The organism is Chroococcidiopsis sp. [FACHB-1243] (genome assembly GCF_014696895.1).
Classification (GTDB): Bacteria; Cyanobacteriota; Cyanobacteriia; order Cyanobacteriales; family Chroococcidiopsidaceae; genus Chroococcidiopsis.
In genome coordinates this window covers 230,687-288,357 of the sequence record NZ_JACJQX010000001.1, presented here as the reverse complement: position 1 = coordinate 288,357, position 57,671 = coordinate 230,687, and the positions used below count along the sequence as shown (strand labels likewise).

Sequence of the window (57,671 nt, the reverse complement as noted above, 5' to 3'; positions counted from 1 at the left end):
CTGGTCGAAGATTTGCCAGGACAATGTTGTCGTAGTGCGATGAGGGTCGAGGGAATCAGCATCACCATACCGCGCCCAAATTAGAGTTCCTCCTGTTTTAGCTACTGGAGTCGCAGTGTTTGAATCTAAATTTGTAGCATTCTGTGTCGATTGATTACTCGTACAAGCAGTCAATAATAGGAGAGTACAAATCAACTTAAATAACGAGCATTGCGCCAGTTCTTTTACTTTGAAAAGAGCTTGCAATAGCATATTGCTCTGTCCTCACAAATCAAAGATAGCTAATCTCATCTGTATATTGTACGTGCAAGATTACGGCAAAAAGTGAATGCAGACTATTCTAAATTGCGCCAAGACTGATTGAAATCTCTAGCTAGATGCTTGCGGAATTTCCCATATTTTGTCTCTAGGCTATTCTTAGCAAAAAAAGTTGAGTTTTAAACGCTGTCAACTCAAAAACAACTCCTTAATCCCCGTACTACCAATCTCAATTGCCAAAGCTGCTAATAAAAATCCTAGAAGCTGAGTAATAATTACCTCACCTTCTGCACCAATCCATTTATCTACGAATGCTGACTGACGCACGATTAGCCATGTTACAAACATCGCCGCCACAACTCCGATTACCACGCTAATATGAGCGTCGGGAGAATCAGACATTAATAACATCACCGTTGTAATGGTTCCCGGTCCCGCTAAAAGTGGTAAGGCGAGGGGGGTAATCGCTACATCTCTCTGCTGGTCTGCCGTTGGCGTATCTATGTCTCCCTCAAGCATTTTCAGCGCAATCAACAGTAGCAACAATCCGCCAGCTACGCGCAAAGAACCCAGACTAATCTCCAAGTATCTTAAAATCCATTGACCACCAAAGGCAAATGCCAGCAACACCCCGGTTGCAACCAGACTTGCCCGATCGATCGTGCTATTTCTTTGTTCTGGTTCCATCCCTTTAGTTAAGATTAGAAACACAGGTGCATTGCCCAAAGCATCCGCCAGCACGAATACAGCTACAAAAGTTTTAATAAATACAGAAATATCCACATCAGTTATCAGTTAACAGCTAACAGTGATTCAGCGTACAGATTTTACATGTCACTTAAATACTATTTCCAATTCTCGAAGGCAGCGATCGCAAATACAACATGTTTTGATTCTTTTCTTGATGATTGGGTAAATTTTAACACTTTACAATCAATTAAACTTAATTTCATCAAAGCCATTGCAATCCTTTGAATGACTGATAACTGAATTAATAAAAGCTTAAGAAGGGTGACATCTTTTTGTTTGGCTCTATACTGAAAAAAGTCAGAGCGATTCACTATTTTGAAAGTTAGAGCGATCGCGATCGTACTTTAGAGAGAAAACAAACCATTCTGAAATTGAAAGAATTTAGTAGAACTTGAAATAATAGGGTAACAATTCATCATGGTTCAAGCACCCGCTCCCACAGCACAAAAAGGTTCATTGACTGCTGACGAGCTGCAAAAGATGAATGCTTACTGGCGTGCAGCTAACTATCTTTCAGTTGGACAAATCTATCTTCTAGACAATCCACTCCTGAAAGAACCGCTGAAGCTAGAACATATTAAACCACGATTGTTGGGACATTGGGGAACGACACCAGGCTTAAACTTCATCTACGTTCACCTCAATCGCGTTATCAAAAAATATGACCTCAGCACGATTTATATTGCTGGTCCCGGTCATGGTGGACCTGGTTTGGTTGCCAACACTTATTTAGAAGGGACGTATAGCGAATATTATCCTAATGTCTCTCAAGATACTGAGGGAATGAAGCAACTCTTCAAACAATTTTCCTTCCCTTACGGTATTCCCAGCCACGTTGCACCTGAAACCCCTGGTTCGATCCATGAAGGGGGTGAATTAGGTTACGCTGTTTCCCACGCATATGGTGCTGCATTTGACAACCCCGATTTAATTGTGGCGTGTGTCGTGGGTGATGGTGAAGCGGAAACGGGTGCTTTAGCTACGAGTTGGCATAGCAATAAATTCCTCAATCCCGTCCGAGATGGTGCAGTGTTACCAATTCTGCACCTAAATGGATACAAAATCGCCAATCCTACGGTGTTGGCGCGGATGAGTCATCAAGAGTTGGAAAGCTTGTTCGTCGGCTACGGTTACAAACCCTATTTCGTCGAGGGTGACGATCCCGATACCATGCACCAACTGATGGCGGCGACGATGAATCGGGTGGTAGAGGAAATTAAGGCGATTCAGCACGAAGCACGGACGAAAGGCAATGCCATTCGCCCCCCATATCCGATGATTATACTGCGATCGCCTAAAGGATGGACGGGTCCGAAAGAAGTAGACGGCAAGAAAACAGAAGGTTCATGGCGATCGCACCAAGTCCCATTTTCCGAAATGTCTAGCAAGCCAGAACACGTACAATTGCTAGAACAGTGGATGAAGAGTTACAAACCCGAAGAACTCTTCGATGCTGAAGGTAAGTTATTCCCAGAATTAGCCGCACTCGCACCCACCGGACAACAGCGTATGGGTGACAACCCCCACGCTAACGGCGGAGTTTTGTTGCGAGATCTGAAAATGCCAGATTTCCGCCACTATGCAGTAGAGGTAAAAAATCCAGGGACAACAACATCTGAAGCTACCCGCGTTTTGGGTAAGTTTCTGGCAGATATTCTGAGATTTAACGAAAAAACCCAAAATTTCCGAATTTTCGGTCCCGACGAAACCGCATCTAACCGCTTGGGTGAAGTTTTTAAAGTCACAGACAGAACTTGGACGGCAGACATTTTACCAGAAGACGAACAACTATCGCCTGACGGTAGGGTAATGGAAATTTTGAGCGAACATACCTGTCAGGGATGGTTAGAAGGATACTTGCTGACCGGACGGCATGGAATATTTTCCTGTTACGAAGCATTTATCCACATCATCGATTCGATGTTTAACCAACATGCCAAGTGGTTGAAAACAACTCGTCACATTACCTGGCGCAGACCTGTAGCCTCCCTCAATTACCTCTTGACTTCCCACGTCTGGCGACAAGACCACAACGGCTTTTCACACCAAGACCCAGGTTTTATCGATCACGTAATGAATAAAAAGGCTGAGGTGATTCGGGTGTATTTACCCCCCGATGCTAATACTTTACTCTCAGTTGGCGATCACTGCCTGCGATCGCGTCATTACGTCAACGTCATCGTCGCTGGAAAACAGCCAGCCTTGCAATATCTCGACATGGATGCAGCAGTCAAGCACTGTACCAAAGGAATCGGAATTTGGGAATGGGCAAGTAACGACAAAGATAGCGAACCCGATGTTGTCATGGCGTGTGCGGGGGATATTCCCACCTTAGAAACTTTAGCAGCAGTAGACATGATGCGGCTGCACTTTCCCGATTTGAAAGTCAGGGTGGTGAATGTGGTGGATTTGATGACAATGCAAACTAACACCGAACACCCCCACGGTTTGACAGATAAAGACTTTGACAGCATCTTTACCACCGATAAGCCGATTATTTTTGCTTTCCACGGCTATCCTTGGCTGATCCACCGCCTCACCTATCGCCGCACCAACCACCGCAATCTACACGTTCGCGGCTACAAGGAAGAGGGAACGACAACCACGCCATTTGATATGGTCGTCCTTAATGACTTAGACCGTTTCCATTTAGTAATGGATGCGATCGATCGCGTGCCTAAATTGGGATCTAAAGCAGCATATGTCAAGCAAATGCTCAAAGACAAACTGATCGAACACAGACATTTTGTCTCCACATATGGCGAAGACATGGCAGAAATCCGTAATTGGAAATGGCAGTATTACAGCGGTTCTCCTGCTGAGAAAGGGGCGATCGATACCCAACGCGATAATGCTAGCGTTACTCCGTCTTTAGAAGGAGAAGAAGGCGCAGCGAGGAAATAATTCGCAATTCGCAATTCGCAATTCGCAATTCGTAGGGGCGGGTTTAGCGAAGGAATCACAGCCAAGACAAAACATCTTCGTTCAAAACCCGCCCGTACCAGGTTTGGGGATAGATGTGGGTTTAGCGAAGGAATCACAGCCAAGACAAGACATCTTCGTTCAAAACCCGCCCGTACCAAGATCAGGAAATTTTGAATGTTGACTTTTAACTTTTAACTTTTGACTTCCCTTGTAATCATTGTGACTTTTGTAGTAGTAAAAATCGGGCAAGGTTAATAGCAGGAGACAGTTAATAGGAATTGAATATGCAAATACAAGAATCCCAGGTGCAAGGTCAAGATACGGGGATGCTGATGGAAGACGATCGCACGGGGATCGGCGTGGAGACACTGAAGCGAGCGTTTTTAGATAACTTATTCTACGTCCAAGGCAAGTTTCCTGCCCTTGCCACCAAACACGATTACTACATGGCACTTGCCTATACAGTACGCGATCGCCTCCTGCAACGTTGGGTAAATACAGCCGCAATCTACACCCAGCAGGGATCCCGTACTGTTGCCTATCTCTCAGCTGAGTTTCTGATGGGTCCGCATTTGGGTAATAACCTAATCAATTTGGGCATTTACAACCAAGTGCAGCAAGCCATGACCGAGTTAAAACTCGATCTGAAAGAATTACTCGCTAAAGAAGAGGAACCAGGTTTAGGTAATGGGGGTTTGGGTCGGTTAGCTGCTTGTTACCTCGATTCCTTGGCAAGCTTGGAAATTCCTACCCTTGGCTATGGTATCCGCTACGAATTTGGCATTTTCGATCAACTGATTCGTAACGGCTGGCAGGTTGAGAAAACTGATAAATGGCTGCGCTATGGCAACCCCTGGGAAATTGCTCGTCCAGAATGGGCGGTTTCAGTGAAATTTGGCGGTCGTACCGAAGCACATAAAAATGCTCAAGGACGCTATCAGGTACGCTGGATTCCTCACAAAGTTGTCCTGGGTATTCCCTACGATACGCCGATTTTGGGTTACAAGGTCAACACAGCTAATACCTTGCGATTGTGGAAAGCCGAAGCACCAGAATCTTTTGATTTTGAAGCTTTCAATCGCGGTAACTACTACGGTGCGGTGGATCAAAAAGTTACCTCGGAAAACTTAACCAAGGTACTTTATCCCAATGACGAAACTTACGAAGGTAAGCAATTACGGTTAGAACAGCAGTATTTCTTTGTTTCCTGCGCCTTGCAAGATATGCTGCGGATCATGTTGCGGCAGAAATTGCCCTTAGAACAGTTCCACGAAAAATTCGCCGTTCAACTCAACGATACTCATCCCGCGATCGCAGTTGCCGAATTGATGCGATTGTTGTTGGACGAACACGAAATGGACTGGGAACCCGCTTGGGACATTACCCAGAAAACTTTTGGTTACACCAACCATACTTTACTGCCAGAAGCTTTAGAAAAGTGGTCGCTGAAGTTATTTAGCAGCCTTCTTCCCCGTCATTTAGAAATCATTTACGAAATTAATTGGCGCTTTTTAGAACAGGTACGGCATAAATTTGGTACGGATGAAGGACGGATCGGACGGTTATCGCTGATTGATGAAAACGATGGTAAATTCGTGCGGATGGCACACCTCGCCTGCGTTGGTAGCCACAAAATTAACGGAGTCGCAGAACTCCACAGCGAATTGCTACAAAAAACCACGCTGTTAGACTTTTACGAGTTTTTCCCTGAAAAATTCACCAACGTCACAAATGGCGTAACTCCCCGTCGTTGGATTGTCTTGAGTAACCCCAAACTAACAAATCTGATAACCAGTTGTATCGGAGATAATTGGATCAAACATTTAGAAGACGTACAACGAATAGAAACCTACGCTGAAGATCCTGGGTTTCAACAAGAATGGCAGCAGATCAAGCGGGAAAATAAAGTTAACGTCGCTGAAATTTTACTCGATCGCACGGGTGTTAAAGTCGATCCCGACTCCCTATTTGACATTCAAGTCAAGCGCATTCACCAATACAAGCGCCAACACCTGAATATATTGCACGCAATTACGCTTTACAACCAAATCAAGCAAAATCCCAATCTAGATATTACCCCCCGTACCTTAATCTTTGCTGGCAAAGCCGCCCCTGGTTATTACATCGCCAAGTTGATAATTAAACTGATCAACTCCGTAGCTGAAGTGGTCAACAAAGATCCAGATATTGGCGATCGCCTGAAAGTTGTCTTTTTACCAGATTACAACGTCAAAAATAGCCAACCGATCTATCCCGCCGCCGACCTTTCCGAACAAATTTCCACCGCAGGTAAAGAAGCATCCGGCACTGGTAACATGAAGTTTGCCATGAATGGGGCATTAACCATTGGCACTCTCGACGGCGCGAACATCGAGATCCGCAATGCTGTGGGGGCAGAAAATTTCTTTCTATTTGGCTTGACAACAGAGGACGTTGGTGCTTTAAGATTAACCGGATATCGTCCTTGGGAATATTACGAAGAAAACCCGCAATTGAAACAAGCAATCGACCAAATCGCCTCTGGATACTTTTCTCATGGCGATCGCCGCTTATTCAAACCGCTAGTAGACTTGTTACTTGACAAAGACCCCTTCATGTTAATGGCAGATTACCAACCGTACATCGATTGCCAACAGCAAGTATCTCAGACATACCGCGATCGCGATCGGTGGTTGCAAATGTCAATTCTAAATACAGCCCGCATGGGTAAATTTTCCTCAGACCGTTCCATCCACGAGTACTGCCAGCAGATCTGGAAAGTGCAACCCGTTCCGGTACAATTGGCAGCAGAAAAAACTGGCGATGGTTGGTTTGGGACAGTGGCTAGTGGCTAGGAAATTTTAGATTTTAGATTTGGGATTTTAGATTGAATCTCGTAAATTCTTCTGACTCCTGGCTCCTGTACGGGCGGGTTTAGCAAAGAGATTGATGGCTTCGGCGCAAAATTTTTGGTCAAAACCCGCCCCTACGACTCACTACAAATGACAAATGACAAATGACGAATTATGTTAAAAATCGGCATTAATGGTTTTGGTCGAATTGGACGTTTAGTAGCGCGGGTAGCAGCACAAAACCCGCAAGTGGAGATTGTCGGGATCAATGACCTCGTTCCCCCCGATAATCTTGCTTATTTGTTCAAATACGACTCCACCCACGGTACTTATAGCGGTCGGGTCGATACAAAAGAAGATGGACTCGTCATCGACGGTAAGTTCGTCCCTTGTACGGCGATCAAAAACCCGGCTGAGTTGCCTTGGGGCAGTTTGGGTGCAGATTATGTCGTGGAATCTACAGGTTTGTTTACCACCTACGATGGGGCATCCAATCACCTTAAAGCAGGGGCGAAACGAGTAGTCATTTCTGCTCCTACCAAAGACCCCGAACGGGTTCCAACGCTGTTGATGGGTGTGAATCACGACAAATTCGATCCGCAAAAAGATGCGATCGTCTCTAACGCTAGCTGTACCACTAACTGTCTGGCTCCCATTGCCAAAGTCATCGACGATAAATTCGGCTTGACAGAAGGCTTAATGACCACCGTACACGCTATGACCGCTACCCAACCTACTGTAGATGGTCCTAGTAAGAAAGATTGGCGCGGCGGACGTGGGGCAGCTCAAAATATCATTCCTTCCTCAACTGGGGCGGCGAAAGCTGTAGCATTGGTTTTGCCTCAACTCAAGGGTAAGCTTACCGGAATGGCATTTCGCGTACCTACCCCCGATGTTTCTGTCGTCGATTTGACCTTCAAGACAGAGAAAGCTACCAGCTACAAAGAGATCTGTGCGGCAATGAAGGAAGCCTCCCAAAATGGCTTAGCAGGCATTCTCGGCTACACCGAAGATGAAGTCGTATCGATGGATTTTCGCACCGATGCTCGTTCTAGTATCTTTGATGCTGGTGCAGGTATCGAGTTGAATTCCAACTTTTTCAAAGTCGTTTCTTGGTATGACAACGAGTGGGGTTACTCCTGTCGCGTTCTCGATCTGATGCTCTACATGGCACAGAAAGAAGGCATATTAACAGGCGATCGCCCCTTGGTCGCTGCTTCTTAACGGTAGTTGGTAGTTGGTAGTTGTTATTACCAACTACCCATTACCAATTACCCATTACCAATCAAAACATGAGTCTCAAACTCTACTTGCTACGGCACGGAGAAACAGAATACAGTCGGACGGGAGGTTTTTGTGGCGATTTAGACCCAGAACTGACCCCAGAAGGGATGTTGATGGCAAAGGCGTTTGGCGAAACTTATCGTTCTCTGCCTTGGACGGCGGTTTATGTCAGTCCGATGAAACGCACGATCGCAACTGCAAAACCATTATGCGATGCGATCGCGATGGATATGCAATTGCGCGACGGATTGAAGGAGATTCGCTACGGCAAATGGGAAGGACAAACGCTGGAATTTGTCAAGCAACATTACGAAGAAGATTACGTCCGATGGTTGACGGAACCAGCTTGGAATCCGCCGACTGAAGGTGAAACTGGTGTTCAAATTGCCAGCCGCGTCATGCCTGTTATTTCTGAAATTGAAGCTAAATGTCCTACGGGCAATGTTTTGGTCGTCTCTCACAAAGCCACGATTAGAATTATTCTTTGCAGTTTACTCGGAATCGATGTCGGACGTTATCGCGATCGCATTACTGCTTTAGCTGCTTCTGTTAGTATTGTCAAATTTGACGTACACGGTCCTTTACTCGAAGTGTTGGGCGATCGCTATCATCTAGATGCAGAATTACGTAATTTACCAGGAACGTAATAATCGACAAATATATCTATAAATATCTCATTTTTGCTCTAAGTATTTTACCTAAACTAAGATCTGAAACATTCGCGATCGCTCTTTCTCTTCAATTTTGCGCGCTTGAGTAAGTCCGAGTTCAAAATTCACTCACAATTAAATCCAAATAGAGCTTATGCAAACTATTTATGTCGATGGAACTTACCTCGAAAATAATCCATCTTATGGTGTTGAAGATTCACCTTGGAAAGCCCAGCAAATTCTGAGTATAATTCGGAAAAATCAGTTAAATCCTCGTTCTATTTGTGAAATTGGCTGCGGTGCTGGCGAGATTTTAAGACAACTACAGTTATCCTTACCAGAGCAGGTGAGATTTCAAGGATATGATATCTCACCTCAAGCAATCCAACTCTCTCGACAGCGCCAAAATCAAAATTTATCTTTTGCCTGTGAAGATATAACTAAAATAGAGATCGATCCTTTCGATATTTTACTCTGTATCGACGTGTTCGAGCATGTAGAAGACTATTTAAATTTTTTGAGACAGTTAAAACCCAAATCTAAATATAAAATTTTTCATATTCCTCTAGACATGTCAGCTCAATTTGTTTTGCGAGCTGAACCGATTTTGTGGATGCGAGAGAACGTCGGTCATATACATTACTTTATGAAAGATACAGCTCTTTTGACTTTGAAAGATGCTGGCTACAAAATTTTAGATTATTGTTACACTGCCGAGCATGTCGATCGCCCGAAATCCTTTAAAGCTCGATCGCTAAGTCTACCGCGAAAAATTTTACATGCGATCGCCCCAGATGTTACAGTACGGCTACTAGGAGGATACTCGCTATTAGTCCTAGCAGAATCTTAGAGCTATATACATCTTTAGACACTCAACAAATTGCTGCCGAAAATCTAGGATCCGAGTGGAATTCAAGTCGGAAAACTGATAACTGATAACTGTTAACTGATAACTGACTTATGAAAATCCTCGTACTCAACGCCGGATCGAGCAGCCAAAAAAGTTGTCTCTACGAAATTACGGGAGATGGAATTTTAGAGCAACCAGTTGAGCCATTGTGGGAAGCCACGATAGACTGGACGGGAAAATTGGAAGTCGGCTTACTAAAAGTAAAAACCTCTCATGGAGCATCGATAAAAACAGAAATTCCTGTCAAAGAACGACAGCAGGCGATCGCCCAAATGCTCGATACTTTAATGCAAGGCGAGACACAGGTGATTTCCGATTTAGCTGAAATCCAACTCGTCGGACACCGTGTCGTTCACGGCGGACAGCATTACTCTCAGCCGACTCGCATCACTCCCGAGGTGAAAGCAGCGATAAAAGAACTAGCAAACCTTGCACCCGCACACAATCCCGTCAATTTAGAGGGAATTGAGGCGATCGAGCAAACTTTACCACAAATACCGCAAGTAGCAGTATTCGACACTGCTTTTCACAGTTCCATTCCCCTTGTTGCAGCCGTTTACCCCATCCCTTACGAGTTGTCCGAACAAGGAATTCGCCGTTACGGTTTTCACGGAATCAGTCATGAATACGTATCCCGCCGCGCTGCTTATTTGTTGGGTAAACCTAATTCCCTCAGATTAATTACCTGTCATTTAGGTAACGGTTGTTCTTTAGCAGCAATCCGCGATGGGATCTGCATCAGTACAACAATGGGATTTACACCCCTTGAAGGACTAATGATGGGGACGCGATCCGGTTCTATCGATCCCAGCATTCTCCTCTATCTATTGGGACAGGGTTACAATACCGAGCAGTTAGACGAGATGCTCAATAAACGATCGGGACTGAAAGGCGTTTCTGGTATTAGTGGGGATATGCGCCGAATCAGCCAAGCGATCGCCGAGGGAAACGATCGCGCTAAATTAGCATTTGAGATTTATATCCATCGCTTGCGATCGCACATCGGTTCGATGCTAGTCTCCCTATCAGGATTAGATGTACTTGTCTTCACTGCTGGGGTGGGAGAAAATCACCCTCTAACTCGTACAGCCACCTGTGAAGCTTTTAAATTTCTGGGATTGAAACTCGATCCCAGTAAAAATCAAGCTTCCCCTAAGGATGCAGACATCGCCACCTCTGATTCAAATATCCGCGTTTTAGTGATCCAAACCCAAGAAGATTGGGCGATCGCTCAATCTTGCTGGAATTTGTTGAATCAGGAGTCGTAGGGGCGGGTTTAGAGCAACAGATTTACGAGTTATGACAAAAATCCACATTCAAAACCCGCCCGTACAAGAGTCGCAAGAAGAGAGAATCGCCCAGAGTCACCCAGAGTCGGAGAGTCGGGGTGAACAACCAATTACCCATTACCAACTACCAACTACCCATTTACTGCATCTTCTCGATATAATCCAACACCATCTCATAATTAGCCATTCTGCCTTGGGCGAGGAAGAGTTCTGCGGCAGCACGAAAATCTGACAACGCACCCATGCGATCGCCTAAATTTAACCTCATAAAGCCGCGATTGCCAAAAGCTCTGGCATTCTCAGGATTCATCACTACCGCTTCGTCGTAGCTTTGAATAGCTCCTACGTAATCCCCACCATCAGCCCTAGCTGCTGCTTGCTTCATGAAGTCTTCAGCAGTCGTCGCTTCTTCAACAACTTTCATGTTTATTCCTCGCAGGTTTGCAGCTAAAAAATTTCTTTGCTATGTTGAAGAATTTACAACAAGGTGACGCAAAAAATTAAGTAGCTAGAAACAAAAATCTACCATTCTAACTCGAAGAAAGTTTGTTCTTCTCGATACAATTTCTTTAAATTTGAGCGCAAAGTGACCTACTCTCAGCGATCGCTAAGTTCAATTGAAGGCGATCGCTTCATTTCTTTGCCATCAAAAGCCAAATAACATAATTTTAATTAATTAAGAGTAATAAATCTTAAATAAAAAGTAGGATGGGCAATGCCCACCCTACTAGGAAAATCTGCTAAGTCAAATTAGTTAACTTCAGCTTTTTGGCGAAAGCACCAAACTAATAATGTACCACCAACCGAGAGTTTCACAGCTTCTAGCAGCCAGTAACCAGCGTGCAATTGATTCATCACAGAAGGAATTTCTGGAACGGACTCAAATACATTCAGCGGCATTCCCACAGCACACATACTGGGAGTGAGAAAATAGGTATTAATTAGGGCGATCGCTAGCAACAGCGAAGATAAAATTGCGGCTTTCCAAGCCAAATTAGCATGATATGATTGCGATTTGCCGAGTGCTAAAACCCCTGTCAATACCAAGGCAGCAGAAAGTAATTCAATCCGATTAAAATTCCAAAACATGAAATAGCCTGCTGATGTAAATCCAGGTTGAGTCATCATCCCAGACACATACAAACTAGGCATAATTACCCAGTCCAAAAGCAAGCTACCACCAAGCCAAAGCCCTAAAGTCAAGATGACAACAGTTTGCCAAATGGGTTGCTTCAATTGAGTGGTTGATGCAACAGTCATATCAAATCCCCTAATTGAATTAGTTACCGATCGCTTTGTAGAGACGTTACATGTAACATCTCTACAAAGCGATCGGTAATTGGCGATTGGCTACCTATTACCGACCGCCAATTACCGATCGCCGATTACCTTTAGCTTAGCTAATTGTTAGTCAACTAAATGTGAATTATGTTTGAACTCTAAGTTGCGAATTAATAAGAAGAAAGTTTTTTTCAGCTTTAAAAGTAAGAAATATTACAATAAAGTTAGTAGTTGGTAATGGGTAATTGGTTGTTCACACTCAGCTCTCTTCTCGCGACTTCTGTACGGGCGGGTTTTGAACGTGGATTTATTGCCATAACTCGTAAATCTGTTGCTAAACCCGCCCCTACGACTCCCTGATTTACAGATAGATAGTATGGTGAGACAAATTATCAGATTGTTGGGAACCGCGATCGCGGTAGGTTTGGGTTTAGGTGGAGTAATTCCCTCAACCGTACAAGCCGTGAAGCTAGGAGACGGTTCAGTTGCTTTTGTACAACCGCCAGATCTACTGGAAGCAACAACCACTTTTGATAGCGTCAGCGTTTGGGGCGCAACTTACTACTTCACGATCGCCATTCCCAAAGCAGCAAGCGAACCCTTACAACGGGTGACGATTCATCAAAAGGAAGGCGCGGACAACATTCGTTACAAGCTCGATGATACCCGGGCATTTGTGGGAACCCGCCGCGATCGCGGTGACAAAATTCAATTAGGCGAAGTTACCCACGATCGAGAAACGCGAACGGTGACAGTCAATTTCGATCCCCCAATTCCCCCTGGTAGAGCAATTACAATCGGTCTCAGACCGAGAGCGAATCCCACAACCTCTGGAGTTTATCTATTTGGTGTCACCGCTTTTCCGCCAGGGGAAAAAGTCCGCAGTCAATTCATGGGTTTCGGTCGGTTACATTTCTACAACAACGGTGGTAGTAGAGACATTTTTTGAATCAGTTATCAGTTATCAGCGAAGAGTGGTAGTTGGTAATTGGTAATTGGTAGTTGTTTTCTCTCTCAGCTCAAGAGTAGCTCCCTCCGTTTTGACTTCTGACTTTTGACTTTTGACTTTTCTAATGCCGATGATGGTAGCGGCTGTAGTTGGGACCGTAAGTTGCTAGTAAGTTTTGTGGAGATAGGGCAATTTCGGGCGTACCCGTGCAAATTAGGCTTTGGTTGAGACAGAGAACGCGATCGCAGTGACGGTTGACCATATCTAAATCGTGGGAGATCTGCAATACCGTCCAATTTTCCTGTTGTTTGAGTTCGTTTAATAAGTTGTAGAAATCGGCTGCCCCTTGTGCGTCTACACCAGCAAAAGCCTCATCCAAGATTAATAGCTGCCGTGGTATTACCAAACAATACGCTAACAGCACCCGTTTTAATTCACCCCCACTGAGGCTACCAATTGGCTGTCGGCGCAGATGATAGCCATCAACTCGTTTCAATGCTCGGTCAATCGCCTCCTTTTTTCCCTCCGGTCGAAGATGCGTTGAATCGACCGTAGGGACGCACATCTGTGCGCCCCTACCCTGTTGTCTCTCCACGTATCCCAACCCAACTAATTCGCTGGCAGAAATCGGAAAACTGCGATCGAAGATAAAATTTTGCGGCATGTAGCCGATCTGATGGCACAATTTCCCCAAGCGTTCTAAGGGGCGATCGAAAATTTCAACTTTGCCCGCAGCGCGGGGAATTGTCCCTAGCAATGCTTGTACGAGGGTGCTTTTCCCCGCGCCGTTGGGACCGACGATCGCTGTATCCGTCCCTGAAATCAGTTCAAAGGAAACATCGCGGACGGCGAGATAGTTTCCTTGGTAAACTGTTAAGTCTTCTACCTTCAGAATCGGGTATTTGTTACTAGTTATTTCTGAATGATTCACAATTATTTACTGACAAGCCGATTCTAATAATTTGAGGTTGGCTTTCATTGCCGTGAAATAATATTGGGGATTCGTCTCTCCTGTCTCCAGAGGATCTAGAGGTCTGAAAGTCAAGTTTAAATCTTGCGAAAGATTTTTTAGCAACCTGTTATCTGTCCCTGGTTCGCCAAACACCGCTTTGACGTTATATTTTTTCACCGCCGCGATCGCCCTTTGAATATCCTGGGGCGATAATTGGTCTTCGGGAATTTCTACTACTGCTACTTGTTTGAGTTTGTAACGTTGTGCCAAATAAGGATAGGCATCGTGGAAGGTGACAAACGTGCAGTTAGGATATTTTTGTAACCTTCGCCTAAACTCGCGATCGAGTGCCTGCAACTGTTGGATGTAGTTGGCAGCGTTAGTAGTGTAAGTCGCTTTATTCTGTGGATCGGCAGCAATTAAGCCATCTCGAATGTTATTGACTTGTTTTTGCGCCAAGACGGGATCGAGCCAAACGTGGGGATTACCCTCAGCGTGTTCGTGTCCGTGTCCGTGTTCTTCTTCTGAAGTGGTTTCTTCCACTGGGGAGATTTCTGTTACAGGTTTTATGCCTTGACTTGCTTCGACTTGTTTCAACTTGGAGTTACCCGCATTTTTGACCGTATCTTCCAGAAATTCCTCCAAGCCCAAACCGTTTTTGACTAAAACATCAGCCGTGGCGATCGCCTGCACGTTAGCTGGTGTTGCTTGATATTCGTGGACTTCCGTACCAGGCGGGACTAAAATTTCTACTTGCGCCTCCTCTCCCGCTACTGCTTTGGTAAACCAGTACATCGGTAAAAATGTCGTCACTACCTTTGACCGATCCGACGGCGAGGCAACTGTCTCCACTTGAGGCGCAGGTGGCGGCGAACTAGCTTGGTTATTGCAGCCCGTAGCAATTGATGACAGTAGGAGTGACATCAAGGGTAGGCTGAGTTGCCATCTAGTCCAATATCGCAAGTAGCAGCGGCTCACAATTTTTCTCCTGGCATTGGCTAAAGGGTTGCGTTTGAACCAGAAGTCTATTTTACAACTACAATGAGAATCAATATCATCTTATTCTCCGATCGCAAGAGTGAGTCACTACCTTTGGTATATGTTGCGACTACTCATCAATTATGAGTAGTAATGGCAACCCCCCTAAGATAGGAAATTTAAATAAAAAATTGTTGAAAAAATACAGCCAAAGTCGCTTGTTTTCTGTCAAACTATTGACAAAAAGTTGCACGCTCTTGCTATCAGATGTAGTCACGACTTCATAGTTGCTATGACTTCATAGAAGCGAGAGAGCAACATCTTGGTGTGAGGAAAGTAAATGATGAATAAAAGCTTGTGGCGATCGCTTTTGGCTAGTCCGGTAGTTTTTGCAACTATATTAGCTTGTAGCCCGTTGTTCCCTGCCGCAGCAAATCCAAAGACTAGCAATACTATGGCGCAGGTGACTTCAGTTTCCCAGTTATCAGACGTGCAACCGACTGACTGGGCTTTTCAGGCATTGCAATCTTTGGTAGAGCGTTACGGTTGTATTGCGGGTTATCCTGATGGCACGTATCGCGGGAATCGAGCCTTAACGAGATATGAGTTCGCGGCGGGATTAAATGCTTGTTTGGATCGAGTCAACGAGTTGATTGCTACGGCAACAACCGACTTAGTGACCAAAGAAGACTTAGCTACCTTACAAAAGTTACAAGAAGAGTTTGGCACAGAACTTGCTACCTTGCGCGGTCGAGTCGATAGCTTGGAAGCAGCAACCGCCGAATTAGAAGCAAATCAGTTTTCTACCACCACGAAACTAAGTGGAGTTGTTGTTGCCGCAGTATCGGATATTTTTAGCGGTGACACTACTGACGGCGGTGAGATTGACGACAATACCATTTTTACTAACAGAGCAAGGTTAGAATTCAACACCAGCTTCACTGGCAAGGATCTACTGTATACGCTGATCTCTGCGGGAAATTTTAGAGGGTACTCGGGCATTACTGGTACAAATGAGGGCGAACTATCTTTTGAACGCGCCCAAGATGAAGAAGAACCAGATAACGATGTTGGTCTAGAAACTCTAGAATACACTTTCCCCCTTGGTGAGAGTACAGAAGTTACCCTAGCTGCTGCTGGCGCTGCTTTCTATGACTTTACTGATACAGTGACGCTGTTTGACGGTGACGGCGATTCAGGTGCGCTGTCACTATACGGTACGCGCAACCCGCTTTACAATCTTGGCGATGGCGCTGGGTTGGGAATCAAGCACCAGTTTGGCGACAGTTTTGAAGTCAGTTTGGGATACTTGGGAGCAGAGGCAAGCGATCCGGCGGATGGCAGTGGTATATTCAATGGACCTTACGCGGCGATCGGTCAAGTGTTGTTTAAAGGAGGCGATCGCTTCAAGCTCGGTTTAACATACGTTCATGGCTACAACGCCTCGGATACTGACACAGGCAGCCTTGCAGCTAATCCCAGCAGCTTCATCGCTGACGAACTCGGTATTGATGCACCAACCTCTACCGACACATACGGCGTACAGCTTTCTTGGCAAGTCACCGATGGGATTGTGATTGGTGGTTGGGCTGGCTACAACAACACTCGCCTGCTTTCTTCTGTCGGGGGACAATTAGATCGAGGCACTTTAGACATTTGGAACTATGCCGTCACCCTTGGTTTTCCAGATTTGGGCAAAGAAGGCAGTTTACTCGGTTTTGTCTTTGGCATGGAACCAAAGGTCACCGAGTCTACTATCGACCAAATCGCCGAGGATGAGAATGATTCCTTCCATATTGAAGGGTTCTACCAATATCAACTTACCGATAACATTGCCGTCACTCCAGGCGTAATTTGGATCACCTCACCTGGGTTCAACGACGACAACGATGACGCAATTATCGGCGCGCTGAGGACGACATTTAGTTTCTAAACATCATGTAGAGACGTGATATGTCACGTCTCTACATTTTTAGTCTATCCAACGCGCAGCATCTTTCGCGTGATATGTCAAAATCATATCTGACCCCGCCCGTTTAAAACTCGTCAGAGTCTCCATGACGACCCGCTGTTCGTCAATCCAGCCATTGAGGGCGGCGGCTTTCACCATCGCATACTCGCCAGAGACGTTGTAGGCAGCTACAGGTAAATTGGTTGCTTCCTTCACCCGCCAGATAATATCCATATATGCCAAAGCAGGCTTCACCATCAGCATGTCTGCCCCTTCAGCAATATCGAGTTCGACTTCTTTAATTGCTTCGCGGGCGTTTCCTGGGTCCATTTGATACGTGCGGCGATCGCCAAATTGGGGTGTAGAATCGGCAGCATCGCGGAAGGGTCCGTAATAAGCTGAGGCATATTTTGCCGCATAAGATAAAATTGGCGTATCTTGGAATCCTGCTGCATCTAAACCTTCGCGGATCGCTTGCACGAATCCGTCCATCATCCCCGAAGGGGCGATGATATCTGCCCCAGCTTTCGCTTGAGACACTGCTGTTTTCTTGAGTAATTCTAAAGTCGGATCGTTTAGAACTCGACCCATCAGATCGCCTGTTTGCAAATAGCCGCAGTGACCGTGACTGGTATACTCGCACAAGCAGGTGTCGGCAATGACAATTAAATCCGGTACTGCTTCTTTGACGGCAGTTGCAGCTTTCTGGACGATCCCGCAATCGTGCCAAGCTCCGGTTGCATCGGTATCTTTATCTTCAGGAATGCCAAATAGAATAATCGACGGGATACCCAGATCGTAAACTTCTTTGGCTTCCTCCACAATTTTGTCTACAGATAACTGGTAGACTCCTGGCATCGATTTGACTTCTTTGGCAAATGCTTCACCAGGAACGGCAAATAGAGGATAAATTAAATCGTTTTTAGATAAAACCGTTTCCCGCACCATCCGGCGCAGTTGGGGATGAGTTCTTAAGCGGCGAGGGCGATGAATTGGAAACATGACGTTGTATTATGACAGCTTGAGAAGATGTGGCGCTCAGATCTTGAAGTATATTACGCTGCGATCGCCTTACTGACAGAACGGGCAACTGTTGTTAAAAATATTAAGATTATTGAACGATCTCTAAGCGATCGCAGGTTGTTTCAATCTATTAAAAGCGATCGCGCTACTCATTTTTTGCACCACATCTCGACAGCGCCAATAACTAGCGTGAGCATCGCCACCGTTAATTAACAAAGATACAGGAGTTTGACGAAAAGGCAGCATCAGCAAATCGGTAAAATCGGTATCGCTGGTAACGACATCTTCAATTTCAACTAAACCGTTACCTACCACCTCCTGCATCACCTCTTTCAGCGTCCAAGCAAACGGATCGCTGGGGTGAATGAAATTGTACCAAGGTAAAGGCTGCTGTCTGCACTCTCGATACAAGGTTTGTAGTAGCTCTTGTAAATTCTTGGCAATATCGTAAGTATCACCGAGTCCCGTCGCATCAGGTACGAGATCGATCAGATTGAATAAAGCAATGGGAGAACCCAGCGTGTGAATGCTAGCAAGGCGGATACCTCGTTCGCGTTCCGGTGCTACACCAAAAATTCGCTGTCGGATCGTGCGGACGCGATCGCCACCTAGTACATTAGGAAGATCCCAACGTCCTGCAAACAGAATATCGAATAAAATTACCGTCCCCCAACTATGACCCACTATATGCAAGCGATCGTCTAGCTGGGGTTGTGAGGGTAAGTTTGCTTCTATTTGCCGTGCCAATTCCTCAACAACTTTAGCACCAACATGACGGTTGATATATAGTGTTGCATCCCCAATAAACTGCATCAGTTGTGTGGAGCGGAAATTGCGAAACCACAGACGCTTCCACTGGCTAGAGGCGCGGAACTTATCCAGACGTTTTTGTTGTTCGTCAAATAGAGTGTCACCCCAGTAAAGCGGAATATATTTAGGATTGAGCGTCGGTGCATGGGAGGCGATCGCGCGATCGAGCAATTTAATCAGACCGTTGGCATAGCTTGGCTGTGCCTGCTGTTCGCGAGTATTAACGCCATGAATGAACAGAATATAGTCAGTAGCCATTGACGCACCTATGACTTAAAGCTCTCTGACTATTGCTTCAGGCGCTATGCGGCAAATTCAGGAAAAGAAAGATTTTTGGCAATTAATCTTTGTCAAAAATTTATAACAATCGCACGATAAAAGGGTAGCGGAAAGACTCATCGGGATGGCTCAAGATTTTGACGATCGCCAGAATAGTCAATCCCCAATGAATTAAAAATCCCAGTCCTGCCAAAGGAAATAATAAACCAAAACTGATTGTTACTAGTACGCCAATAACCAATGCCCAAAACCAGACATTTAAGTGAAAATTAATCGCTTCTTTGGCATTTTCCTTGACGATTGGATCGTCGGAGACAAACAAGACAGCGATGGGAATACCAACAGATACCAGAGTGGTACTGAAAAAGATCGCTCCGTGGCTAATTGCCGATAGCAGTTTCCGCTTGTCAGGGTCGTACATACAAACACATTCCTCAGTTGCAGATTGTTATCCTAAATAAAGGTAAATTAGATTCTGCTAGACTCTGGTTTTTACTTCCTGTTACATCCTACAGCTAAGCTTCAATGATCTCCAACGACCTACAAGCAGATTTACAAACAGAGGTGGAGCGGCGACGCAATTTCGCTATCATTTCCCACCCAGACGCAGGTAAAACTACACTAACAGAAAAGTTATTGCTGTACGGGGGAGCAATTCACGAAGCAGGAGCCGTCAAAGCGCGACGAGCGCAGCGCAAGGCAACTTCTGACTGGATGGCAATGGAGCAGCAGCGGGGAATTTCCATTACCTCAACAGTCTTGCAGTTTGAATATCACAACGCTCAGATCAACTTGCTAGATACGCCAGGACACCAAGACTTTAGCGAAGACACCTATCGTACCCTGGCAGCGGCAGATAATGCGGTGATGTTGATCGACGCTGCGAAAGGTTTGGAACCGCAGACGCGCAAATTATTTGAAGTCTGTAAATTGCGATCGCTGCCCATTTTTACATTTGTGAATAAACTCGACCGTCCTGGGAGAGAACCACTATCGCTGTTGGATGAAATTGAGAAAGAATTAGGGTTGCAGACTTACGCGGTCAATTGGCCTATTGGTATGGGCGATCGCTTTAAGGGAGTTTTCGACCGTCGCACGCAGGAGATCCACTTATTTGAACGGACGGCTCACGGTAGCAAAGCAGCGGCGGATACGATCGTTAATTTGGGCGATCCGCGCATCGAGCAGTTGTTGGAACAAGACCTTTACTACCAACTGAAAGAGGATATAGAACTTTTAGAAGAAGCGGGATCGGAACTAGATTTAGATCTCGTCCACCAAGGCAAAATGACTCCGGTATTCTTTGGTAGCGCCATGACAAATTTTGGCGTGGAGTTGTTTTTAAATGCCTTTTTGGACTACGCCCTCAAACCCTATGCTCGTGTTAGCAGTATGGGTGAAATCGCTCCTTCCTATCCAGAATTTTCGGGTTTTGTGTTCAAACTTCAGGCAAATATGGACCCGAAACACCGCGATCGCGTCGCATTTATTCGCGTCTGTACGGGTAAATTTGAAAAAGACATGACGGTGAACCATGCCCGTACTGGTAAAACGATCCGTTTGTCAAGACCCCAAAAATTATTTGCTCAAGACCGCGAATCAATTGATGTAGCCTATCCTGGTGATGTGATTGGTTTGAATAATCCAGGGATGTTTGCGATCGGCGACACGATCTATACAGGACAAAAGCTAGAGTACGAAGGCATTCCCTCTTTCTCTCCCGAACTGTATGCCGTGATGAGAAACCCCAATCCTTCTAAATTTAAGCAATTCCAAAAAGGCGTATCTGAGTTGCGCGAAGAAGGCGCAGTCCAGATTATGTATTCAGTGGATGAATCCAAGCGCGACCCAATTTTAGCAGCAGTAGGACAGTTGCAATTTGAAGTGGTACAGTTCCGCTTGCAAAACGAATATGGCGTAGAGACGCTACTAGATTTATTGCCTTATACCGTTACTCGTTGGGTAGTTGATGGTTGGGAAGCTTTAGAAAAAGTAGGGCGGATCTTTAACACCATGACGGTGAAAGATTCCCTCAACCGTCCCGTGTTGTTATTCCGTAACGAATGGAATTGTCAGCAACTTGAAGCAGACCATCCAGATTTGAAGTTGAGTAAAATTGCTCCCTTAACTTCTGTAAGTGCAAGCGATCGCAACGGAGAATAGTAGAGACGTTATATGTAACGTCTCTACTGCATAGCGATCGCCTATCCTCCCTATAGAAAGATTGTTGTCCAATTCAATCTTTTTTTAAGGAAGTTTAACTATGAAAGCGATTGCAACTCCCCAAACCGCAGTTCAACCAACCCAACGACAATTCAATCCTACTCAACACAAAGGTAAATTAGTCGCTCAATGGTTTCGCGTCGATGGCAAATTAGTCTGTAAATGGTTCGCAATTTAACAATTACAACTTTCTGCTTAATTCCGAATTCCGAACTCCGAATTCCGAATTCTTACGTCCATGCTCGAAAGAAGGTATTATCCTCCCAAATAGCAGCAGTGCGTTGCTCGATCGCCGCTAATTCCTGTTTAGATAAAGGTTGAAAAGCTTGAGCCACACGAACATTGTCTTCTAATTGCGCGATCGTTTCTGCTGCCACAACACAACAATGCACTCCTGGTTGAGACATAGCATATCCTAATGCTTGATTCATCCCATCTAACCCGCCAGGTTTGAACAAGCGACCGTAAGCCGGGACTTTCATGGCAATTACACCAACATTTTTCTCCCTTGCAACTGGTAGAACCACAGGAAGAAAGGGACGTGGATGGTGTTTATCTGCTGCGTTGACGGGAATTAGAGTCGCGTCAAATGAATAGCGGCGCAAACCTTCAGCAATAATATTAGGATCGTGGTGTCCGGTAATTCCGGCAAAGCGAATAAGTTTTTGGGCTTTTGCTTCTTCGACAGCTTGAATTGCACCATTTTTGCCGAAAATAGTCTCTAAATCTTCAGTAAAAGAGACGTGATGCATTTGCCATAAATCTAATCGATCTGTGTTTAAGCGTTTGAGCGATCGCTCTAATTCACGCCATGCACCATCACGATCTCTGGCATCAGTTTTACTAGCAAGAAATATATTTTTCCGGTGAGATGGTAAGACTTTGCCAAAATAATCTTCACTCGGACCGTAATTAGCCGCAGTATCAAAATAACGAATTCCCAGCGCGATCGCTTTTTCAATTATTGCGACTGCATCCCCTTCTTTTCCCTGCCAAGATAGAGGCGTTTGTCCTGCTCCGCCTAAGCCGAAAATTGGAACTTTAACCTCTGTGCGTCCCAGTACCCTTTCTGGCATTTTGGCTGTCGATTTAGCCGTTGTATTTTGTGCCGTAGACTGAGCGCTATCAGTTTGATTTTGTTGTAGCGCCGTGCTACCAATAATTCCACCTGCTACAGCCGCACCAGTAAGCAGAAAATTGCGCCGAGTGGTCTTATCTGTCATTATTAGCTCCTTAAATTTTCAGCAAGACACTGAGGGCAACGAATATCTCTTCGTATGGTAGCAAAGTAAAACTTCTAAAAATGGCACAATCAAAATAGATAAAATTTGACTGGAATGCCACCTTCTCCGATTTATACCCAGCAACCCTGGACAGAAACCTACAGCGAAATTATTGATGTTCGTTCCCCGAGCGAATATGCAGAGGATCGCATCCCTAGTGCTATCAATCTTCCAGTACTAGATGATACCGAACGTGCTGAAGTGGGGACGATTTATAAACAAATCAATCCTTTCAAGGCGCGTAAAATTGGTGCAGCACTAGTAGCTAAAAATATTTCTCAGCATCTCCAACAGCATTTTGCAGATAAAGGCAAAGATTACCGTCCGTTAGTCTATTGCTGGCGCGGCGGACAACGTTCTAATAGTATGGCTGCGGTGCTAGCACAAATTGGTTGGCGAGTTAGCGTCTTAGAAGGTGGGTATAAAACTTATCGCGCCTACGTGCGGCAACAGTTAGAACAACTCCCAACCCAATTTACCTATAAAGTCTTATGCGGTTTTACGGGTAGCGGTAAAACTCTGATTTTACGTAGGTTACAACAACGCGGCATCCAAGTTTTAGATTTAGAGGCGATCGCCAACCATCGCGGTTCTTTACTTGGTGAAGAATGGCAGCTACAACCGACTCCTCAACCTTCACAGAAGTACTTTGAATCATTGCTCTTACAGCAATTACGTAAATTCAATCGCGATCGAGTTGTATGGATAGAATCAGAAAGTAACAAAATTGGAAAAATTTATTTACCTCTACCTCTATGGCAGAAAATGAAGCAATCTCAGTGTATAGAAATTCAGCTACCTATAGATAGTAGAGTTGCATTTCTTTTAAGAGAATATCCCTATTTAGAAACTCACTCTGAGTTTTTAAAAACCAAACTAGAAAAATTAAAATCTAGACATGGGAAACAAAAATTAAACTATTGGTTTCAGTTAATCGATGCTGGAAAAAGAGAAGATATCGTTAAAGAACTACTCCTGTTTCACTACGATCCAACTTATTCTTGCTCTATTCAAAGAGACTATAACAATATAGAAAAACCTTTGTTCGTGTCAGATGTATCGGAGATCAATATCAAGCATGTTTTAAATAAGTTGCTCTTACTGTCTGAAGACTAATCTTTTTACTCCATTTCATAGCAATTCTCGATTGCGTGCGTGACATTTGTAGGGGCGCACAGAGAAAGCGCCCCTACAGATCTGTGGTTTACTCAAGACTCGTGCCTTCAGCACTGATAAAAAAACCCCTCACCGGAGTGAGAGGCTCAACCTAACCTAAGCTATTAAATCGCTACAGCGATCGCACCCGCTAAAGCAGCAAAGAATGCCGAAACTGTTGCCGTACCAAACAACCACCAAGCAGCTGAAGCCGCCGCCTTGCGCGTCTCTTCCGCTTGCTTTTCTGCCTGTTCTTTCACTTGCTCCAATCGCTTCTGTGCTTCGTGCTGAATGCGTTCTGCTCTTTGCAACACGTTGTTACGCGCCGACTCAATGCGATCGATAATTCGATTCGCATCCGCCTCAGAAATATCCTCGCGAGAACTCAAAATCGCTACATAAGTATCTCGATTAAACGAAGATAGCCGTCCGCGCAAAGCATCAAACCCAGCTTGCGGATCGTCAAATAACTTACGCATATCCCGCTGAATGCTGTCGTAATTTAACTCTGGGCGATCGAGTGAATTGAGGTAGCTGCGAATGCGATCGAATACGCTGTCGATCGCATCTTGAATCCGCCGTTGAATTGCTCGTACCTGATCGACAAAATTATCGCGTACAGCTAATACCCGATCGACAACTTCTGCTGCTTCCGCATCAGACATATCACCCCGCATCTTCAACAAGTCAATTAACGTCTCGCGATCGAAGTGAGACAAGCGATCGCTCAAACTCTCAATTCCCACTTTCGGATCGCGTAACAACAAAGACAAATCCCGCTTAATGCCTTCTGGATTGAGTTCGTCTTTACCTGTATGACGTAAATACTCTTCCAAATAAGTTTGGAAACTCTGAACTCTTTGTTGCGTACGAGTCGCCAGACGACGGGGCGCTTTGATAATATCCCGAATCGAAGTTTGCATTTGATCGACAATTTGGTTGACTTGCTCCTCGCTCAAATCGCGCCGCTGGCTCAATAACTTCACCAGGGTTTCTCGATCTACGTGAGACAAGCGCCTTCTGAGGGCAGCCGATCCCTCTTTCGGATTGGCAAACAAACGCTGAAAGTCGCGCTGAATTCCTTCTGGATTCAACTCTTCTCTACCAGTGTTGCGTAGGTAATCGGCGATCGCATTCGTCACCGAGTCGTATTGTTCCTTCGCTTTACCCATCAAAACTTGCGGTGCAACCCGCACGTTGTGCCAAGACCCCTCAACTTGGTTAATAACTTGGTTGATCTGTTCTTCGCTCAAGTCTTGGCGCTGATTTAACAGTTGTACCAGGGTTTCGCGATCGAAGCGAGACAACCGCGCCCTTAGTGCTGCCATCCCCGCTTGCGGATCTTCTAGTAAAGTCTTCAGTTCAGCCTCAATTGCGTAGGGATTCAATTCATCTCTGCCAGTGTTGCGCAGGTAAGATTCCAAGTTCAGCCACAGGGTTTCAGCTTGATATTTTGCCTGGTCTGCCAGTCCTTTAGACTCAACTAAGACTTTTTCGCGCTGTGCCTCCAACCGATCTAAAATTGGCTCTATCTCTTCTGGGGTAATATCGTTACGTTGCAATAGCACTTGTCGCAACGAGTCCCGATCCCACCTAGCTAGACGCAAACCAAGAGTTTCGTAATCGACATCCGAGTCTTCTAATAACGGTTTGAAGTTACGCTCAATTCCTTCTGGAGTTAAGTCTGCTTTACTCGTTGTCAGTAGATAACTCTCTACACGGTGCTGGAGTTCTTGGACGGCTTCCCTTTCTTCAATACCTCTCACTGTAGTCAAGACATCTTGACGAATCAGTTCCAAGCGATCGGCTATAGTTTGAATTTGAGCTTGGGTCAGCATTCCCTTCTGTTGCAGCAATCGGGCAAAATCGTTGCGAGAAAGTTGCTCGATCTGTTGCCTGACTGCTTGTGGATCGGCTGCCGGATCGTAGAGAATGTCGCGAAATTCCCGATCCATCCTGTCTTGACTTAACTGCCAAGTATAAGTGTTGAGCAGGTAGTTTTCTACATCCGCCCTAATGGTCGTGTAGGGAACTTCAGCAGATTTCATTCCTGTTTGAGTGGCAACCTTATCTACTCCCTCGGTGACTTTATCTCTTGCCGTGAGGAGCGATCGCAAGATCTTCTCAACATCTAAATCTGATAGATCGGCACGTCCCATCACCATTCCCATCAGGGTGTTGATTCCCGTTTGCAGCGTTTGCTGTACTGGACCTGCGGTGGCTTTGTCGGCTTGGTCTGCCTGTCTTTGATCGGCTTGCTTAGACGATCGCATTTCTTCTGTGAGTCGATCGATCTTGGCGTTCAACTCGTCCGTCCTGGTTTGTCCGGGCTGCACGGACTTGAGGTATTCGATCAACTCATCCATGCGATCGCGTTTCGGTTGTTGTTTTCCGACCACATCCCGCCAGACGCTTTCTAACTGATCGGCAATTTTATTGACTTCGCGTTTTGATAAATCGGTACGGCTGCTGACGAGATCGATAAACTTTTGGCGATCGATATTTCGCAAGTCATCGGTTCCGGCAAGATCTGCCAGTTGCGGATCGCGTAAAATTGTCTCAAATTCTCTTCTAATCTTTGTCGTATCCATCTCTGGCGGACGCAGCATGTCTATATAATCTTCCAAGTTCTCACGAATTGTCGTCGGGTCGATCGCGCTACCTAATTCTCGCCGTACTGCCGCAGCTGCCGCTTCTGCTGTCTGTACGACTTGCTGATTGACAGCTTTTGCTCCCATAGCAGCGGTAGCCGTTCCCATAATTGCTTGAAAACCCGAGGTTGCCGTATTCACGACGGAACCAACCAAGGAACCGACTGTGGTGGAACTAACCCACACCAGCAGTAAAAAGTAAGCTCCCCAGATCACTAGACCGAGAACTGCTCCCAGTCCTACATCTACGCTCAGCAGGCTTAAACTAACGGCAAGAAAGCTAGCGATGAATAAAGCAATGCTGACAGTTATTAACGTCCAAATACCCACTGCCGTACCAATTTTACGGATCGTTCCTCCCACACTCCCAGATTCGCTGCTACCTGAATCTGAGTCTGATTGCCGTCCTAAATAGGAAATCCCAGCAGCCACAGAGAGGTTTGTTAATACAAGTTGTACGGCAAAGGCAAGAATCACTCCTGATATTAAAGCAACAAAAAATCTCGGACCCGAAAATACAAACGCTGCCTCTGCTGGTGTCGTCACACCCCCATCTGGTGGAGTTAACTGTGCCAGCCAGGAGAAAGGTTTATATAGTCCCAGTAAAATTTCTGGATTCTGAAACATGGTTTTTCCTTCTTTTGTGCTGTGCTGAGCGTCTAAATACAATGTGAGGAGGAAATTTAGGAGCTAAAAATACTATTTAACCCCGTAGCTTAAAAATGCTGCATTTAACAGCGTCAAACATCCACCCCAAGTCTGAAAGCTCTGCCTGTAGTGGGATGAATTCAGATTTACTTCTGAGGCGAGTAAATGTATTTAGCAGCGTTTATGTACGTCAAGATACTAATTACAAGTTGTTAACAATACCAAGCGATCGCTTCATCGCGATTTACACCGTCTATTGATAGAATTCCTCCTGAAAAATTCACTTTATATTAGTCCTAGAGAAGTGCTGCTAGTTTGTACCTCTAGACAGAAAGCAAGAATTAAATTCTCCTTTAAATTAAAGATATGTGAAGCGGCTTATTCGATTAGGAGCAAAAAAATGGAAACTCGTGAAACTCGTCCAGCTACAGATGTACCACCAGTTGCTAAAGCGTACAATGGCGTAGACAGAAACGCATTCATCTTTGGGTTGAATCCTCAAGCCGAGCTATGGAACGGACGTTTGGCAATGATTGGATTTCTTGCCTATTTAATTTGGGACTTAGCAGGTTTTAGCGTTCTACGCGACGTATTACATCTCATCGGTTACTAGATCTCTCAAACCTCCCTTTTTCAGGGGGGTTGCTCTACCAACCTTGCTTTATTTTCAAAAATTCGATCTAACAGTCTTTCTTTTCAATCATATTGAGGAGAGACTATTATGTTTTTTATAAAACTTCTTGCAGTTCAGATTTTATAGTGACATTTGTAGGGGCGCACAGCTGTGCGCCCCTACAGCTCGTGTATTTTACCCGCTTGAAAACTGCTATTAAACTAAGTTTGGGCGAATGAAATCCGCGTCTACATAGGCAAAGTTCGCCTGCGCGGACTGAGACAATTTAATGATATTGAACCTGCGGAAGTAGGTTTCGTTTGTGTTGCTGCGAACTCTATTCGCTTAGTATTTTCGGTAAGCGAAACCAGAACTGCGCTCCCCCTTGAGAATTGGTTTTATAGCCGATACTTCCACCCCATTGCTCTACTGTAATTCTACAGAAATATAGCCCTAAGCCAATTCTTCCCGGTCTATTTTTGCCTTGGGAAAACTTTTGAAATAAAGTTGTAGCGATTTCTGGTTCTATGCCAGAACCCATATCGTCAACTGCGATCGTCATGAAATCTCCCTCTTCTGCGATCTCAATTGTCACCGCAGAGTTTGGTGGACTGTGCCTGTAGGCGTTTTCTACCAAATTCGTTATCGTTCGCTCCAGACGTGACTTTTCTCCTACAACTTTCCATTCTCTGGTTTTATCAACATCGATTTGTAGCCGTAAATCGATCTGATTGAGAAAGAAAACTGGTGATAAAGCATTCACAACTTCTAAAACGCAAGCTAGCGCATCTGGTGCTTGTTGTGAATCGTTTCCCACCCCTTCCAAAATCTCAATTTCAGCTGCAAAAGCATCTAAAATTTCTCGAATTAATGTCTCTTGTTTTTGACACTGCTTTTTACCAATATTTAAGTATTCTTGCGCTTTAGAATTGAGGTTTTGGAGTGAGAGTAGCTCGAAACAATACTTGATTCCCGTTAACTGTCCGGCTAGATCGTGAACGATACAATGAATTAATACTTCTTTTTTTTGAATTTCTTTTAACAAATTGTAGTAATTTAAACTATTTTCTCTGGCTTTTTGGAGTAAAAACTGATGCTCTTTATAATTAGAAGCAATTAATAATATTTTTTTCTCATTTAGACAAACTGCTGAAGCCTCTAAATAAAATTCTTGTCCTGATAAGTCAGTTTCCGTCCACAGTCCAGATTTAATTCTTCCCGATTGATGTTTCTGCCAAAAGGCTTCTGCGTCGATCAAAAAATTATCGAGTACGGGAAATTTATGTCCCGGCATCAACTGTTGTTGTAAGTCAGTATCTCCATAAAATTGTACGAACCAGATAGGTGCAGTACCGATGAGCTTGAATGAATCATACTCCAATCGTTCTAGAACAACGACATTTAGTGCCGCAAATAGCTCATCTATGATGCTTTCCTCGCTCATGCTACTAAAAACGTAAAGATAGGTATTGGTTCGCTAGCAATGCCTTTAAATATAGTATGACTTCTGCTGAAGCGAGTTTGCATCTCACCGATACGATCGTATGTATTGCGATCGATCGCGATCGCGTTAGGAGTTGCTTGAAATCCTAGCTGTTCTACAATTGCCATGCGATCGCCAACAGCAATCAAAGTTTTTTGATTTTGACTACCAGTAATACCCACAATCAGGGAACCAGAAACAATACTGATGCCGACACTAAATGCAATGCATTTATCGACTTGCCGCACCTGACTCATCTCTCGTACTATTTCTACAACTCGGATCGCTGCTTCAATCGCACGCACCGCAGGCGAACCAGTCACCGGAAGTATGCCAAACAAACTTGTCACAGCATCTCCAAAACCTTTACTTACTATTCCACCTCGATCTAGTAACGGCTGCACGATCGTGGAAATGTATGAGTTGAGAGTGGCGATCGCTTCTGCTGGTGGGTAATCTTCAATCGAGGAGTTGAGGCTGCAAATCTTAGCTAATACAACAGTCACATCTCGGCGATCGCCTTTCTCTAATACCGCTACTAATTCCTGCGATAAGTTGGCTGCAACGCGATCGTGTAGGCTTTGTTCTAACAAGCGAGAGTGATGTTGGCGAATTAAACTCAAATCGTTGCCTTGTTGCTGAAGGATGCTGTATTGATGTTCGTATCGACTTGCATCCAGTAATAGTATCCAGTCACCTTCATCTGTAGAAAAAATATGAACCTCGGCAGCAACTCCCGACTCCATTTTTATGCAAGGTAAGATCGTCGGCAAATTCTGCAAGGGTAGTAACCCCGCTAAAAATAATATCTTTTTTTCAACAATTTCTCCTCGTTCGAGATGATGCAATCCATACAATGATAATTGACCTCCCCAGCTCACTAAACAGCCATCCTGCACTAAAAAGTAAGCCGGACAACGACTTGCAAAAATTGACTCTTGAAAGTACTTGGCTATGGATCTAGGGAGGTGAGACATCCATTGCCTCCAGCATTTGTTGTGTGAGTTTGGCGAAGGCTTCTTCTACACCTGTAGCCGTTTTAGCACTAGTCTCGATCGCCGTCCAGTTTTTCTGTAAAAGACTATCCACTACTGAATCCTCTATTTCCCAATCACCTGTTAAATCTGATTTATTCAATATCAATATAAAAGGAACTTTGCCAATAGTTTCTTCTACCCTTTGTTGTAAAGATAAGGCTTTATCTAAAGTATAACGACGGGTTCCATCTACGACTAAAAAATAACCAGATGCACCTCTTAAATAAGACATCTGCAATTTCTGAAACTCGTCTTCGCCGTGGATATCCCACAGAATTAGATTGACCTCTCTATCGCCAAGTTTAACTAGTTTCTTATCAATTTTCACTCCTACGGTAGAATGGTATACTTCTGAGTAAATAGTTTTAACGAATTGCGATACTAAACTCGTTTTTCCCGTAGCAAACGCACCGACCATACATATTTTTTTTTGAATCATATCTCAAACAGCAAATTTTTTCTAGGGTGCATCCGTTAAAAATACCTTAAAAGAAACGCGACGATTCATTTCTCGATTGTTTTGGCTAGCTTTTTGTTGCCAAGGTTCTTGCGCTCCTACACCAATTGTCGTTAAATCGGACGATCTTACTCCTCGCGAAACCAAGGCTGATGAAATTTGCTTTGCTCTAGCTTGACTGAGATACATATTATGCTCGGTTGAACCATCGCTATCTGAATGTCCTTTAATTTCAATGCGTACATTCTTATTCATAAGTGGAGCTATCTTTGCGAGTTTTTGAATAGCTGCAACGATCTTTTCTAATTTCTGTTGCTGATTCGGTAAAAGTTCCGAACTATCGTTAACAAATAAGAGAATTTCTCGTTCTAATTCCGTTTTAGTTTTGAGTAATTCTTGGAGTTCAATTGCAGTCAGATCCTCTGTCTGTAACTGCGTCACTCCAGGCAGATTAGGCGCAACTTTTTTGGCTTGAGCAATCCACTGTCGCGGTGCAGTACCAGTCATATAAAGAACGCCGTTGCGATCGACTTTCAAACTCGTGGTATTTGGTGGCTGTAATAATTTTTCCGCTCTTTTCGTAACAAATTGCGGCTCTAGGGAGATGTAAGGTTGCCAACGACTGACAACATTTTTAGGGTCGATCTCTGCATCTGAGATTAATTGAATGGGTTCAGCAGCCAACGGATCGCGCAATCCCGATATATAGTATTTGCCAAAATGACTGTCAGCACTAACGACAACTATTCCTGCTTGCGAGTTTAATATATTTAAATATGCCTGCCACTTTTGTCGAGCTTGAAAAGACATAAAACTCCACCATCCCAGCGTACACAAGATTCCGCTTATCAATAATAATAAAAGCGGTGAAGGTTTATCTGAAGTTGTTTGATACTGGGATTGAAGGCAATTCTCTAAATAAGATTGACTAGCTTCAAATGGAGTATCGTCGCCGCGAAAATTCAAAAGTAGCTTGTGAAATTTTTTGTGAATTGTTTCTAGAGTAGCTTGAAAGTTTTCTCTTAATTCTTTAGGTGCATTACCGCGAATTATGCCTGCTAAAATTGCTTGGGGACCTTGCTCGATCCAAATCGTCAATTCGCCAAATTCTAGCGCGTCCAATCGATCTTGTTGCTTAACCTTAAACGAATCTTGCACGAAATCTTGAATTGCTTTTAACATAGCTGCAACCAGATCTGCATCTTGTGTAGCAGCCGGATCTACTGCCAAGCTATGTAACAACAGTCCAGTGTGACGATGAATCAAAAAAACTTCTTCTACCCGATAAACTAGCGTTCGTAGCAAGACAACTTCGGCAAAAGACTTACCAGTTTGCATTGCTTCTAAGCGCCAGAGAAAACTTCTTGGGGTTAAGCTATGGTCGAGTGCTTGATTAAAGGTGGCAACAAAAGTTTTCAGTGCTGCCATTGCAGCTTTGCGGCTAGCAGGTCCGATGATGGGAAACAAAGCATCGGACAGCGTATTCAAGTCTCTTCTAACAGAGGTTTGAATTGCTTGTTCTACAGTTGGGACGGCGGCTTGAGTCAGTTGGTCATCCTGCATTGACCTGAGAATAATCGCCTCTGGCAAAACCCGACTCACATCTTCGACTCGGAGTTGCGATTTATCGAGTTTTGCTTGGAGTTCGGGACCGAAAAGTAAATCCCGTAATTCGGCGATCGCTTCCTCTTCGGTAGTAAAATTCTTTTGGGGCGGTGGTTGCGATCGCGCTGTTGGTGTCTGTGGCTGCTGCTCCAATACTATCTGACGCAGTTGAGCTAAGACTTCTACTTCAGCAGCAGTGAGATGGGTGTCTTGCGATCGATCCAACAGACTTTCTAGCTCAGTCAGTGCCTCAGCTTCAGAGCTTGAAGTGCTGTCAGTAGATTGGCGACGAGAAGAGTCAGTCATTTGCCGAGCGTTTCCTAATATCCCCCATACTCACATTGAATTGTATAGCCACCTGTAGTCAAGAGGACACGAAACACCGACAAATCTTATACAACTATATTATTAAAGGAGTCATATGATTTTAACTACAGCTAGCTTAGTTGGCGACCAGCGCGTCGTGCAGCATCTCGGTATTGTTAGTGGCGAAGCGATTCTAGGAGCAAATATTTTTCGCGATTTCTTTGCCGGCATTCGGGATATTGTTGGTGGTCGCTCGGCAGGTTACGAGCGATCGCTCAGAGAAGCGAAAGATACTGCTATGCGCGAGATGATTCAGCAAGCAACAGCTCTCGGTGCTAATGCGGTAATTGGCATCGACATCGATTACGAAACCATAGGTGTTGGCAATGGCGGTAGTATGTTGATGGTGGCAGTCAGCGGTACTGCTGTCGTGTGCCAGTAATCGTCTCGATAACTTTCTTTCATTAATTTTCTTTAAGTGGAGCTAAGCGGATTCGAACCGCTGACCCCCTCAATGCCATTGAGGTGCTCTACCAACTGAGCTATAACCCCGCACAAATGCGTTTTCTATTATGCCTTAAATCTCTCTTTGCTGTCAATCCGCACTATTCAATCATTTTAAGCATTAATATCCGCGTGCTAAGTAGCTCATGCAGTTTCCCATCAAAAAGTAGACAACTAACATGGCTGCGGCACTAGCTGCCACTAACACCCCTGCCAGCATCATCGAAAATTCCTTCTTCGCAAACGCCTCTTCCATCAGGTGCAGCGACCAAGCTACTAAAGCTACGTCAAAAATGAGAATAACTGTCAGCATTTTTTAAGATATTTTAAAACATATTTCATATATCTTAACTAATTCTCAGGAACCTGGTCTTAATTAGAGGTTAAGTTTTTCTTGCTACAGAAATTTGGCAAATTTATAATACCAATTAGATCTAATTAAGCCGGATGGGACAATTGCGATCGCCCAAATAAGATTTAATTTGCCCTACACTAAGTTGACCGTAATGCAGTAGCGAGGCTAACAAAGCAGCTTCCGCTCTACCCTCAGTCAAAGCAGTGTAGATATGCTCGCAGTTTCCCGCACCACCAGAGGCGATAACTGGGATTTCTACAGATGAGGCGATCGCGCCAGTTAATTCTATGTCATACCCTGCTTGAGTGCCATCGGCATCCATACTCGTTACCAACAACTCCCCAGCACCTCGTTGGGCAACTTCCTGCGCCCATTGCAGAGCATCGATGCCAGTGTTTTCCCGTCCACCACGAACGTAAACGTCCCAACCAGGATTGTTGACATCCTGCCGTCGCCGTGCATCAATAGCCACTACTATACACTGATTGCCAAAGCGATCGCTGGCACGATTAATTAGGTCTGGGTCTTTGACTGCGGCGGAATTGATACTGACTTTATCTGCACCCGCTCTTAACAAATTTTTAATTTGTTCTAAGGATTGGATGCCCCCACCGACAGTCAGAGGAATGAACACTTGCTCGGCAGTGCGATAAACTACATCAAAAATAATGTCACGGTCTTCGTGAGTAGCAGTAATATCCAGAAACACTAGCTCATCTGCCCCAGCTTCGTTATAAACTTTAGCCAACTCCACCGGATCGCCTGCATCTTGTAAGTTGACAAAATTTACACCCTTGACTACTCGCCCCGCCTTCACATCCAAGCAAGGTAATATCCTTTTAGCTAGCATTGTTCTGCATCCGAATAACTCAAGAGATTATACATAAATGTTGGTAATTGGTAATTGGTAATTGGTAATTGGTAATTGGTAATTGGTCATTTTTTATTACTCTCCCTTGTCCCCCTTGTCCCCCTTGTCCCCTCACTCCCCACTTCTCCACTCCCTAGATCATGGCAATTATTTCTTCTAAACAACCGTCAGAACCCTCTAAGCCTGCAAAACAGCGTCAGAGTAAGTCTCAACCTGTAGCAGAGGATTTGTTGCAACCGCAGGCAACTGTGGAGGAACAAGGCAAACAAGAACAAAGCTTGCGCCCCCATACCTTTGCCGATTACATCGGGCAAAAAGACTTGAAGGAGGTGCTAACAATTTCGATTCAAGCTGCTAAAGCAAGAGGAGAAACTTTAGATCATTTATTGTTATATGGTCCGCCTGGATTGGGTAAAACTACGATGGCGCTAATTTTGGCGGGAGAAATGGGAGTAGACTGCAAGATTACCAGCGCCCCAGCTTTAGAAAGACCTAGAGATATTATGGGTCTGCTGGTGAGTCTCAAACCAGGAGATATTCTATTTATTGATGAGATTCATCGCCTGTCGCGGATGGCAGAGGAAATTTTGTATCCAGCGATGGAAGATTATCGTCTGGATATTACGATCGGTAAAGGAGCAAGTGCCAAAACTCGCAGTATTACGCTACCTAAATATACTTTGGTAGGAGCGACAACCCGCGCCGGGGCGCTATCTTCGCCATTACGCGATCGCTTTGGTTCGGTGCAGCGGTTGCGGTTCTACGAACCAGAAGAGTTGCGTAAAATTGTGTTGCGGACGGCTGAGTTATTGCAAACACCAATTAGCGATGACGGGGCGTTGGAACTTGCCAAGCGATCGCGAGGTACGCCACGTATTGCCAACCGCCTGCTGAAACGAGTGCGAGACTATGCCGAAGTCAAGGCAGCAGGTACAATTACGCAAAATGTAGCCGCAACAGCTCTAGAATTATATCAGGTAGACCCTTGCGGTCTAGATTGGACAGACCGAAAAATGCTGAGCGTGACGATCGAACAATTTAATGGTGGACCCGTGGGGATTGAAACCCTAGCAGCGGCGACGGGTGAAGATATCCAAACAATTGAGGAAGTCTACGAACCTTATCTGATGCAAATCGGTTACTTACAACGGACTCCTAGAGGTCGCGTCGCCACTCCTGCGGCATACAAGCATTTAGGTTTGAAACCACCCAACGAACAACTATCGTTACTGTCGCGGTCAGATTTATGATTTACAACCCCAGTTGGACGCGCTTCAATACGGACAAGATTGAATTTGTCAGTGCCAATCTGCGCGTCTGCGTGCTGACACTTTTACTCAGTGCGCTATTTATAGTAGGGTGGGTAGAACCAGCTGTTGCCCAGCAATCACCGCCGCCAAATCTGAGTGCAGAACAGTTACAAAATCTAGAGAAATTGGCGAACGAAGCTTTCGTGCTAACGGAAAAAGGTGACTTTCCCAAAGCTGAATCTTATTGGACGCAAATTATCGAAGAATTTCCCACCAATGCGGCAGCTTGGAGTAACCGAGGCAATTCTAGAGTTAGTCAAAACAAATTAAATGAAGCGATCGTTGATTATAACAAAGCGATCGAACTTGCCCCAGGCGTGACCGATCCTTTCTTAAATCGCGGTGCGGCTTTAGAGGGATTGGGAAAATGGGAAGAAGCGATCGCTGACTATAATCATATTTTAGAAATCGATCCTAACGATGCGATGGCATACAACAATCGCGGTAATGCCGAAGCAGGTTTGGGACAATGGGAAAAGGCGATCGCCGATTACAAAAAATCTGCTGATACAGCCCCTAATTTTGCTTTTGCCCGTGCCAATTATGCCTTAGCTTTATATCAAGATGGTCAAAAAGATAAAGCCTTGCGCGAACTGCGAAATATTATTCGCAAATACCCTCAATTTGCCGATGTTCGCGCTGCTTTGACTGCTACGCTTTGGGAACAGGGAAACAGAGGAGAAGCAGAAAGTAACTGGGTTGCTGCTGTAGGCTTAGATCCGCGTTATAAAGACATGAACTGGGTCACAAAGATTCGCCGTTGGCCCCCCACTATGGTTGCAGCTTTAGAAAAGTTTCAACAGCTTAAATGATATACAAACTAAATAGAAATCCCACCCTAATTGCTCGAACTAGGATGGGATTTATTCTAGCTAAAATCTTACTTATGCTATAGGTAAAGAAGGGCGATCGCTCATTAAAGCTTTAGTACTCGATTCACCCGCACGTTGGATCTGGCGCGTCATGCGAATCGTACAGAGAGTGACTGCACTCCACTGTCCTAATAGTGCCAAAAAGATGGTTGTATTGCTGGCTTTTTCTAACGCAAACCAAGCAAAAGGAGTAAACAACCATAACCCAGGAATTTGTTGTGGTGCGATTGATAGCACGGTGAGAATGGCTGTGGGTAATAAAATGACTGCACCCAAAGCCCCAGCAATCCACAAACCTTGCTTTTGCGCCCGCATAAATGTTAAAAGTTGGGCGATCGCAGCACAGATCAGTAATAAATTACCACCAATAACCATACTCAAGAAAGCAGGCTGTTTGTCAATCGGTTGTAAGATAAAGACAATCCAGAGAGTTAGAGTTGTAGCAGCAATAGCTAAGTTCAATGCGATCGCCAGTATAGCTGGGCTTTTTTCTCCCCAGGTCAAATCTTTTACTAGCGAAGAACTCAAGAACTTTTGACGATTGCTAACTCTTTCCCGTCGATATCTTGCCCAATCTTGTAAGGTTTGACGCTGTGGTGTAAGAGTTACAATCAAACAGATAAACAATACCAAGTTGTAGACAAGCAATTCTTGAAAGTTATGCCCGAGATTGGTTGAATATCGATATTTAGGTGTTGTAGCAGCAAATGCAACTAAGATCGCCTCCAAACTTGCCACCATCAAATAACTTTGGCTCTTGCTAAAAATGGTTTTGCTAGGATTATGAAAACGACGCTGCAAAGCTTGCCAAATCCAATACGTTCCTACGCCAAAGTTGAGAACTGCCAAACCCAACGTTGCCCACAATGCATCGCCTATAGGCAGATAGAATAATTCTAAATCTGCCGTGCTAAGCAGCGACAAGCTATAGTTTTCTAATTCAGTTGCCTTAGCGATTTGCTCAAAAATCAGAAATGGTGAAAACAAATTTAGCCAGTCTGACGGTGTATGAAGTACAGGTTTAGCAGTGGCAATAAATAGACACACAAATGCTGCACCGCTACCTAACCATGCTTGAAATCCACCTAGCCAAGCACTCCCTAAACCAAATAGTAAAGCCGCACTAAAAAAGAAAATACAGCTAGCAATTACTAGTCCGTAAAAGCTGAAAATTAAACTTAGAGGAACGTGCGCCCCAATCCCGGCGATTAAATGCAGTGGTACAGCTAAAGCTACTACAATGTACAGTAAGCTTGGTACACCCAATAGTTTGCCAATTAAAATACTTTTAGCTGATTGAGGGCTGAGGCGAATAAAATTGAGTGTGTCTCGACGTTCTTCATTAGCTAAGTCACTAATCAGCGTGTAAGTCCCTGCTAAAATGAGGGCAAAAACACCAAACTTACTGACAGTGTAAAATACATCCCACCACCACATCTGCCAATTAATCAAAAGATTTCCCGCAGCATCTGTGAGACATTCAGGTATAGAATATTCCCACTGTTCGCCAGTACATAAAGGATGACGAGTTGGGATTGACCAACCTTGACTAGCCGATGGTAATTTTGCTTGAAATATGCGAAATAAGAAAAATTGTCCCAGTAAAGAAATAACTGTCGAAATAACTAAATTGCGCGGTTTAAATCTCCCTTTAATCTCCCGCAACAACTGAGGGTTTTTATCCCCCAATTTGTCTATCCAACTTAATCTCATAAGAATAAATCTCCCATTCTGGTAATTGGTAATTGGTAATTGGTAGTTGGTAGTTGGTCATGTATTAGCTGTTACTTCTGAGTTTTAGCTTTTGACTTACCCCTAACCCCTAACTCCTAACTCCTAACCCCTAGTTAAGACGCTTGCTGGTGTCCTAGTTTGAGGAAAATTGTTTCTAAGTCTTCCTGACTACAATGAAATTCAGATAAAGGAACGCCAGCTGCAATTAGCGATCGCAACAAATCCGCACAGTCTTCTTGATTTCCGGTAAAATCTATCTGCACCCGTCCGCCTGCTAACACCTCCCATCCCGCTACGAGGGCGTGATTCTTCAATTCTGCTGTTAATCTGTCGATTTCTCCCAAGGTTGTTAAGAAAATTTGCTGGCGGGCAAGCCGTTGGTATAACTGGCTTAAAGTTGTACTCTCCACCAGAAAGCCTAACTCCATAATTCCCACAGAAGTACATAACTCTGCCAAGTCGCTTAAAACGTGGGATGAAATCAAAATCGTCATTCCCGCTTCTTGCAATACCTTTATAATTTCCCGAAACTGCATTCGAGCGATCGGGTCGAGTCCCGAAACGGGTTCGTCTAATAGTAATACAATTGGTTCGTGGATGATTGTTCTTGCCAAACTGAGGCGCTGTTTCATCCCTCGCGACAGGGTAGCAATTAAACTGCGGCGCTTTTGACTCAGTTGGACGAGTTCTAAAACTTCTCGCAGGCGTTGACTGCGGCGCGGTTCTTTCAACTTGTACAGCCGCGCAAAATAATCTAGATAGTCCCAAACGGTGAGATCGTCGTAGAGAGGAAAGTCGTCGGGCAAATAACCTAGGCGTTGTTTGAGAGTAGAATTGTCGCGATCGCCCACTAAGCGATCGCCATTGATGTATATTTCTCCCTTAGTTGGTTCCTCGGCTGCTGCTAGCATTCGTATTAGCGTTGTTTTACCTGCACCGTTCGGTCCAATTAAGCCGTAGACTTCCCCAGCTTGAACTTGTAAATCGACATCGTTCACCGCAATGTGGCGGTCAAATTGTTTCGTCAGCCCACAAGTGCGAATTGCCAGTTCGTTGAGCATGGGTGCTAAGTTTGGGAGACAAGGGTGAGTCAGCGTCATGAACGCTACTTCATTATCGGATAGCTTAGCTTGCTTGGATCTATTTTGTCAGTAGGGTTAAATGCCGATTGTTACAAAAAAAGTCGGAAGTCGTAGGGGCGGTTTTTTTTGAAGAACTCTGCGAAACAACAAATAATTATTCTGTTAAACCCGCCCGTATAGAAGTCAAAAGTCGGAGGGTGCTGGAATTTTACATATCTAGTACAACTGCTGTATCGCATTTATCGCAGATTGCAATAAATAGATTAACTCAGAATTTTTCATGCGGCGAGATCCAATATTCTACAAACTTTTTCAACAATCTCCTACTTTGCTATGGCATTTTACTACGACCATTGAGAAGAAATCGATCTGCGGATCGCTGAAGCAGAAGCTATAGCAGAAGCAGAACGAAGTAAAAATCCTTCGCTGTTGCAAGCAAAGCTTGATGCGGCGAGAAATTATGTCTGAGTGCATTTGGTTCCATCTGGATGAAAATGTCGCTTGATTTACTGCCAACCGATCGAGCCAATAATTGTAAAAGGTTCATCCCTTTGAAGTCTTAATCTTCCATCGTCGTATCAACTTCATGCTATTGAGATCGGGATACTATTTGCGCTCAGGTCAATCTTTAAGTCGATCTCATCAATTGTGTATTGAGTTCTGAATACTGAGAAAACAAGCCGTCAATACTGGCTAGCTTCGCTTTATAAACTAGTGCTGTAGCAATAATTAAACGATCGAAGGGGTCTTTGTGAACAGGTGATAAGCTAACAGCTTGGTAAGCGATTTCGGCAGTCAGTGGAAACAAGGTAATACCTGTTGGTTCCAAAGCATCCTCAAGCCAGCGATCGACGCTACAAGGCAATTCTAGTCGTCTCCTTTGCTGTGCTAAAGCGACCTCATAGCAGGATACAAGTGAAACACCTACTTGGTCAGCAGTTTCGATCGCCTCTCGCTAGTGAGATGGAAATAGCTCAAATTCCTGGGTGACAAACCAAATCCAAATATGAGTATCTAGAACAATTACTTGAGACATTCCCAGTCTTGTTCTTCAATCACAGGACTAATCAAATCACCCAAGGTTTTACCTTTACCTGCGATTGAAGCAGGAGGAGTTCGACGCTTTACTGATGGCGTGGTATCTTCTAAAATCGTCACAATTACACGGGCAGATGATGGTTTCGGCTCGTCTGTTAACCATTTTAGTTGACCGCTTTCAATCGTCGCCATGTAACTTTTAAGCATTGTTATGTCAATATCTTACAAAAATTATTTTATGACTTTACGATTGCGTCTACTGATTTATGAACTATCCTTAAGATGCAAACTATCTGGTAGTTTTTCTGGTAGCGATCGCCAACGAAAGTCAAAACGTCTTCGATTGCAAAGGCGATCGCTGTTTGAGCAAAGCAGAAGCGGAACGGCAACGGGCAGAACAGCTAGCCCAACGCCTGCGGCAGCTGGAGGAGGAGTTGTAGGGGCGATCGGCTAGTTCGAGCTAGTTGAATTTTTTGTTTAGGCGTGGATTTAGGGTGTGTTGACTAGGTACTTCTCGATATCATCCAGTACGCCATGAGGAGCAAGATACAGTCCATTGCTAACATACACAAATGATGCATGAAATGACTGACTTTCATGTTTTTTTGGCTCGTCGTGCAAAGTCCCTAATGCCTGTTTTAGTTTTTCAACTCTTTGGTAGTACCCATTTAAGAGTTGCTTGGCTACTTCTGTTTTTCCAAAAACCTTTGCAGTTTCTTTAAAGTGTTGTTTCCATCTCGTGAAATTTCGAGGAGCGATTTCTCTACTTTGACCGCTAAACTCGCCACTTATTCTACCCAAATCCACGCCAAACAACAGCTGATGTTTAATTGAACCCGTGGTAAATTTACCAACAACATCGGTTGAAAGCCTATAGTCACTCTGCTTGGAACGTTCGTAGAAATATTCTCTCTCTAATGTCTGATTATCAGGTAAAAGCGCAGTTTGGATAGTTCCTGCATCATCACCGAAGTAACCAGAAAAGTATCTAGTATATTGAATGCGCTCTAACGTTCCCGCATTCGGCGGCTTAACTGCCCGTTCTACCTGCTGAATTTCGCTTTCTTGCCCCAAAAACAGACTGACTAACTCTAGTGCTTTGCTCTCCAGATACATTCGCTTCATAATTCCCTGAAACAGACACTGCAAGATTTGCCACATTACGCTTTCCATTAGGGGTGTAATCTTAGCAACGCGGGTGTAGCGTTCGCACTCATTAGGTCTAATGAGTTGCTGAAGTTCTACAGGTAGTTGCCCGTTTGAATTACCGATGAACGATCGCAGCGTTTCGGGCTGCATATAAACCCAGGAGTTACGCAGTCGATCCCCCAACCCCCGATGAATTGGGGGCTTTATTCCTCCCTTTTTAAGGGAGGTTAGGAGGGATCTTCGAGGTCTGAAACTTCAAGTGCGTAACTCCTAAAACCGTTACCTCCAAAGCTTTGTGCTTTGAACCATTGAGCAATTCTTTAGGTGCAAGTCCGCTACCATAAAGTGCAAATTCTCTGTCACCAACGATTGTCTGTTTATCCTCATGCTGTCCAGACAGATGACAATGAAATTTTAATTGGCTTGGGAGTTCGGGGCAATCGAGAATCAGGCGATCGCACAGGCGAAAATTTGTAATTTCTAACACTAACCCTTGACGCAGCTCGATCCATCTTATACATCCATGCCCAACTACTTTGGGAATTTGCCAGATTACATCCAACGGGTCGAGCGGATCGTGTTGAGTAGTCTCGTTTACTTCCCGTTGCAGATCTTTCCATGCTTGCAGCGAGATGGTGATGGTCATTATATTGCTTGAGCAAGTGATATTTGCAAATCAATAACGGATCTTTCTTAATAAGAAGCTTTATTATTTAGCAAGCTGGGATAGCAACTAGAGCGGGAAATAATCTCGAATTCGCGCTCCGTTTCCCTGCTACTATAGTTAACCCTATAAGTCTTTATCCAAATCATCCAATATGTCACAGCAGCAATACCGAATCGCGCTTTTACCTGGAGATGGCATTGGTCCTGAAATTATCCAAGTAGCGGTAGAGGTGCTGAAACTGGTAGGAGAACAACTTAATATTGGATTTGCGTTTCAAGAAGCCTTAATTGGTGGTGCAGCCATTGATGCTACAGGCGAACCCCTACCAGAGAAAACATTGGAGATTTGTCGTAACAGCGATGCGGTATTATTAGCCGCGATCGGCGGTTACAAATGGGATAACTTACCGCGCCACCAGCGCCCTGAAACGGGGTTATTAGGACTGCGGGCGGGTTTAGGTCTATTTGCCAATTTACGCCCTGCCAAGATTCTGCCACAGCTAATTGCTGCCTCTTCCCTGAAACGAGAAGTCGTGGAAGGAGTAGATATTATGGTGGTGCGAGAACTGACAGGGGGGATATACTTCGGACAACCCAAGGGCATTTTTTCCAGCGAAACCGGAGAAAAGCGGGGAGTCAATACGATGGCTTACGCCGAGTCAGAAATCGATCGCATTGGACGAGTTGCATTTGAAACAGCTCAAAAACGTAGGAACAAACTCTGTTCTGTCGATAAGGCGAACGTGTTGGAGGTATCTCAACTGTGGCGCGATCGCATCACTGCCCTTGCCTCAGAATATCCCGATGTCGAACTCACCCACATGTATGTCGATAACGCTGCCATGCAGCTAGTTCGCAACCCGAAACAATTCGACACAATAGTTACAGGCAACCTTTTCGGTGATATTCTCTCAGACGAAGCAGCTATGCTGACAGGTAGTATCGGGATGTTACCCTCCGCTAGTCTAGGTGCTAATGGTGCAGGAGTTTACGAACCCGTCCACGGTTCCGCCCCCGACATTGCCGGACAAGACAAAGCAAATCCTCTAGCACAAGTTCTCAGTGCTGCTATGATGTTACGCTACGGCTTAAACCAACCAGAGGCAGCCGATCGCCTCGAGCAAGCAGTATTAAGAGTTTTAGACAGAGGCGATCGCACGGGCGATATCATGTCCCCTGATATGAATTTACTAGGCTGTCGGGCAATGGGTAAAGCACTGATTGAGGAATTAACCAAAGGATGACAGGTAGTTGGTTATTTGTCATTGGTCATTAGTCATTAGTCATTGGTAGTGATTCTTCATTAATAACTGACAACTGACAACTAAAAAGGGTGACAAACCTGGATGCACCAGCTATAACTTAAGAATAATTTTAGATAGAGATGGAGCAATTTTGTGGTATATGCTGGATCGCGGAGAACTGAAGACCCCTCTCATCCCCTAAATTACCCTGTGTTGATCGACCCTACAATCTTGAAAGTAGCTCGTCAAATTTACCGCGACTACTGCGAAACCCACACCTCAAATGCCAAGCGCCCATCAGGAGTTGTTGTCAATCAATTAACTTATCAGGGTAAGGTTCTCTTTTCCACTCAACCGATCCTGTTACCCCAAGAACGCTTCATCCCCATCACCCAAATCGAAGCAGAAAACCCATAAGTTAAGTCGTAAGTCGTAAGTCGTAAGTCAGAACTTACTGCACTCTTACCCCTTACCCCCGATTCCTTACCCCTCATAAATGGACACTCTCCTTGCCCTACCAGTTGCAGTTATAGTTTTTGCTCTTGGAGCGTCTATTGGTAGCTTCATCAATGTTGTAGTTTATCGCGTACCAGCAGGGTTATCCGTTCTCTATCCGCCTTCTCGCTGCCCTCATTGCTTGCATCGGCTAGGAAAAGAAAATTTACCAGTGCTAGGGTGGTTGTTACTGCAAGGGCGCTGTAAGTACTGTAGAAATCCAATTTCCATTCGCTATCCAATTATTGAAGCAGTCACGGGACTGCTATTTCTATCAATTTTTTGGACGTTTGATATTTCAGCTCAAACCCTCGGTTATTGGGCTTTTGCCAGTTGGTTGCTGGCACTATCGCTGATCGATCTAGATACGATGACATTGCCCAACCCCCTAACACAATCGGGATTAGTTCTGGGTTTGATATTTCAACTAGCTATGGGTTATTTAGTTCAAGGCACTTGGGCAGGAGCAATTCATCAACTCATGGCTGGTGCGATTGGAGCTGTATTGGGAATTTGGTTATTTGATGCCATTATCATCGTGAGTTCCATCTGTCTCGGACAAACCGCAATGGGTGGAGGAGATGCGAAATTAGCTGCCATGATGGGTGCTTGGTTGGGCTGGAAATATTTACTCTTATCGGGTTTTCTGGCTTGTGCTTTGGGTGCATTTGTCGGCGGAGGTGCGATCGCCCTTGGGATACTCCATCGCCGCCAACCAATGCCTTTCGGTCCCTTTCTCGCCCTCGGCGCAGTCATCACCGTGTTTGCTGGTGAAGCCATTCTTTCGACTTACTTCCGGTTGATGTTTCCCAATATGTAGGGAGTTGGTAATGGGTAATGGGTAATGGGTAATTGGTAATCGCTCACCTGCACGCAAAGCTCACTTGCCCCTAGCCTCCTCAGCTGCCGATCGCTCTCACGATCGCTCCTAGCCCCTGATTCTGGTAACATGATCTTGTGAACTGGATGACGCTAAGGACGACGAGCTGGCGTTGGGAAGCGGAGCTAATGCAACAAATCTTAGAGGCGCATGGCATCCCGACGCGGATATTAGATTTGGGTAGTACAAGCTATTTTGGTGCAGGCAGTCCTGCCGCTTTGCAAGTCTATGCAAAGGATCGGTGGACTGCCTTACTGTTATTGAGTCCAATTGAAGAGGAGTAAATTAGCACTAAAAAATGTCAGAATATCTAAGTTTAAGTTTAATAACACGAGAGTAACTAAAGTAACCAAAATAAGGTAGCGAAGTTACAGAAACTAGAAGTGTAGGGCATAAACGCTGTTTACAAATTTCATAACTGGTAAAAGATCGAGATAAACATGGCTACTAACGACGAATCTCGCGGTTTAATGTCTTTACTTGACTGGTTTGCCAATCGCCGCAAATCTGGTTCTATTAGTCAAGAACGGCACGAGCGTGACATTGCTGATGGATTGTGGAATAAATGCCCTGAATGCGGGGTTCTGGCTTACAACAAGGATTTGATGGCAAATCAAATGGTTTGTTTGGAATGCGGGCATCATATGCGGGTAGATAGCAACGAACGTATCCGCCAGTTGATCGATGCCAATACCTGGAAGCCAATTGATGAGAATTTGCGTCCCGCCGATCCACTACAATTTCGCGATCGCAAAGCCTATAGCGATCGCTTGCGGGAATATCAAGAAAAAACTGGTTTAAATGATGCCGTGCAAACAGGTTTCGGTAAAATTGACGGTTTGCCAGCAGCCCTTGGCGTGATGGATTTTCGCTTTCTCGGCGGTAGTATGGGTTCGGTGGTAGGTGAAAAGCTCACCCGTTTAATTGAACAAGCAACCCAGAAGCGATATCCTGTAGTAATTGTCTGTGCCTCTGGTGGTGCGAGAATGCAAGAGGCAATGCTCAGCTTGATGCAGATGGCAAAAATTTCCGCTGCCTTAGAACGCCATCGCGCTGACCAATTGCTATATATTCCAGTGTTAACCAATCCAACGACTGGTGGTGTCACAGCGAGTTTTGCCATGTTAGGCGACATCATCTTGGCAGAACCAAAAGCAACAATCGGTTTTGCCGGACGACGGGTGATCGAGCAAACCCTGCGTCAAAAACTCCCAGATAATTTCCAAACGGCTGAAGACGTACTAGAACACGGTTTCGTCGATGCGATCGTTCCTCGTACCCAACTTAAGAAAACTTTGGCTCAGTCGATCGCCCTACATCAACCACTTACTACTGCTCCAAATCTGGTACATCTAGAAGGCATAGCTCTTAGTTCGAGTATTTCTAGCTAAATTAGCGTCTGGAAGTTAAGAACTAGCACGCGAAGTCAGAAGTCGTAGGGGCGGGTTTTTTAAAGATATCTACGAAAAAACAAATAATTCTATGGCTAAATCCGCCCGTACAGAAGTCAAAAACCTTGACAAGCGGTTGCGAAGGGTTTTCTGTGCATTAAAGCTGCGCAATTCTACTAACATTAGATGCTGTGACTCAGGGGCTATTTGTTTTTGCTGTTCTGCATAACGGCAGAAGCAAAGTTTTCTGTCTCGTCTAGCCACAGAGTTTGCTAGTGGAAACTTTTAACAGTAAATTTACAATTTTTCATATAAAATTCATAAATCAGTCTTTCCCTAGCCCCTAGCCTCTAGTTCTCAGTCCCTTCTTCTTCCAGGTTTAGGAAACAAATTGTGCAGTGACATGGTATTCATACATAATTAGAGCGTCTGTCTCAATCTCTAATTGTTTCTAAACAATCGTTCATTATGGGTTTTGCCGATTTGTCCATTGCAGAAATCGCAGCGGACTATAACCTTCCCACAGTGGAGGTCATGGTTTTGTGCGATCGCTTGGGAATAGCTTATAAAAATCCTCAGACCCGTCTAGCTTTGGAAGATGCTAAGGCAGTTATCAGTCAAATTTTGTCTCAAAGGCAAAGCTCTGAGGCTAGCGATCGTCAGTGAAATCGAACTAGAGATTGAGCAAACCGTAACAAGTGCTGTGTTGAGCGTCCAAATTTTAGGAGAACCATGTTCAAAAGATTAATCGGGCTAGTAATGGCGACTGTGATGTTAGCATTTGGGCTAGTTGTTGGCAGCGCCGCCGCAGTTGAGATGAGCGAAGCTATCCGTACAGTGCCACTGAATGACAGTGGTGACACTACGGTACTGAGCCTCAAACAGGTGCAGGAAGGCAAACGCCTATTTAACTACGCCTGCGCTCAGTGTCACGTTGGTGGTGTAACCAAGACTAACCAAAACGTCGGGCTAGACCCGGAAAGTCTAGCCGGAGCTTCTCCATCCCGCAACAACATTGAAGGGTTGGTGGATTATATGAAAAATCCTACTACCTATGACGGAGAGGAGGAAATCGCCGAAATCCATCCCAGTATCAAGAGTGCGGATATTTACCCAGCGATGAGAAATTTACGGGATGAGGACTTAACAGCGATCGCCGGACATGTTCTGCTGCAACCAAAGATTTTGGGTGACAAGTGGGGAGGCGGCAAAATCTATTATTAAGTTGTTTGTCATTTGTCGCGTGTTGTTTGCCATAAACTGATGACTCATGACTGTTAACCATTGACCATGAACCAATGATCTATCGTTTGTTTGGCTGTCTGTTTTTTTCTCTCATAGTTTGCCTGGGAGTGCTACTGCTGCCAAGTACTCCTGCTCAAGCTGCGATCGATGCCTACGTGGCTCGGTATTTACATGTCACTGAGCCAATCGAACTGGAAGTGAGCGATCGCGAGACTCGTTCGTTTTCACCAGAAGAAATATCCCAAGGGAAGCAGTCTTTTTCACAAAGCTGCCAGACTTGTCACGTCGGTGGTAGCACCATATCTTTTCCAGAAGTTTCACTCTCTTTGGAAAAGCTGAAAGGAGCTATGCCATCGCGGGACAATATTAACGGTTTAGTTGCTTATATGCGTAAACCAATGACTTACGACGGCAGCGAGGAAACTTACTGGTGTCGCGAAGTCCCTGAAAGCTGGTTGACACAAGCACAAGTGGAAAATCTAGCAGCTTTTATTTTGACAGCAGCCAAAAAAGCTCCTGGCTGGGGTACAGAAACCTTCTAATTTTGTAGAAGCCAGGAGACAGAAGACAAAAAAACAGAAGACAGGAAAAATCTCAACATAGGCAGTATAAGGGGTGTTGTGTCCGCTTTACAGTAGCGGTGCAATGCCCCTTATTGTTGGAATCAGCAGATTGTCAATATGAACTGCTTAACGCGGCAGTATGGCAAACGAATTAACCGCAGCTCCTGTCGCACCTCTGATTCTAGGTGGATTCAGTACTAAAGGAAACTCGTAAACGCCCTCTTGAGCCAATGCTTGTGATAACTCTTCTAGATTTAAATTTTCTACAATGTAGATTCCGTTATCTGCAATTAGCGTGCGATGCACTGGAAAGACCGTTCCTGTGGCGGGAAGCACCTCAAAGACTAACTGATCGTCCCCTACCAGAAAAACTTTCTTCTTCGCCAGCCAACGAGCCGCTGCTTCGCCTGGACCTGGAAGAGGTTCTGAAAACTTTGTCGGTTCGGTGTTGAAAAACTTCCCATAGCCAGTCCTAATTAATACTGAGTCACCCGATTGAATTTCAACTCCTTCCGCTCGCGCCGTTGCTTCTAGGTCTGCGACAGTAATCTCCTGTCCCGCTGCAAGTGTCTCCACTCCTTTGAAACGGGCAACATCCAGTAAAACTGCTCGGTTGACAAACTGCTCTTTCGGGTAGGCTTCGACTCCTAGCTTTGTCAGTCCCAGATCGCTTTCGCTAGTTGCAGCATCTATGTCCCCAAATAGCTTGAGATTATTTGAAATATGACCGATCGCATCGATAGTGGGTGCGCCATGTTGTCCGCTAAAATCCATCTTATCTGTGGCAAAGCCAATCCCACCCGAAACCGTACCAAAAGTCTGAGTGTGTCTCGCTAATAGACTAATTGAGTAAGGGGTATTTGTCGGAAACAACGGCGAATTAGTATCCCAAGTGAAATTCAGTTCAATTATTCTAGCTGCACTCACCGATTCAATCAGTCTATCGAAAGCTTTTCGACGATTTTTCGCTCGACTCTCTTGTTTTGTCAAAACAGGCAGAGAGGCAAAAAAGTTGTTTTCATTTCCCCTCTCATCAAGGGCAATGCGATCGCTTGTCACAGAACTGACTCGTTGTGGCTGAGTTGTAGCGGCTACCACGAACGAGTGAGTCAGAATTACGCCAGCAGAAAGAATCAATATCCCAATCAAAAACAGATATCGCTTCATAAAAATTAGCTGATTTAGATAACGCAGTAACTCTGTATTAGAGTAGCTAGATTATTCCATATATCTTGAAAAAATACTGTGTTTCTAAACAATATTGTGAAATCTCATAATAGAGATATCTAAAATTTAAGCTCGGGGTAGCCGATCGCTGACAACTTTGTAGAGACGTTACATGTCACGTCTCTACACAATTACGATTGAACAAAAACTATTTGGGGAGCTAATAAACATACATCATCCATTTGAACTAAACGCCCGATCCCCAAAAAGCGATCGCCCTCCTCTTCAACTCGTAAACAAGTATCGTTTGTCATGGTAACGGGAACTTCTGGGCAGGGAATTTTTTGACCCAAGCACCACTTACGCGCCACTGGCTCAGATAAATTAACGCTAGGAAGATGCTGTAAAGCTTTAGCAGGAGGAATAGGCTCGAATGTGCCTCGCTCTATCTGTGTGGCTAATTCATCTAAACTGAGACTTGCAGCAATTTCAAAACCGCTACTACGAGTACGAGTTAATGCTGCTAGCGTTCCACCAGTACCTAACGCCGCACCCACGTCCCGCGCGATCGCCCGAATATACGTTCCCGCACCACAAGCGATCGCCACTTCCAATTTCGGAAAATCTCCCGCTTGCCAGTTTAAAATTTCAATCTTATATACCTCTACCGTGCGCTCTGGCACGTCTATTTCCTCTCCTGCTCGTGCTAGGTCATACAACCGCTTCCCCTGTACCTGGATGGCGCTGTATTTGGGTGGTATTTGGACGATCTTGCCTTGAAATTGTTTTAATCTTGGAACGATCTGCTCTAGGCTTAGATCTGTTGCTGGCTGGGAAGTCAGGATCTCTCCTTCTAAGTCATCCGTCGTCGTCGTAATCCCAAATTGAATTGTAGCTCGATAAGCTTTATCTTGAGGCAAAAACTGTAATAACCGCGTAGCTTTGCCAACTGCGATCGGCAAAACGCCACTAGCCGCAGGATCTAGCGTACCTCCATGCCCTACCCGCGACGTATGCAGCAATCGCCTGACCCGCGCCACGCAATCATGAGAAGTCCATCCTAGCGGTTTGTTTAAATTAATAAATCCTTGCACGAATTAGTTGTCGGTTATTTTAGTGACTTATGACTTACGACTGCTCTTACCTAGCAGGTTTGACTACTAATTTTGACTACTAATACAGAACAAGGAGCATTTTCAACAACTTGACTGCTGACAGAACCTTGAATGATTCGTTTTACACCAGTCAAGCCACGACTGCCGATCGCAATTAGATCGGCTTGATAAATATTTGCTAACCGAATAATTTCTTCAGCCGGATCGCCCGTAACGATTTCGATGATGCTTTCTCCAGATAATTTGGCTTGGTAAGATTGCAGTTGCTTTTCTACTTGTAAATAGGGCAGTCCTTCCGCTATGACTTGGGGGCGATCGCTGACAACTTCTTGACTTAACTCGACCGCAGGGACGACATGCGCGAGAACCACCTTTGTCGTCTGCTGGAGTTGCAGTTCTTCCAAACTCTGAATCACTCGTTCCTGAATTTCCGAACCGTCAAGAGCCACTAAAATCGTCTTTAGCACCGCCAAACCTCCCATACTACAGTTACCAGTTATCAGGTATCAATTCTCAGTTCGCAGTTCTCAGTAAATCGTGGCGCGCGGTCACTGGTGACTGCTTACTGGTCACTGTTCGCTGGTCACTGTCCATCCTTTTCACCAGTTCCGATTTGCCAATCTCCCGCCTGCAAATCTTGCATTCGCAACCGCACAGAATCAGCGTGAGAAGGCAGTCCTTCGGTTGTTGCGAGGGTATCAATTGCCCCTGCAACTTTCTGGAGTGCTTCCGGCGTGTACTGAATCACACTAGAGTGTTTGAGGAAAGTTTCTACCCCCAAAGCGGAAGCATAACGAGCAGCACCAGAAGTAGGTAACGTGTGGTTGGGACCAGCTAAGTAGTCTCCTACAGCTTCAGGGGTAGAATTACCCAAGAAAATCGCGCCGGCATGGCGGATCTGCTCTAACAGCGCCCAAGGATCGGCTACTTCTAATTCTAAGTGTTCGGGGGCAAACTCGTTCGATAGTTGAGCCGCAGTATTGAGCGAGTCCACAACTGCGATCGAACCGTAGTGGGCGATCGCTTTTTCCGTCAGCGTCCGGCGCGGGTGATTGACTAACTGGCGCTCGACTTCTGTTTGAACTTGCTTAGCCAAACTCGCATCTGTCGTTAACAATATTGCCGCTGCCATTGGGTCGTGTTCTGCCTGGGCTAACAAGTCGGCAGCAATGTGGATGGGGTTAGCCTGTTCGTCGGCAATAATTAGGACTTCTGAAGGTCCGGCTAAAGAGTCGATTCCCACCGTACCGTAGACGAGTTTTTTCGCTAGCGTCACGTAAATATTACCAGGTCCCGTAATCACATCGACTTTCGGCAGTGTTTCCGTACCGTATGCCAAAGCCGCGATCGCCTGCGCTCCCCCGACGCGATAAATTTCTTCAATTCCTGCTTCCTGAGCCGCCACTAGCACCGCCGGATTCATTGTTTTTCCCATCCCTGGCGGGGTGACGATGACACAGCGCTTCACCCCAGCCACTTTTGCTGGAATTGCGTTCATCAACACCGTACTGGGGTAGGCAGCTCGCCCTCCAGGGACATACAGCCCCGCGCTATCCACTGGGGTGTATCGTTTACCCAATACCACGCCGTCCTCGTCAAAATGTACCCAAGATTTAGGGACGCGCTGGCGGTGAAATGCCTCGATACGCCGACAGGCGAGCTGGATGGCGCTGAGTAATTCTTGAGACACCTGTTGGTAAGCCGCATCCAGTTCCGAGCCGCTCACGCGCAGGTCTTCTGGTTTCAGCGTTTGTTGGTCAAATTCTTCAGTGTAGTGAATTAAGGCGCGGTCTCCTTGGCGCTTCACGGTCTGAAGCACCTCCCGAACCGTCGCTTCCTTATGAGCCACTTGTTCGTCGTGGGTGCGATCGCAGATCCGCTGGAGTTCGGCTCTTACCTCAGCCTGCTGAGTGATGATTCGCAGCATGGAGTTCGGGATGCTAATCTAGGAATTGCCTGCTGGGGAACAAAACTATACTATATCCGCCTGACGGCGATTATGGTTTATTTGTTCTTGCTTCTCTAGCTTAACCTGGATTTTTAGTAGAATCGCAATCTTGTCAATCTAGGTGCTATATTAGTACATCTAGGATTTTGTCTAATTTACGTTCCCTAACTTAACTGTGGCTAATACAAAGTCTGCTATCAAGCGCGTTCAAATTGCCGAGCGTAATCGGCTGCGGAATAAGGCATATAGCTCAGCCGTCAAAACGCTGATGAAAAAGTATTTCAGTACTCTGGAAGCTTACGCCGCCAATCCTACTCCAGAGCTGAAGCAAGAAGTCCAACAACGGATGTCGGCAGCATATAGCAAAATTGACCGAGCCGTAAAGCGGGGCGTACTCCATCGTAATAATGGAGCCAGGAAAAAATCCCGTCTGGCTAAGCAACTCAAACAGTACGAAATGGCTAAGACTGAAGGATAAAGGCGAGAGGTAAAAGGTAAGAGGTTATTAGTTACTCTTCCCCTACTCCCTACGACCCGAATCCCTACTCCCTAGTTATGCAATTGATCGACTCTCACGTACATCTCAACTTCGACGTGTTTGAACCGGATTTGGCAGCCGTGCGATCGCGATGGCAAGCAGCAGGAGTCGTACACTTGGTTCATTCCTGTGTCGAGCCAGCAGAATTTGCCAGCATCAGCGCGATCGCGCAGCAATTTCCAGAAGTCAGCTTTGCCGTTGGGTTACATCCACTAGATGCCCACAAATGGACGGAGAGTATGTCAGCAGAAATTTTGTCCTTGGCATGTAGTAACGATCGAGTCGTGGCAATCGGCGAGATGGGACTGGATTTCTATAAAGCAGAAAACCAAGAGCAACAGCGAGAAGCATTTGAAGCGCAATTGGAGATTGCAGCTACCCTCAACTTACCTGTGATTATCCATTGTCGGGAAGCAGCCGCACAAGTTAGAGAGATATTACAGTTGATGAAGCAGCGTCACGGCGAGAAAATTCGCGGAGTCATGCATTGCTGGAGCGGAACTCCAGAGGAAACTGCCTGGTTTCTGGATTTGGGGTTTTATGTAAGTTTCAGCGGTATTGTCACGTTTAAGAATGCTCTTACCGTTCAAACAGCAGCACAGATGGTAAGCAGCGATCGCCTTTTGATTGAAACTGATTGTCCGTTTTTGGCTCCAGTTCCTAGGCGAAAAGAGCGGCGCAACGAACCGGCTTTCGTGCGGCATGTCGCCGAGTTTCTGGCTCACCTGCGCGGGGTTGAACTAGAAGAGATTGCAGCTCAAACAACGGCTAATGCTTGTCAACTATTCGGTTTGTCGGCGTGAATTAGCGATGAGAACAACGGCTCGGATTCGCTACACCTGCTGTCATAGGTATATTAAAAACGCCATAATGGTTAAGGAGCGTGTATGAAACAATTTTTTAGCCCACCGCACAAAAGTTGGGAATATACATCATTTCGCCGCCTCAACGTAAATTTTTGCTCTTATCCCTTGACAAAACATAGGTGAGAGAATAAGAGGAATTACTCTTTCGCTGTAGCAACCGGAATCTGCCGTCCCTACGATCTAATGAGCCAGAATAGACTGCTTTTTTCTTGTAACTGTCAAGTATTTGGTTTCCTGACTCAGAACAATTTTGATTTTTGCTTACGCGATCGCCTCAACGGGGAATTCCGTCAACGGCGATCGTTTAGCTGTTGTCTGCTTGATGGATCGAGAACAGTTTAGAAATATGGCTCTCGTAAAAGAATTCGGAATTTAGAACTATATGGTATACGGTACAAGCCTCTAGATTCATTCACGGAAAACCAGAAGATGCATAGCATCGACAATCCCTCCCCCGCATTCATAACTCCATTCCAGTTTTGGGATTACACCCAGTCGAGGAAATAGCGTGGGTGAGACAACAATTCCGAATTCCGAATTCACAATTCCGAATTCGAGACGATCCGCCAAACACTTTCACTAGCGAGCTTCAAGACGCATGACTACAGAGATATCTAAAGAATCTACCTCCTACTTGCTGCCCGACTTAATCGAAATTCAAAAAGCTAGTTTTCGGTGGTTTTTAGAAGAAGGCTTAATTGAAGAACTCAATAGCTTCTCACCAATTACCGACTACACGGGCAAATTAGAACTGCACTTACTAGGTCACAATTATAAACTCAAACAGCCTAAATACGATGTAGACGAAGCCAAGCGTCGCGATGCTACATATGCCGTACAGATGTACGTACCGACACGCTTGATCAATAAAGAGACAGGCGAGATTAAAGAACAAGAGGTTTTTATTGGCGACCTGCCCCTAATGACCGATCGCGGTACGTTTATTATTAACGGTGCAGAACGGGTAATCGTCAATCAAATCGTGCGATCGCCTGGAGTCTACTACAAATCAGAAATCGATAAAAACGGTCGTCGCACCTACAGCGCCAGTTTGATTCCTAACCGAGGCGCGTGGCTGAAATTTGAAACCGACCGGAACGATTTAGTTTGGGTACGCATTGATAAAACTCGCAAACTGTCGGCACAAATTTTGTTGAAAGCACTTGCCCTGACAGATAATGAAATTTTTGATGCCCTGCGTCACCCAGAATATTTCCAAAAAACGATCGAAAAAGAAGGGCAGTTTTCTGAAGAAGAAGCCCTGATGGAATTGTACAAGAAGCTACGTCCTGGCGAACCACCAACGGTATTGGGCGGTCAACAGCTCCTCGACTCACGCTTTTTCGATCCCAAGCGCTACGATTTAGGGCGCGTCGGACGGTACAAACTGAATAAAAAGCTGCGCTTATCGATCCCCGATACGACGCGGGTACTGACACCAACAGATATTTTGGCAGCGATCGACTACCTGATCAACTTAGAGTTCGACATGGGTAACACCGACGATATCGATCACTTGGGCAATAGACGAGTCAGAAGCGTCGGCGAGTTGCTGCAAAACCAAGTCCGCGTCGGCTTAAACCGCTTAGAACGGATTATCCGCGAACGAATGACCGTCTCGGATACAGATAACCTCAGCCCGACTTCATTGGTCAACCCCAAACCCCTAGTCGCTGCGATTAAGGAGTTTTTTGGCTCCAGCCAACTGTCGCAGTTTATGGATCAGACCAACCCCTTAGCAGAATTGACTCACAAGCGCCGCCTCTCAGCCCTCGGTCCTGGCGGATTGACGCGAGAACGGGCGGGTTTTGCCGTGCGAGATATTCACCCCTCGCACTACGGGCGGATCTGCCCGATTGAGACTCCAGAAGGTCCCAACGCGGGTCTGATTGGTTCTTTGGCAACTCACGCCAGAGTTAACCAATACGGCTTTTTAGAAACGCCTTACCGCGAAGTGAAAAACGGGCGAGTCTTGTACGATGGCGCTCCCATTTACATGACAGCCGACGAGGAAGACGATTTTCGCGTCGCACCTGGGGACGTGCCGATCGACGAACATGGCAATCTGCTGGGCGCTCAAGTCCCCGTGCGTTACCGCCAAGACTTCACCACCACCACCCCCGACCAAGTGGATTACGTGCAGGTGACACCCGTACAGATCGTCTCTGTCGCCACCAGCTTGATCCCGTTCTTGGAACACGACGACGCTAACCGCGCCCTAATGGGTTCCAACATGCAACGGCAAGCCGTCCCCTTGCTCAGACCGGAGCGACCCTTGGTAGGAACGGGGTTAGAAGCGCAAGCAGCGCGGGACTCTGGGATGGTGATTATTAGTCGTACCGATGGCGAAGTGAGTTACATAGATGCCACTCGCATTCGCGTTCGCGCTGCCAACGGGAGCGAGATTGAGTACCAAATGTCCAAGTACCAACGCTCCAACCAGGATACATGTCTCAACCAGCGTCCGCTCGTCCGTAAAGGCGATCGCGTTACTGCCGGACAGGTAATTGCTGACGGCTCCTCCACCGAAGGCGGCGAAATTGCTTTGGGACAAAATATTCTCGTTGCCTATATGCCTTGGGAGGGCTACAACTACGAAGACGCAATTTTAATCTCGGAACGGTTGGTACAGGAAGACCTGTATACATCAATTCACGTTGAAAAATACGAAATTGAGGCACGGCAAACTAAACTTGGACCCGAAGAAATTACCCGCGAAATTCCCAACGTCGGGGAAGATGCCCTGAGACAGTTAGACGAACAAGGGATTATCCGCGTTGGCGCTTGGGTAGAATCGGGCGATATCTTAGTTGGCAAAGTTACCCCCAAAGGCGAATCCGACCAACCACCAGAAGAAAAACTGCTACGGGCAATTTTTGGTGAAAAAGCGCGGGACGTGCGCGATAACTCCCTGCGCGTACCCAACGGCGAAAAAGGGCGTGTCGTAGACGTGCGCGTATTTACCCGCGAACAGGGTGACGAATTACCCCCTGGCGCTAACATGGTCGTGCGCGTGTACGTCGCTCAAAAACGCAAGATTCAGGTTGGGGATAAAATGGCAGGACGACACGGCAATAAGGGAATTATTTCTCGCATTTTGCCTTTAGAAGATATGCCATATTTGCCAGACGGCAGACCCGTTGACATCGTGCTGAACCCCTTGGGCGTACCCTCCCGCATGAATGTGGGACAAGTCTTTGAGTGTCTCTTGGGATGGGCGGGGGCTAACTTGGGCTTGCGGTTTAAGCTAACTCCATTTGATGAAATGTTTGGCGAAGAAGCATCCCGCACCATCGTTCACGGCAAATTGACGCAAGCCAGAGAAGACACCGCTCAAGATTGGATGTACGACCCAGAAAATCCGGGGAAAATTCAAGTCTTTGACGGACGCACGGGAGAACCATTCGATCGCCCGATCACGATTGGTATGGCTTACATGCTGAAACTGGTACATTTGGTAGACGACAAGATTCATGCTCGTTCTACAGGTCCTTACTCCTTGGTGACGCAACAACCCTTGGGTGGAAAGGCGCAGCAAGGCGGTCAGCGATTTGGCGAAATGGAAGTGTGGGCGCTGGAAGCTTTCGGCGCTGCCTATACCCTGCAAGAGCTGCTAACGGTGAAATCCGACGACATGCAAGGACGGAACGAAGCCTTAAACGCGATCGTCAAAGGCAAGGCTATCCCTCGACCTGGCACGCCCGAATCTTTCAAGGTATTGATGCGAGAGTTGCAATCTTTGGGGCTAGATATTGCCGTGCATAAGGTAGAAACTCAAACTGACGGCAGTACCTCTGATGTCGAGGTGGATCTGATGGCAGATCCGGCTGGTCGCCGCACTCCTTCCCGTCCTACCTACGAATCTCTCAGTCGCGAATCGTTGGAAGAAGAAATTTAGTGGCGAGTGGTGAGTGATGAGTGGTGTTTCTACTCCTTCCTCCCTACTCCCTACTACCCGGCTCCGATGGCGAACGCGGCTCCAATGCGGAGGGAACCTCCGCTTCCGCCCGCTTGGAAACCTCGCCCTCTGCCCGCTTCCCTACTCTCTACTCCCTTA

Annotated in this window: 55 protein-coding genes, 1 tRNA gene and 1 pseudogene (1 of these 57 cut by a window edge); 28 read left to right on the top strand and 29 right to left on the bottom strand. The window is 45.4% G+C overall.

Annotation, left to right across the window (positions count from 1 at the left end; genetic code table 11):
* Both H6G17_RS01300 and H6G17_RS01295 read right to left on the bottom strand, forming a co-directional pair.
* A protein-coding gene (locus tag H6G17_RS01300) for an ABC transporter substrate-binding protein (protein ID WP_192153554.1) crosses the window boundary here: on the bottom strand, positions 1-252 show its start. Its footprint begins 1,392 nt before the window's first position; 252 of the gene's 1,644 nt are visible here — the first part of the coding sequence; the start codon lies at positions 250-252; its stop codon lies beyond the left edge, outside the window.
* Between the two features lie 195 nt (positions 253-447).
* Complete coding sequence (locus H6G17_RS01295; protein WP_192153553.1) at positions 448-1,041, bottom strand: MarC family protein; 594 nt, start codon at positions 1,039-1,041, stop codon at positions 448-450.
* Positions 1,042-1,425: 384 nt separating this feature from the next.
* On the opposite strand from H6G17_RS01295, the gene H6G17_RS01290 reads away from it, so the two are divergent.
* From H6G17_RS01290 to H6G17_RS01265, 6 genes are all read left to right on the top strand, one after another.
* Complete coding sequence (locus H6G17_RS01290; RefSeq protein WP_192153552.1) at positions 1,426-3,912, top strand: phosphoketolase family protein; 2,487 nt, start codon at positions 1,426-1,428, stop codon at positions 3,910-3,912.
* Positions 3,913-4,217: 305 nt separating this feature from the next.
* Positions 4,218-6,767: a glycogen/starch/alpha-glucan phosphorylase gene (locus H6G17_RS01285; RefSeq protein ID WP_192153551.1), complete on the top strand. Its 2,550-nt coding sequence runs from the start codon at positions 4,218-4,220 to the stop codon at positions 6,765-6,767.
* A 171-nt stretch (positions 6,768-6,938) separates the two neighbouring features.
* Entirely contained in the window at positions 6,939-7,988 is a 1,050-nt protein-coding gene (gene gap, locus H6G17_RS01280; RefSeq protein WP_192153550.1) for a type I glyceraldehyde-3-phosphate dehydrogenase, read from the top strand.
* A 68-nt stretch (positions 7,989-8,056) separates the two neighbouring features.
* A complete protein-coding gene (locus H6G17_RS01275; protein WP_192153549.1) occupies positions 8,057-8,695 on the top strand; it encodes a histidine phosphatase family protein in 639 nt (212 codons plus the stop codon).
* A gap of 157 nt (positions 8,696-8,852) precedes the next feature.
* Positions 8,853-9,548, top strand: coding sequence for a class I SAM-dependent methyltransferase (locus H6G17_RS01270; RefSeq protein WP_192153548.1), 696 nt, complete (start codon positions 8,853-8,855; stop codon positions 9,546-9,548).
* Between the two features lie 110 nt (positions 9,549-9,658).
* Positions 9,659-10,876: an acetate kinase gene (locus tag H6G17_RS01265; RefSeq protein WP_192153547.1), complete on the top strand. Its 1,218-nt coding sequence runs from the start codon at positions 9,659-9,661 to the stop codon at positions 10,874-10,876.
* A gap of 160 nt (positions 10,877-11,036) precedes the next feature.
* Here H6G17_RS01265 and H6G17_RS01260 read toward each other — a convergent pair whose 3' ends face one another.
* Together H6G17_RS01260 and H6G17_RS01255 are read right to left on the bottom strand one after the other, a co-directional pair.
* Positions 11,037-11,321 carry a tetratricopeptide repeat protein gene (locus tag H6G17_RS01260; protein WP_192153546.1) on the bottom strand — a complete coding sequence of 95 codons (285 nt, stop codon included), beginning with the start codon at positions 11,319-11,321 and terminating at the stop codon, positions 11,037-11,039.
* A 326-nt stretch (positions 11,322-11,647) separates the two neighbouring features.
* The gene (locus tag H6G17_RS01255; RefSeq protein WP_192153545.1) at positions 11,648-12,157 is read right to left on the bottom strand and encodes a hypothetical protein; all 510 of its coding nucleotides are present in this window, start codon (positions 12,155-12,157) and stop codon (positions 11,648-11,650) included.
* A gap of 397 nt (positions 12,158-12,554) precedes the next feature.
* Here H6G17_RS01255 and H6G17_RS01250 point away from each other — a divergent pair, with 397 nt between their 5' ends.
* The gene (locus H6G17_RS01250) at positions 12,555-13,127 is read left to right on the top strand and encodes a DUF2808 domain-containing protein (RefSeq protein ID WP_192153544.1); all 573 of its coding nucleotides are present in this window, start codon (positions 12,555-12,557) and stop codon (positions 13,125-13,127) included.
* Positions 13,128-13,248: 121 nt separating this feature from the next.
* On the opposite strand, the gene H6G17_RS01245 is transcribed toward H6G17_RS01250, so the two are convergent.
* On the bottom strand, positions 13,249-14,058 hold the full coding sequence (locus H6G17_RS01245) for a metal ABC transporter ATP-binding protein (RefSeq protein ID WP_347276394.1): 810 nt from the start codon (positions 14,056-14,058) through the stop codon (positions 13,249-13,251).
* A gap of 6 nt (positions 14,059-14,064) precedes the next feature.
* Positions 14,065-15,057 (bottom strand): zinc ABC transporter substrate-binding protein, encoded by a 993-nt coding sequence (locus tag H6G17_RS01240; RefSeq protein WP_192153543.1) that lies wholly within the window; start codon positions 15,055-15,057, stop codon positions 14,065-14,067.
* A 343-nt stretch (positions 15,058-15,400) separates the two neighbouring features.
* Here H6G17_RS01240 and H6G17_RS01235 point away from each other — a divergent pair, with 343 nt between their 5' ends.
* Positions 15,401-16,990 (top strand): iron uptake porin, encoded by a 1,590-nt coding sequence (locus H6G17_RS01235; protein WP_192153592.1) that lies wholly within the window; start codon positions 15,401-15,403, stop codon positions 16,988-16,990.
* Positions 16,991-17,029: 39 nt separating this feature from the next.
* Here the strand turns inward: H6G17_RS01235 and hemB are convergent, their stop codons facing one another.
* From hemB to H6G17_RS01220, 3 genes are all read right to left on the bottom strand, one after another.
* Positions 17,030-18,010, bottom strand: coding sequence for a porphobilinogen synthase (gene hemB, locus H6G17_RS01230; RefSeq protein WP_192153542.1), 981 nt, complete (start codon positions 18,008-18,010; stop codon positions 17,030-17,032).
* 123 nt (positions 18,011-18,133) lie between these two features.
* Entirely contained in the window at positions 18,134-19,099 is a 966-nt protein-coding gene (locus tag H6G17_RS01225; protein ID WP_192153541.1) for a hypothetical protein, read from the bottom strand.
* Positions 19,100-19,199: 100 nt separating this feature from the next.
* A complete protein-coding gene (locus H6G17_RS01220; RefSeq protein WP_192153540.1) occupies positions 19,200-19,541 on the bottom strand; it encodes a DUF4870 domain-containing protein in 342 nt (113 codons plus the stop codon).
* A gap of 104 nt (positions 19,542-19,645) precedes the next feature.
* Here H6G17_RS01220 and prfC point away from each other — a divergent pair, with 104 nt between their 5' ends.
* Both prfC and H6G17_RS01210 read left to right on the top strand, forming a co-directional pair.
* Positions 19,646-21,283, top strand: a complete 1,638-nt coding sequence (gene prfC, locus H6G17_RS01215; RefSeq protein WP_192153539.1) for a peptide chain release factor 3 — start codon at positions 19,646-19,648, stop codon at positions 21,281-21,283.
* A 100-nt stretch (positions 21,284-21,383) separates the two neighbouring features.
* Positions 21,384-21,521 (top strand): hypothetical protein, encoded by a 138-nt coding sequence (locus tag H6G17_RS01210; RefSeq protein ID WP_192153538.1) that lies wholly within the window; start codon positions 21,384-21,386, stop codon positions 21,519-21,521.
* 52 nt (positions 21,522-21,573) lie between these two features.
* Here H6G17_RS01210 and H6G17_RS01205 read toward each other — a convergent pair whose 3' ends face one another.
* Positions 21,574-22,566: an aldo/keto reductase gene (locus H6G17_RS01205; protein ID WP_192153537.1), complete on the bottom strand. Its 993-nt coding sequence runs from the start codon at positions 22,564-22,566 to the stop codon at positions 21,574-21,576.
* 114 nt (positions 22,567-22,680) lie between these two features.
* Between H6G17_RS01205 and mnmH the strand changes: the two genes are divergently transcribed.
* Positions 22,681-23,742, top strand: coding sequence for a tRNA 2-selenouridine(34) synthase MnmH (gene mnmH / locus H6G17_RS01200; RefSeq protein ID WP_192153591.1), 1,062 nt, complete (start codon positions 22,681-22,683; stop codon positions 23,740-23,742).
* A 164-nt stretch (positions 23,743-23,906) separates the two neighbouring features.
* On the opposite strand, the gene H6G17_RS01195 is transcribed toward mnmH, so the two are convergent.
* Complete coding sequence (locus H6G17_RS01195) at positions 23,907-27,059, bottom strand: MFS transporter (RefSeq protein WP_192153536.1); 3,153 nt, start codon at positions 27,057-27,059, stop codon at positions 23,907-23,909.
* 421 nt (positions 27,060-27,480) lie between these two features.
* Here H6G17_RS01195 and H6G17_RS01190 point away from each other — a divergent pair, with 421 nt between their 5' ends.
* On the top strand, positions 27,481-27,693 hold the full coding sequence (locus tag H6G17_RS01190; protein ID WP_015152516.1) for a chlorophyll a/b-binding protein: 213 nt from the start codon (positions 27,481-27,483) through the stop codon (positions 27,691-27,693).
* 337 nt (positions 27,694-28,030) lie between these two features.
* Here H6G17_RS01190 and H6G17_RS01185 read toward each other — a convergent pair whose 3' ends face one another.
* From H6G17_RS01185 to H6G17_RS01170, 4 genes are read right to left on the bottom strand one after another with little or no spacing between them, the layout of a single operon-like run.
* Positions 28,031-29,137: a HAMP domain-containing sensor histidine kinase gene (locus H6G17_RS01185; protein WP_192153535.1), complete on the bottom strand. Its 1,107-nt coding sequence runs from the start codon at positions 29,135-29,137 to the stop codon at positions 28,031-28,033.
* Positions 29,134-30,153, bottom strand: a complete 1,020-nt coding sequence (locus tag H6G17_RS01180; RefSeq protein ID WP_192153534.1) for an adenylate/guanylate cyclase domain-containing protein — start codon at positions 30,151-30,153, stop codon at positions 29,134-29,136. Before H6G17_RS01180 ends, H6G17_RS01185 begins: the two co-directional genes overlap by 4 nt.
* Positions 30,137-30,652, bottom strand: a complete 516-nt coding sequence (locus tag H6G17_RS01175; protein WP_192153533.1) for a Rab family GTPase — start codon at positions 30,650-30,652, stop codon at positions 30,137-30,139. Before H6G17_RS01175 ends, H6G17_RS01180 begins: the two co-directional genes overlap by 17 nt.
* Before the next feature lie 21 nt (positions 30,653-30,673).
* A complete protein-coding gene (locus H6G17_RS01170) occupies positions 30,674-32,581 on the bottom strand; it encodes an OmpA family protein (RefSeq protein WP_192153532.1) in 1,908 nt (635 codons plus the stop codon).
* Positions 32,582-32,696: 115 nt separating this feature from the next.
* Here H6G17_RS01170 and H6G17_RS01165 point away from each other — a divergent pair, with 115 nt between their 5' ends.
* The gene (locus H6G17_RS01165) at positions 32,697-33,023 is read left to right on the top strand and encodes a heavy metal-binding domain-containing protein (protein WP_192153531.1); all 327 of its coding nucleotides are present in this window, start codon (positions 32,697-32,699) and stop codon (positions 33,021-33,023) included.
* 37 nt (positions 33,024-33,060) lie between these two features.
* Here H6G17_RS01165 and H6G17_RS01160 read toward each other — a convergent pair.
* The 3 genes from H6G17_RS01160 to hisF all read right to left on the bottom strand — a co-directional run bounded on the left by H6G17_RS01160 (position 33,061) and on the right by hisF (position 34,290).
* A tRNA-Ala gene (locus tag H6G17_RS01160) sits at positions 33,061-33,133 on the bottom strand.
* Positions 33,134-33,206: 73 nt separating this feature from the next.
* Positions 33,207-33,398 (bottom strand): hypothetical protein, encoded by a 192-nt coding sequence (locus tag H6G17_RS01155; protein WP_015152522.1) that lies wholly within the window; start codon positions 33,396-33,398, stop codon positions 33,207-33,209.
* A gap of 121 nt (positions 33,399-33,519) precedes the next feature.
* Positions 33,520-34,290 carry an imidazole glycerol phosphate synthase subunit HisF gene (hisF, locus tag H6G17_RS01150; protein WP_192153530.1) on the bottom strand — a complete coding sequence of 257 codons (771 nt, stop codon included), beginning with the start codon at positions 34,288-34,290 and terminating at the stop codon, positions 33,520-33,522.
* Positions 34,291-34,451: 161 nt separating this feature from the next.
* On the opposite strand from hisF, the gene ruvB reads away from it, so the two are divergent.
* Both ruvB and H6G17_RS01140 read left to right on the top strand, forming a co-directional pair.
* Entirely contained in the window at positions 34,452-35,561 is a 1,110-nt protein-coding gene (ruvB, locus tag H6G17_RS01145; RefSeq protein WP_192153529.1) for a Holliday junction branch migration DNA helicase RuvB, read from the top strand.
* Entirely contained in the window at positions 35,558-36,433 is an 876-nt protein-coding gene (locus H6G17_RS01140) for a tetratricopeptide repeat protein (protein ID WP_199316292.1), read from the top strand. The genes ruvB and H6G17_RS01140 overlap by 4 nt, the downstream gene beginning before the upstream one ends.
* Positions 36,434-36,505: 72 nt before the next feature.
* On the opposite strand, the gene H6G17_RS01135 is transcribed toward H6G17_RS01140, so the two are convergent.
* The 4 genes and pseudogenes from H6G17_RS01135 to H6G17_RS01120 form a co-directional block, all read right to left on the bottom strand.
* On the bottom strand, positions 36,506-38,206 hold the full coding sequence (locus tag H6G17_RS01135; RefSeq protein WP_192153528.1) for an ABC transporter permease: 1,701 nt from the start codon (positions 38,204-38,206) through the stop codon (positions 36,506-36,508).
* Between the two features lie 134 nt (positions 38,207-38,340).
* Positions 38,341-39,288, bottom strand: coding sequence for an ABC transporter ATP-binding protein (locus tag H6G17_RS01130; RefSeq protein ID WP_192153589.1), 948 nt, complete (start codon positions 39,286-39,288; stop codon positions 38,341-38,343).
* 649 nt (positions 39,289-39,937) lie between these two features.
* Positions 39,938-40,345 (bottom strand): annotated as a pseudogene (locus tag H6G17_RS01125) (PIN domain-containing protein).
* Complete coding sequence (locus tag H6G17_RS01120; protein ID WP_192153527.1) at positions 40,333-40,554, bottom strand: hypothetical protein; 222 nt, start codon at positions 40,552-40,554, stop codon at positions 40,333-40,335. The pseudogene H6G17_RS01125 and the gene H6G17_RS01120 overlap by 13 nt, the downstream one beginning before the upstream one ends.
* Positions 40,555-40,585: 31 nt before the next feature.
* Here H6G17_RS01120 and H6G17_RS01115 point away from each other — a divergent pair, with 31 nt between their 5' ends.
* A complete protein-coding gene (locus H6G17_RS01115; RefSeq protein ID WP_192153526.1) occupies positions 40,586-40,801 on the top strand; it encodes a hypothetical protein in 216 nt (71 codons plus the stop codon).
* A 35-nt stretch (positions 40,802-40,836) separates the two neighbouring features.
* Here H6G17_RS01115 and H6G17_RS01110 read toward each other — a convergent pair whose 3' ends face one another.
* Both H6G17_RS01110 and H6G17_RS01105 read right to left on the bottom strand, forming a co-directional pair.
* Positions 40,837-41,646: a hypothetical protein gene (locus H6G17_RS01110; protein ID WP_192153596.1), complete on the bottom strand. Its 810-nt coding sequence runs from the start codon at positions 41,644-41,646 to the stop codon at positions 40,837-40,839.
* A 67-nt stretch (positions 41,647-41,713) separates the two neighbouring features.
* The gene (locus H6G17_RS01105; RefSeq protein ID WP_192153525.1) at positions 41,714-42,142 is read right to left on the bottom strand and encodes a hypothetical protein; all 429 of its coding nucleotides are present in this window, start codon (positions 42,140-42,142) and stop codon (positions 41,714-41,716) included.
* A 172-nt stretch (positions 42,143-42,314) separates the two neighbouring features.
* Between H6G17_RS01105 and leuB the strand changes: the two genes are divergently transcribed.
* The 3 genes from leuB to H6G17_RS01090 all read left to right on the top strand — a co-directional run bounded on the left by leuB (position 42,315) and on the right by H6G17_RS01090 (position 44,721).
* On the top strand, positions 42,315-43,406 hold the full coding sequence (gene leuB, locus H6G17_RS01100; protein ID WP_192153524.1) for a 3-isopropylmalate dehydrogenase: 1,092 nt from the start codon (positions 42,315-42,317) through the stop codon (positions 43,404-43,406).
* A 153-nt stretch (positions 43,407-43,559) separates the two neighbouring features.
* Entirely contained in the window at positions 43,560-43,823 is a 264-nt protein-coding gene (locus H6G17_RS01095; RefSeq protein ID WP_192153523.1) for a hypothetical protein, read from the top strand.
* Between the two features lie 79 nt (positions 43,824-43,902).
* The gene (locus H6G17_RS01090) at positions 43,903-44,721 is read left to right on the top strand and encodes an A24 family peptidase (RefSeq protein ID WP_192153522.1); all 819 of its coding nucleotides are present in this window, start codon (positions 43,903-43,905) and stop codon (positions 44,719-44,721) included.
* Here the strand turns inward: H6G17_RS01090 and H6G17_RS01085 are convergent.
* A complete protein-coding gene (locus tag H6G17_RS01085; RefSeq protein ID WP_192153521.1) occupies positions 44,691-44,852 on the bottom strand; it encodes a hypothetical protein in 162 nt (53 codons plus the stop codon). The genes H6G17_RS01090 and H6G17_RS01085 overlap by 31 nt on opposite strands.
* A 6-nt stretch (positions 44,853-44,858) precedes the next feature.
* On the opposite strand from H6G17_RS01085, the gene H6G17_RS01080 reads away from it, so the two are divergent.
* The 5 genes from H6G17_RS01080 to psbV2 all read left to right on the top strand — a co-directional run bounded on the left by H6G17_RS01080 (position 44,859) and on the right by psbV2 (position 47,959).
* Positions 44,859-45,065, top strand: coding sequence for a DUF2007 domain-containing protein (locus H6G17_RS01080; protein WP_192153520.1), 207 nt, complete (start codon positions 44,859-44,861; stop codon positions 45,063-45,065).
* Between the two features lie 156 nt (positions 45,066-45,221).
* Positions 45,222-46,172 carry an acetyl-CoA carboxylase, carboxyltransferase subunit beta gene (accD, locus tag H6G17_RS01075; RefSeq protein ID WP_192153519.1) on the top strand — a complete coding sequence of 317 codons (951 nt, stop codon included), beginning with the start codon at positions 45,222-45,224 and terminating at the stop codon, positions 46,170-46,172.
* Positions 46,173-46,640: 468 nt separating this feature from the next.
* Positions 46,641-46,838 (top strand): translation initiation factor IF-2, encoded by a 198-nt coding sequence (locus tag H6G17_RS01070; RefSeq protein WP_192153518.1) that lies wholly within the window; start codon positions 46,641-46,643, stop codon positions 46,836-46,838.
* A 66-nt stretch (positions 46,839-46,904) separates the two neighbouring features.
* Positions 46,905-47,396: a photosystem II cytochrome c-550 gene (gene psbV, locus H6G17_RS01065; protein ID WP_015152540.1), complete on the top strand. Its 492-nt coding sequence runs from the start codon at positions 46,905-46,907 to the stop codon at positions 47,394-47,396.
* A 74-nt stretch (positions 47,397-47,470) separates the two neighbouring features.
* The gene (psbV2, locus tag H6G17_RS01060; protein WP_192153517.1) at positions 47,471-47,959 is read left to right on the top strand and encodes a photosystem II cytochrome PsbV2; all 489 of its coding nucleotides are present in this window, start codon (positions 47,471-47,473) and stop codon (positions 47,957-47,959) included.
* Between the two features lie 147 nt (positions 47,960-48,106).
* Here the strand turns inward: psbV2 and H6G17_RS01055 are convergent, their stop codons facing one another.
* The 4 genes from H6G17_RS01055 to hisD form a co-directional block, all read right to left on the bottom strand.
* Positions 48,107-49,147: a cyclase family protein gene (locus H6G17_RS01055; protein WP_192153516.1), complete on the bottom strand. Its 1,041-nt coding sequence runs from the start codon at positions 49,145-49,147 to the stop codon at positions 48,107-48,109.
* Positions 49,148-49,338: 191 nt separating this feature from the next.
* A complete protein-coding gene (gene truB / locus H6G17_RS33835; RefSeq protein WP_192153515.1) occupies positions 49,339-50,241 on the bottom strand; it encodes a tRNA pseudouridine(55) synthase TruB in 903 nt (300 codons plus the stop codon).
* 50 nt (positions 50,242-50,291) lie between these two features.
* A complete protein-coding gene (locus H6G17_RS01045) occupies positions 50,292-50,729 on the bottom strand; it encodes a universal stress protein (protein ID WP_192153514.1) in 438 nt (145 codons plus the stop codon).
* Between the two features lie 116 nt (positions 50,730-50,845).
* The gene (hisD, locus tag H6G17_RS01040) at positions 50,846-52,189 is read right to left on the bottom strand and encodes a histidinol dehydrogenase (RefSeq protein WP_192153513.1); all 1,344 of its coding nucleotides are present in this window, start codon (positions 52,187-52,189) and stop codon (positions 50,846-50,848) included.
* Positions 52,190-52,385: 196 nt separating this feature from the next.
* Here hisD and rpsT point away from each other — a divergent pair, with 196 nt between their 5' ends.
* The 4 genes from rpsT to rpoB all read left to right on the top strand — a co-directional run bounded on the left by rpsT (position 52,386) and on the right by rpoB (position 57,512).
* A complete protein-coding gene (rpsT, locus tag H6G17_RS01035; RefSeq protein ID WP_192153512.1) occupies positions 52,386-52,688 on the top strand; it encodes a 30S ribosomal protein S20 in 303 nt (100 codons plus the stop codon).
* A 77-nt stretch (positions 52,689-52,765) separates the two neighbouring features.
* Entirely contained in the window at positions 52,766-53,551 is a 786-nt protein-coding gene (locus H6G17_RS01030) for a TatD family hydrolase (RefSeq protein WP_192153511.1), read from the top strand.
* Positions 53,552-53,864: 313 nt separating this feature from the next.
* Positions 53,865-53,990 (top strand): hypothetical protein, encoded by a 126-nt coding sequence (locus H6G17_RS33830; protein WP_277875902.1) that lies wholly within the window; start codon positions 53,865-53,867, stop codon positions 53,988-53,990.
* Positions 53,991-54,212: 222 nt separating this feature from the next.
* On the top strand, positions 54,213-57,512 hold the full coding sequence (gene rpoB, locus H6G17_RS01025) for a DNA-directed RNA polymerase subunit beta (protein ID WP_192153510.1): 3,300 nt from the start codon (positions 54,213-54,215) through the stop codon (positions 57,510-57,512).
* Positions 57,513-57,671 lie beyond the last annotated feature (159 nt).

Excerpts from the sequence above, each read along its gene's own strand:
- H6G17_RS01205 (WP_192153537.1), bottom strand. The coding sequence starts at position 22,566 with ATGACAGATAAGACCACTCGGCGCAATTTTCTGCTTACTGGTGCGGCT.
- H6G17_RS01180 (WP_192153534.1), bottom strand. The coding sequence starts at position 30,153 with ATGTCTCACCTCCCTAGATCCATAGCCAAGTACTTTCAAGAGTCAATT.
- H6G17_RS01190 (WP_015152516.1), top strand. The coding sequence starts at position 27,481 with ATGGAAACTCGTGAAACTCGTCCAGCTACAGATGTACCACCAGTTGCT.
- H6G17_RS01220 (WP_192153540.1), bottom strand. The coding sequence starts at position 19,541 with ATGTACGACCCTGACAAGCGGAAACTGCTATCGGCAATTAGCCACGGA.
- H6G17_RS01070 (WP_192153518.1), top strand. The coding sequence starts at position 46,641 with ATGGGTTTTGCCGATTTGTCCATTGCAGAAATCGCAGCGGACTATAAC.
- hisF (WP_192153530.1), bottom strand. The coding sequence starts at position 34,290 with ATGCTAGCTAAAAGGATATTACCTTGCTTGGATGTGAAGGCGGGGCGA.
- psbV (WP_015152540.1), top strand. The coding sequence starts at position 46,905 with ATGTTCAAAAGATTAATCGGGCTAGTAATGGCGACTGTGATGTTAGCA.
- mnmH (WP_192153591.1), top strand. The coding sequence starts at position 22,681 with ATGCCACCTTCTCCGATTTATACCCAGCAACCCTGGACAGAAACCTAC.
- H6G17_RS01185 (WP_192153535.1), bottom strand. The coding sequence starts at position 29,137 with ATGAGCGAGGAAAGCATCATAGATGAGCTATTTGCGGCACTAAATGTC.
- H6G17_RS01115 (WP_192153526.1), top strand. The coding sequence starts at position 40,586 with ATGACTTTACGATTGCGTCTACTGATTTATGAACTATCCTTAAGATGC.
- gap (WP_192153550.1), top strand. The coding sequence starts at position 6,939 with ATGTTAAAAATCGGCATTAATGGTTTTGGTCGAATTGGACGTTTAGTA.
- H6G17_RS01260 (WP_192153546.1), bottom strand. The coding sequence starts at position 11,321 with ATGAAAGTTGTTGAAGAAGCGACGACTGCTGAAGACTTCATGAAGCAA.
- H6G17_RS01235 (WP_192153592.1), top strand. The coding sequence starts at position 15,401 with ATGAATAAAAGCTTGTGGCGATCGCTTTTGGCTAGTCCGGTAGTTTTT.
- rpoB (WP_192153510.1), top strand. The coding sequence starts at position 54,213 with ATGACTACAGAGATATCTAAAGAATCTACCTCCTACTTGCTGCCCGAC.
- H6G17_RS01255 (WP_192153545.1), bottom strand. The coding sequence starts at position 12,157 with ATGACTGTTGCATCAACCACTCAATTGAAGCAACCCATTTGGCAAACT.
- H6G17_RS01110 (WP_192153596.1), bottom strand. The coding sequence starts at position 41,646 with ATGCAGCCCGAAACGCTGCGATCGTTCATCGGTAATTCAAACGGGCAA.
- H6G17_RS01285 (WP_192153551.1), top strand. The coding sequence starts at position 4,218 with ATGCAAATACAAGAATCCCAGGTGCAAGGTCAAGATACGGGGATGCTG.
- H6G17_RS01175 (WP_192153533.1), bottom strand. The coding sequence starts at position 30,652 with ATGATTCAAAAAAAAATATGTATGGTCGGTGCGTTTGCTACGGGAAAA.
- H6G17_RS01135 (WP_192153528.1), bottom strand. The coding sequence starts at position 38,206 with ATGAGATTAAGTTGGATAGACAAATTGGGGGATAAAAACCCTCAGTTG.
- H6G17_RS01090 (WP_192153522.1), top strand. The coding sequence starts at position 43,903 with ATGGACACTCTCCTTGCCCTACCAGTTGCAGTTATAGTTTTTGCTCTT.
- leuB (WP_192153524.1), top strand. The coding sequence starts at position 42,315 with ATGTCACAGCAGCAATACCGAATCGCGCTTTTACCTGGAGATGGCATT.
- H6G17_RS01250 (WP_192153544.1), top strand. The coding sequence starts at position 12,555 with ATGGTGAGACAAATTATCAGATTGTTGGGAACCGCGATCGCGGTAGGT.
- prfC (WP_192153539.1), top strand. The coding sequence starts at position 19,646 with ATGATCTCCAACGACCTACAAGCAGATTTACAAACAGAGGTGGAGCGG.
- hemB (WP_192153542.1), bottom strand. The coding sequence starts at position 18,010 with ATGTTTCCAATTCATCGCCCTCGCCGCTTAAGAACTCATCCCCAACTG.
- hisD (WP_192153513.1), bottom strand. The coding sequence starts at position 52,189 with ATGCTGCGAATCATCACTCAGCAGGCTGAGGTAAGAGCCGAACTCCAG.
- H6G17_RS01225 (WP_192153541.1), bottom strand. The coding sequence starts at position 19,099 with ATGGCTACTGACTATATTCTGTTCATTCATGGCGTTAATACTCGCGAA.
- H6G17_RS01055 (WP_192153516.1), bottom strand. The coding sequence starts at position 49,147 with ATGAAGCGATATCTGTTTTTGATTGGGATATTGATTCTTTCTGCTGGC.
- H6G17_RS01265 (WP_192153547.1), top strand. The coding sequence starts at position 9,659 with ATGAAAATCCTCGTACTCAACGCCGGATCGAGCAGCCAAAAAAGTTGT.
- H6G17_RS01290 (WP_192153552.1), top strand. The coding sequence starts at position 1,426 with ATGGTTCAAGCACCCGCTCCCACAGCACAAAAAGGTTCATTGACTGCT.
- H6G17_RS01170 (WP_192153532.1), bottom strand. The coding sequence starts at position 32,581 with ATGACTGACTCTTCTCGTCGCCAATCTACTGACAGCACTTCAAGCTCT.
- H6G17_RS01155 (WP_015152522.1), bottom strand. The coding sequence starts at position 33,398 with ATGCTGACAGTTATTCTCATTTTTGACGTAGCTTTAGTAGCTTGGTCG.
- H6G17_RS01030 (WP_192153511.1), top strand. The coding sequence starts at position 52,766 with ATGCAATTGATCGACTCTCACGTACATCTCAACTTCGACGTGTTTGAA.
- H6G17_RS01195 (WP_192153536.1), bottom strand. The coding sequence starts at position 27,059 with ATGTTTCAGAATCCAGAAATTTTACTGGGACTATATAAACCTTTCTCC.
- accD (WP_192153519.1), top strand. The coding sequence starts at position 45,222 with ATGGCTACTAACGACGAATCTCGCGGTTTAATGTCTTTACTTGACTGG.
- H6G17_RS01165 (WP_192153531.1), top strand. The coding sequence starts at position 32,697 with ATGATTTTAACTACAGCTAGCTTAGTTGGCGACCAGCGCGTCGTGCAG.
- psbV2 (WP_192153517.1), top strand. The coding sequence starts at position 47,471 with ATGATCTATCGTTTGTTTGGCTGTCTGTTTTTTTCTCTCATAGTTTGC.
- H6G17_RS01140 (WP_199316292.1), top strand. The coding sequence starts at position 35,558 with ATGATTTACAACCCCAGTTGGACGCGCTTCAATACGGACAAGATTGAA.
- H6G17_RS01085 (WP_192153521.1), bottom strand. The coding sequence starts at position 44,852 with ATGTTACCAGAATCAGGGGCTAGGAGCGATCGTGAGAGCGATCGGCAG.
- H6G17_RS01130 (WP_192153589.1), bottom strand. The coding sequence starts at position 39,288 with ATGCTCAACGAACTGGCAATTCGCACTTGTGGGCTGACGAAACAATTT.
- H6G17_RS01210 (WP_192153538.1), top strand. The coding sequence starts at position 21,384 with ATGAAAGCGATTGCAACTCCCCAAACCGCAGTTCAACCAACCCAACGA.
- H6G17_RS01120 (WP_192153527.1), bottom strand. The coding sequence starts at position 40,554 with ATGCTTAAAAGTTACATGGCGACGATTGAAAGCGGTCAACTAAAATGG.
- H6G17_RS01270 (WP_192153548.1), top strand. The coding sequence starts at position 8,853 with ATGCAAACTATTTATGTCGATGGAACTTACCTCGAAAATAATCCATCT.
- H6G17_RS01105 (WP_192153525.1), bottom strand. The coding sequence starts at position 42,142 with ATGACCATCACCATCTCGCTGCAAGCATGGAAAGATCTGCAACGGGAA.
- ruvB (WP_192153529.1), top strand. The coding sequence starts at position 34,452 with ATGGCAATTATTTCTTCTAAACAACCGTCAGAACCCTCTAAGCCTGCA.
- H6G17_RS01275 (WP_192153549.1), top strand. The coding sequence starts at position 8,057 with ATGAGTCTCAAACTCTACTTGCTACGGCACGGAGAAACAGAATACAGT.